This window comes from Streptomyces sp. NPDC005483 (genome assembly GCF_040606035.1).
Lineage (GTDB): Bacteria > Actinomycetota > Actinomycetes > Streptomycetales > Streptomycetaceae > Streptomyces.
Map to the genome: position 1 here is coordinate 226718 of NZ_JBEXEA010000013.1, position 54877 is coordinate 281594.

The window sequence follows — 54877 nt, forward strand, 5'->3', positions numbered from 1 at the left end:
ACGCGGGTCGCCGAACTCGGCTACGGCTACGAGGTGCGGCTGCCGAACGGCGACGTGCACTCGAACCTGGCGTTCTTCCCGCTCCTCCCGTGGCTGGAGCGGCTGCTGTCCGCGACGACCCCGCTGTCGTACGCCGACGCGGGATTCGTGGTGGCCCTGCTCGCCTCTCTGGCCGCGGCCTGGGGCGTCTTCGCGGTGACGGATCATGTGTACGGCCGCCGGGCGGGCGTCTGCGCGGTCCTGCTGTGGGCCGTCCTGCCCGTCGGGATCGTCCAGTCGATGGCGTACAGCGAGTCGCTGTTCACGGCACTGGCGGCCTGGTCGCTGTACGCGGTGCTGACCGGACGCTGGGTGACGGCGGGCCTGCTGGCCTCCCTGGCGGGCCTGACCCGCCCGGTGGGTCTGGCGGTGGTCGCGGCGGTGTGGGCGACGGGGATCACGGCGTTCCTGCGGGACCGGCGGGCCGGGGAAAGCGTCAAGACCGTGGCCGTCCGTCACCCGCTCGCCGCCTCTGGCGCCCTCTCTTTCGTACAGAACCGAAGCGCGGCCGGGACAGGCGTCGTCCACGCCGCTGAACACGCCCCCCACACCGACGGCACCCCCGCCCGCCGCGCCCTGGGCATGGGCCTCGCCCCCCTCGGCGCCGCCGCCTACGTCCTGTGGGTCGGTCACCGCACCGGTAAGGGCCCGTTCGGCTATCTCGACGTGCAGGCGGGCTGGCGCAACGGCTTCGACGGGGGGTACGCCTTCGCCCGGTTCGTCGCCGAAAAGTTCACGTCGTTCCCGTCGGCCCTGGCCGGGGTCGGGCTGATCGTCGGCGTCGGGCTGGTGGTGTGGCTGTACGTCGTCTGCATACGGCAGGGCCAGCCGCTGCCCCTCCTGGTGTACGCGGGCGTCGTCACCGCGCTCGCCCTGTGCGCCTCGAGCTACTTCGGCTCGAAGCCGCGCCTGCTGATGCCCGCCTTCCCCCTGTTGCTCCCCCTCGCCCTGGCCCTCGCCCGCTCGAGGACCCGCAGGTCAGCAGTGATCGTGGCGCTGATCGCCACCGGGTCCGCCCTGTACGGCGCCTTCTGGCTGAACGGCTCCGGTCCGCCATGATCGACTCCGGGCGTCGATGAGCGCCCGGAGAATTCCGCCCCATGATTCGGTGAACGAATTCATAAGGGCCATAAAACCGGAACCCGGAATGATCAAAGGAATTGAAGGGCGCAGCCGCCCGCCTTTACGGAATCCTCGACATAAACCCCCCGCCTGAGAGGAATCCCACATCACATCGTCATCACAAAGCCGCTGATTCGCCGGGGAACAGAGCTCACTCGCTGTAACGTCGATTGGGTGCGTACCGAACGAAACCCCACCCGTCTGGACCGGGTGTTCGCCAGGCTGGACCGTGAGCCGGAGCGGCCGGCCCACCTCAGCGTGCCCCGGGCGAGCCGGCACCGGACCGTCCTCGCGATCGCCGCCCTGGCCTTCTACCTGGCGATCGTGTGGCTCGTGGTGACCACCTCGTGGCTGGTCCGCCTCGACTGGCAGGTCATGTTCTTCCGGCCGTACCAGCAGTGGGCGTCCATCCACTGGTTCGTCGACTACTACGTGGTGCTGGGCCAGCGCGGCCCGACCGCGGTGATGGTGGCGGCCTGGCTGGGCTGGCGTTCCTGGCGCCAGCACACCCTGCGCCCGCTGCTGACCCTGGGCGCCTCGCTGCTGCTGCTGAACATCACGGTCGGCGCCGCGAAGTACGGCATGGGAAGACTCGGACCGCACTACGCGACCGTCATCGGCTCGAACGAGATGGGCCTGGGCGGCGATATATTTCCCAGCGGCCACACCGCCAACGCCGTGGTGACCTGGGGAATCCTTGCCTATCTGGCCTCCACCCCGAGAGCCCGCCGCTGGCTGTCCGCGATCTCCGCGGTGACCTCGCTGGGCGTGGGCATGGCCACCGTCTACCTCGGTACGCACTGGCTGAGCGACGTCGTGCTGGGCTGGATCGCGGGCCTGCTGATCCTGCTCGCGCTGCCCTGGTTCGAGCCGCTGATCGCCCGCACCGAGGACTACGCCTTCGACCTGCGCGACCGCTGGCGGGCTCGCGGCGGCGCCAAGGCCCCCGCCCCGGTCACCCCCGTCGCAGCGCCCGCGCCCGCCCGGCTCAAGCCGCTCACGGCCCCGCAGAACGAGACGGCGGCCCGCGAGGCCACCGCACCGGCGCGTGGCCCCAGGTCACCCGCCTACCTGGCGCCGGGCCCGCACACCACCCGCGCGGAGCGCACCCCGGTCACCCCGACCGGCAGCCGCCGCCCGCCGCACCCGGACCGCATCGTGCGCGGTACGCCGTCCCCGGCCACCCGGCCGGTGACCGGCGGCTGAGCCTCACCCGAAGCCGGCGGGGCCGGTACGCACCACCACCCCGGGCATGACGTGGGCCCCGGTTCCTGTCAGGGAACCGGGGCCCACGTCATGCGATTCAGCCCTTCCAGGCCCGCGCCACACGGCCGTCCTTCACCTCGAAGTTCAGCCGGCCCGCGCGGTACTCCATCGTGATGATCGCCCCCGGCGGCAGCGACCGGACCGTCGACCAGCCCCGCTCACGCGCGGTCCGCTCGGCGGAGGCGGAGTCGAGGCCGACGTAGGTGTCCGGGTTGTCCTGGGGCTCGGCGGGCGGTGTCGGAATGGGTGCCATACCGCCACGCTAGGCCCTGCCCGGCGGGCGCGGAAGTCCGGATCCCGCCCGCCTCCTGTCACGCTTCTGTCACAGCGTCCCACCACCCGTTTCCCTCGCGCTCCGTCACACGGATGGGCGTTTCCCTAGCCCTTCCGTGCGTATTCGAACGAAATTCCCGCGTGTCGTACGACTTCTCCGAACGACCCGTGAGAAGGCTTGTCCGAGAACTGGCCCGGGCTCCTTTGCCCACTGATTCCGGACACGGCCAGGCAAGCTGACACCGCATAGGAAATACACGGTTCCAGCACAGAACCCCCTTACGCCCCCTGTCGCCGCGCACGACGGCGCGAGCATCATGGCGTGAGCCGAGCGAAGGGGCGAGCGATGGGGACGCAGACCGTGCACGCGACGGCACGACCCGTGCGGACCAGAGGGCGCGGGCGGGTGGTCGTCGACTGGCTGACCACCACCGACCACAAGAAGATCGGTCACCTCTATCTGATCACGTCGTTCGTGTTCTTCCTGATCGGCGGGGTCATGGCGCTGCTGATGCGGGCCGAGCTCGCCCGGCCGGGGCTGCAGATCATGGACAACCAGCAGTACAACCAGTTGTTCACGATGCACGGCACGATCATGCTGCTGCTGTTCGCGACCCCGAGCTTCGCGGGCTTCGCCAACGAGCTGATGCCGCTGCAGATCGGCGCCCCGGACGTGGCCTTCCCGCGGCTGAACATGCTGTCGTACTGGTTCTTCCTGTTCGGCGGCCTGATCGTGCTGGGTTCGCTGCTCGTGCCGTCCGGTCCGGCCGCCTTCGGCTGGTTCGCCTACGCGCCGCTGAACAACTATGCGCACTCCCCCGGCGTCGGCCCCGACCTGTGGATCATGGGCCTCGCGCTGGCCGGCTTCGGCACCATCCTCGGCGCGGTCAACTTCATCACCACGATCATCGGGATGCGCGCGCCCGGCATGACCATGTTCCGGATGCCGATCTTCACCTGGAACACGCTGTTCACGTCGATCCTGATCCTGATGGCGTTCCCGGTGCTGGCGGCCGCGCTGCTGGTCCTGGAGGCCGACCGGCGCTTCGGCTCGCAGGTCTTCGAGGCGGACAACGGCGGCGCGCTGCTGTGGCAGCACCTGTTCTGGTTCTTCGGGCATCCCGAGGTGTACATCATCGCGCTGCCGTTCTTCGGGATCATCACGGAGATCCTGCCGGTCTTCAGCCGCAAGCCGCTCTTCGGCTATCTGACGCTGATCGGCGCGACGATGGCGATCACCGGTCTGTCGATCGTGGTGTGGGCGCACCACATGTTCGTCACCGGCGCGGTGCTGCTGCCGTTCTTCTCGTTCATGACGTTCCTTATCGCCGTCCCGACGGGCGTGAAGTTCTTCAACTGGATCGGCACCATGATCAAGGGCTCGCTGTCCTTCGAGACGCCGATGCTGTGGGCGTGCGGCTTCCTTGTGACGTTCCTGTTCGGCGGCCTGACCGGGGTGATCCTGGCGTCGCCGCCGCTGGACTTCCACGTCTCGGACTCGTACTTCGTGGTGGCGCACTTCCACTACGTCGTGTTCGGCACGGTGGTCTTCGCGATCTTCGGCGGGCTGTACTTCTGGTGGCCGAAGTTCACGGGGAAGATGCTCGACGAGCGGCTCGGCAAGATCCAGTTCTGGACGCTGTTCGTCGGCTTCCACACCACGTTCCTCGTCCAGCACTGGCTGGGTGCCGAAGGGATGCCGCGCCGGTACGCCGACTACCTCGCGGCGGACGGCTTCACGGCCCTGAACACCGTCTCGACGATCGGTGCGTTCCTGCTCGGCGCCTCGACGCTGCCGTTCCTCTACAACGTCTGGAAGACCGCCAAGTACGGCGTGCCGGTCGACACCGACGACCCTTGGGGCTTCGGCCGCTCCCTGGAGTGGGCCACCTCCTGCCCGCCGCCGCGACACAACTTCACGACCCTGCCCCGGATCCGCTCCGAGTCCCCGGCGTTCGACCTGCACCATCCGGAGTACGCGGCGCTGGCTCCGCAGCCCGAGCCGAAGAGCGAGCAAGCGAGCGAGCGAGGCGGTCGTGAGCCGTCCTGATCGCCTCGGTCAGTTCGGCCGGCTCCAGCACCTCGAAGTCGAATCCCGTCATCATCACGTGGATCACCATCACCTCCAGGCTCGACGCCCCGGTGCGCAGGATGCAGCTGTCGGGCCCCTCCGCCTCCAGCACCCCCGCACTCGGTGAGATCCGCTCGGCGGCCCGTTCCTTGGGCACCAGCAGCCGCACGACCGCGTGCGAGGCGTACGCGCGCGTGGAGACGCCTAGCGAGACGTACGCGGCGAGATCCTCGGCGGGCGGGGTGCGCGCAGCGAAGCGGGGGCCGTGCGGCGGCTTCGGGGTGATCCGGTCGACGCGGAAGGTCCGCCAGTCGTCCCGGTCGAGGTCCCAGGCGACCAGGTACCAGCGCCGCTCGCTGCACACCAGGCGGTGCGGTTCGACGGTACGGCGGCTGGAGGCGCCGATGGGGGTCCCCCCGGTCGAGGTTGTTCGAGACTGGGGGCGGTCGCTGTACTCGAAGCGCAGGCGCTCGGCGTCCCGGCAGAGGTTGGCGAGTTCGGTGAGGACGGCGGGGTCGACGGCGTCCGGTTGCGGACCGCGCAGCATCGGGACGGTGAAGGCGTTCAGGGCGCCCACGCGGCGGCGCAGCCGGCTCGGCAGGACCTGCTCCAGTTTGGACAGAGCCCGTACCGAGGTCTCGCCGATGCCCTCGATGCCCTGCCCCGCGGCCGTGCGCAGGCCGACGGCGACCGCGACGGCCTCGTCGTCGTCCAGGAGCAGCGGGGGCAGCTCGGCGCCCGCGCCCAGTTGGTAGCCACCACCGGTGCCGGGGCTGGCGTTGACGGGGTAGCCCAGCGCGCGCAGCCGGTCCACGTCCCTGCGCACGGTGCGGGAGGTGACTCCGAGGCGGTCGGCAAGGTCGGCGCCGGACCATTCGCGGTGGGCCTGCAGCAGCGAGAGCAGACGCAGGAGTCGTGCCGAGGTCTCCAACATGCTGCCGAGTCTGCCAGTCATCGCGGACAGTGGCTGTCCGCAAGCCTTTCTACCTTGGGCTCATGGCAGACAACAGCGCGACCGCGAAAACCCGTGAGATCCGTCCCTTCCGGATCGACATCCCGCAGGCGCAGCTCGACGACCTGCACACCCGCCTGGACCTCACCCGCTGGCCGGACGAACTCCCGGACGCCGGCTGGGAGTACGGCGCCTCCCTGCCGTATCTCCGCGACCTCGCCGCGTACTGGCGCGGTGCCTACGACTGGCGCAAGCACGAGGCCGCCCTCAACGAGCTCCCGCAGTACGTCACCGAGATCGACGGCGCCCAGGTGTACTTCCTGCACATCCGCTCCGCCCGCCCGGACGCGCTCCCGCTGGTCCTGACGCACGGCTGGCCGGGGTCGGTCCTCGAGTTCCTCGGGGTGATCGGCTCGCTGAGCGAGCACTTCCACCTGGTGATCCCGTCCATCCCGGGCTTCGGGTTCTCCGGGCCGACGCGCGACAGGGGCTGGAACGTCAACCGGGTCGCCCGCGCGTGGGCGGAGCTGATGGGCAGGCTCGGCTACGAGCGCTACGGCGCCCAGGGCGGCGACCTGGGTGCGTTGATCTCCCCCGCACTCGCCCGGGTCGCGCCGGAGTCCGTGGTCGGCGTCCATGTGAACGCCGCCTCGGTCGGCTTCATCCCGCTCGGCCCGGTCGACGAGGAGGCGCGGCAGGGACTGACCGACCGTGAGCTGCGGAGCCTCGCGAGCATCGCCGAGTTCACCACGGACGGCTTCGGCTACAACGCGCTGCAGTCGACTCGCCCGCAGACCCTGTCGTACGGCCTGACCGACTCGCCCGTCGGCCAACTCGCCTGGATCATGGAGAAGTTCCAGGCGTGGACGCACTCCTCGGCCGCGCTGCCGGAGGACGCGATCGACCGGGACACGCTCCTGACGAACGTGATGCTGTACTGGCTGACCGGCACGGCCGGTTCCGCGGCCCGCATGTACTACGAGAACAGCCATGTGCCGGACTGGTTCCCGGGGCAGACCTCAGGAGTGCCGACCGCGGTGGCCAACTTCGGCGAGGACGTGGCGATCCGCCGCTGGGCCGAACAGGCCAACACCCTCGTCCGCTGGACGGAGTTCGACCGCGGCGGCCACTTCGCGGCCCTGGAGGTGCCCGAGCTCCTGGCCGGTGACGTCAGGAAGTTCTTCGCCTCACTGCGGTGACGGACGGGGGCTCACTGCTGATACGGCAGTTGCGGGACGTCGAAGCACGTGCGGTTCATGTCGCCCTGGGAGACCCAGCCGTGGCCGTCCTGCCAGCGAGCCACCGAAAGGCAGGTCCTGCGGGACCTCGGCGGGTCGGCCAGGCGCTCGAAGCGGACCGGGACGAGCAGACCGTGCGCGGTGTAGTCCTGGCTGCGGTTCATGAAGGCGTCGACGCACGCGCGCGTGACGCCTCGTGGCGCACAGGACTTCGCCGCGTCCGTGAACCACGTCGCGGCCGCCCAGCCCTCCAGCTGCCACTGCGAGTGCGTCTCGAGGTCCTTCGTGGCGTCCCTGAACTCCCGTACGGCCGCGTTGCCGGTGTCCTCGAAATTCCGGCTGGATCCGGTCGCCCACAGGGCGTTGCGGCAGCGTGGGGCGTCCTTGTAGTCGTCCTGGACGGTGGACGTCCAGTTCTGCACGTTGGTGACCTTGGCGGTGACCTCGACGCCGGCCGCGTCCATCGCCTCGCACAACCGGGCGTTGCCGTGGCTGTCGACGGCGTCGAAGACCAGGTCGGCGCCCTGTTCCTTCAGGTCGGCCGCCACGGCGCGGAAGTTGGGCAGCGCGAAGTCGACCTGTTCGGTGACGACCTTGTAGCCCTCGGCCTTCAGACCCTGCTCGACGAGCCGGGCGTAGGCGGCGGACGCGGCCTGGTTGTAGGAGACGACGGCCGCGGTACGGGCCCCGTGCTCGCGCTTGAAGTAGCGGTAGACCTCGGTGCCGCCGTACTGCTTGCCGCCCCAGCCGGTCGTGCCGTTGCGGGGTGCGAGGCTGCCGTAGATGCCGTAGAGGTGCGGCCAGGTGTCGTAGGCGGCGCCGATGGGCTGGCCGCCGATGTCGGGCACGCGCGCGTGGGAGACCCGGGAGGCGCCCGCGTAGTCGAGGGCGGTCGTCGCGACCAGGGCGACGACTTTGTCCTCGTCGATCAGCCGGTGCACACAGGCGTTGTCGCCGACCCCGCTGCCGCCGTCGTCGCACTCGCGCACCTCGACCCGGCGGCCGCCGACGCCCCCGCGCGCGTTGAGCCGCTCGAAGTACGCCTTGGCCCCGTCCCGCGGGCCGGTGAAGGCACTGCCGCCGACCGGGCTGGTGGCGCTGGTGACGATTCCGACGCGGATCGGGGTGCTGTCCCGGGCGGGGGTGGCCCGCTCCCGGTGTTCGAAGTCGCTCTCCGGGAGCCTGCTGCCGCACGCCGTGCCCACCGTGAGCAGCAGGACCGCGAGGGCGGCCTCAGCAGCCCGGAAGCGCCGACGCCGTGGCATTGCCGCTCAACTGGACCAGCGCGCACAGCGTGTTGACCGACACCTTCCAGGTGCCGTCCTGCTCGACCGCCGTTCCGGAGGCGTCCGGCAGGGCGGTGGCGCCGTTCAGCATCAGGGTGTACGTCACGTCGGCCGCGGTCGGCTTGGTGAACCCGACCTTGGTCACCTTCGCCTGCACCTGTCCGCCACGCTGGTCGCCGCTGAAGGCCTGGAGCACCGGCCCCATCTCGTCGCCGTTCTCCAGGACGGCCTGTTTGTCCTTGGTGGAGGTCTTCGGGTCGAAGAACTTCTCCCAGTTCGCCTTGATCTCCCGCTGTGCGGCCGCCGCGTCGGCGGGACCGCTCGGCGAGGGTGCCGCGGAAGGTGTGGTCCGCTCCACCGAAGGCGTCGGCGGCGGGCTCTCGCTGCCGCCGCCGCTGTCGTCGCTGCACGCCGTGAGGGCCACGGTGAGGGCGAACCCCACCGCTACCAGCCCTCGGCTGCCGTTCCCCCACGTGCGGTCGCTCCCGAGAACCATCTGGCTCACCACCGGGTGTCGGTCCGGGCCACGAGCGCCCGGTGCTTTCAGGGTCAGCTTCCAGAAGGCATAGTGCAAGCGATTGGCTTACATGGACAGGCACACGACATGTGGGAGCCAGAGATGCGGACAGCCCGACTGCGGACCGTGCACCCCGTCCTGTGGGCCGGCTGGGCCGCGCTCGCCGCGGGCGCGGTGCTGTGCGTCCTCGGCTGGTACGGCGTCTCGGGCGAGCGGTATGCCGAGCGGCAGCTGCCCTACCTCGCCTCGTGCACGGTGCCCGGCGCCGCGCTGATCGTCGCCGGGTCGGTGCTCCTCACCCACGGCCGGGGCGCGCTGGCCGCCGCACGTGTGGAGGAGCTGTACGGCCTCCTGGTCGCCCCGGAGCCCGTCGAGGCCGAGGAGTCCGGCACGGCGGCCGGCGCGCCCCTGGCCGTCAGCGGGGACCTGCTGATGGTGCCCGGCGGCACGCTCTGGCATCGCGCGGACTGCCCGCTGGTCGCCGGGAAGGTGGAGTCGGTCCCGGTGGACGCCAAGCTCCTGGCCGGCGGCGAGCTGGGCCCCTGCCCGATCTGCGAGCCCGTCGAGGAAACCGACTGATGTCGTCGCTGACCTACGACCTGACCCTCGCGGGTCTCTCGGTGGGCAGCGCGGCCGCGCTCACCGGAATCGGCCTGATCGTGACGTACCGCGCGACCGGCGTGCTGAACTTCGCGCACGGGGCGATCGCGATGGTGTGTGCGTACGTGCTCCGGCAGTGCGTGGTGGAGTGGGGCTGGCCGCTGTGGGCCGGGGCGGTGGTGACCCTGCTGGTCCTGGCACCGGCCCTGGGTGTGGTGCTGGAGCGTTTCGTCTTCCGGCCCCTGTCCGTCCTGGGCGGCGATCCGGCCCAGACCCTGGTGGCCTCCATCGGCGTCTTCGTGCTGCTGGTGGGCGGGGCCGCGCTGCTGTGGGGACAGGGCGCCCGGGACGACGCCCCCGAGCTCGTGCCGGCGGACCCGTGGGGGCAGCTGACGGTCGTCCTGCTCCTGGCGGCCGGCGTGGGCGCGGTGATCCGCTGGACACGCTTCGGACGGGAGCTGCGGGCCGTCGTGGACGACCGCGGGCTGGCCGTGCTCGGCGGGATCGACGCCGACCGGGTGGCAGCGGCCGGCTGGGCGTTCGGCGCGTTCACCGCGGGCCTGACGGGCGTCCTGCTGGCCCCTTACGTCCGCCTGGACCCGTACGGGCTGCCGCTGCTCGTCATGGAGGTGGTGGCGGTGGCGGTTGCCGCTCGGATGCGGAGCCTTCCGGTGGCGGTGCTGACAGCGCTGACGATCGGGGTGGCCCAGAGCCAGCTGACGAGACTGCACCCATCGGGCCGGGGCGAGGCGCTGCTCCAGGCGGTGGGGGCGAACCTGTTCGTCGTGGCCCTCCTCGTCGCGGCCCTGGCGTTGCCCCGCGTCGGCACCCGGGACGCGCTCCCGCGCACGGCCACCGCGCGCGTGCCCACGCCTCAGGGCGCGTGGATCGTCGCGGTGGTGCTGTTCCTGCTCCCGCTCGGCTTCGCGGGCTCGGACCTGCACACGTCGGTCCAGGTCCCGGCACTGGGCGTGGTCCTGCTCTCCCTCGTGGTCGTGACGGGCAGGAGCGGCCAGATCTCCCTCGGACAAGCGGCCTACGCGGGCCTGGGCGCCCTGTTCACGGCCCTGCTGGCGGCGGGCCGCTTCCCCGGCCTCCCGCGCCTGCCGGAGCTGGCCGCGCTGACGCTCGCGGTGGTCCTGGTGGCCCCCCTGGGCCTCCTCACCGGCTGGCCGGCGATCACCCGCCGGGGCCTGGCGCTGGCCCTCGCCACGTTCGCGGTCGGCGTGGGCGTGAGCCGTTTCGTCTTCGCCCAGCCGTACGCCACGTCCGGTCTGTCCCTGGAGCGTCCCGAGGGCTTCGACGGCGACCGCGCGTACTACGTCCTGGAGCTGGGCCTGCTCGCGCTCGCCCTCCTGGCGACCCACGCGCTGCGCCGAGGCCGCACGGGCCGGGCCCTGGCCGCGCTGCGCGACCACGAGTCCGGAGCCTCGGCGGCAGGCGTCCGGGTCCCCGCCCTGAAACTCCTCGCCTTCGTCGCGGGCGCCGCCCTGGCCGCCCTGGGCGGCGGGATGCTCGGCATGGGCCTGCGCGCCTTCGACCCCACCGCCTACGACCCCGTCCGCGGCCTCCTCTGGTTCGCCGCGGTGGTCGTCCTGGGCGCCGACAGCGCCCTGGGCGCCCTGGGAGCGGCAGCTCTGCTGGTCGGCCTCGACGCGGGGGCGCGGGGCGGGGTGGCGGCGGCGCTGATCGGAGTGCTGGCGGTGCTGGTGGGCCGCTTTCCCGGGGGGCCGTACGAGGCGGTGCGGGCGGTGGCGGGGCGGCTGAGGCCGAGCAGGCCGGCAGTCCTGACCCCGCTGGGAGCCGAGGTGAAGCAACGCCTGCATGCGTCCCGCCGGGTACCCGCACCCCCCGACGGCGCTCCGCCCCCACAGGGGCCACCCGCGCCCGGCCATGAACGCGGCACGGGTGGTGCGGGGGGAAACGCGGACCCGGCCGAGGACCGGGCAGTCCTCACCGCCCACGACCTCCACGCCCGCTACGACGGCTTCACCGCCCTCGCCGGAGTCGACCTCACCGTCCCACCCGGCAGAATCACCGCGATCATCGGCCCCAACGGCGCCGGAAAGTCCACCCTGTTCCACTGCCTTGCGGGAACGCTCCGCCCCACCCAAGGCCAAGTCCGCTACGGCGACCGCGACATCACGCACCTGTCCCCCCACGCCCGCACCCGCCTCGGCATCGCCCGCACCTTCCAGGAACTCGCCGTCTTCCCGACCCTGACCGTTGCCGAGAACGTCCGAGTAGGCGCGGAACAGGGCCACATCGCCGATCCGGCCGCCACGGCCCGCGCCCTGAGACTGCTCGGCCTCGACGACCCCGTGCAGGACTCCCCCGCCGCCGGGCTCCCCACCGGCACCCTCCGACGCGTGGAACTCGCCAGAGCCCTCGCCGGCAGCCCTGGCGTCCTGCTCCTGGACGAACCCGCCGCCGGCCTGGACACGGCCGAGGTGACCGCCCTGGCCCGCGTCCTCAGGGCCCTCGCGGCGGACGGCACCGCCCTCCTCGTGGTCGAGCACGACCTCGACCTGGTCGCCGACCTCGCGGACGTCGTGCACGTCATGACCGCGGGCCGTGTCATCGCCTCCGGCCCCCCGGCCCACGTGCTGGACGCACTCGACGCCCGGGAGACCGCCTTATGACAGCCCTCACCGCCATCTCCCTACGGCACGCGCGCGTGCGCTACGGTCCCCTGGAAGCCCTGCACGGCATCACCCTCACCGCGCCCGGCCCCGGCCTCACCGTCCTGCTGGGCCGCAACGGCTCCGGCCGTACGACGGCGTTGCGCGCCCTGGCCGGAACGGTGCCGCTCACCGACGGCAGCGTGGTGTGGGACGGCGCCGACGTGACCCGCGTGCCGGCGTACGAGCGGGCCCGGCGCGGTCTGTGTCTGGTCCCCGAGCGCCGGGCGGTGTTCGGTTCCCTCACCGTCCGCGAGAACCTCGAACTCGCCGCCCCCGCCCACGACCTGGCCCTGGACGCCTACCCGCAGCTGGCCGCCCTGCTTCCCCGCCGCGCCGGGACCCTCTCCGGCGGCGAGCAGCGCATGCTCGCCCTCTCCCGTGCCCTGCTGGCACGCGCGCGTGTGGTCCTCGTCGACGAACCCGCGCAAGGCATGTCCCCCGCGGTCGCGGCCCGCACGTACGAACTCCTCGCCGCACTGGACGCGTGCGTGGTCGTGGCCGAGCAACGGCTGCCGCCCACGCTGCACGGCCGGACGGCGATCGTGTACGAACTGCGGCGCGGCGCGGTCGGGTTCAGCGGAGAGGCGGCGGAGCTGCGGCCGGGACGGGCCTGACCGCTCCGTATGCGCCCGCACGACGAGGGCCCCGACCGGTCGGGAGACCGGACGGGGCCCCGTGCCCGTGGCAGGGGGGAGCTCTCAGATTTCGAGGCGCTGCCCGGGCACGATCAGGTCGGGATCAGCGCCGATGACGGCCTCGTTGGCGGCGTAGAGCTTCTGCCACGTGGTCCCGTGCCGGGCGGCGACCTTGCTCAGTGTGTCGCCCGGGCGGACGGTGTAGTCGCCGCGGGAGGCGCTGCGGTCGATGTGGTTCTCCGAACGGGCCGGCGTCTTCGCCGGCTTGGACGGAGCGGCCTTGGTCCCGGTCGAGGTCCCCGCCGAGCCGGAGGAGGCCGCCGGCGCGCTGCCGTACGCCCCGGCGCGTGCCGAGCAGGTCGGCCAGGCGCCCCAACCCTGGGCGCTCTGGACCTTGGTGGCGACGGCGATCTGCTGGGACTCGGTGGCCTGGTCGGCGGTGGGCGCGTAGGCCGTACCGCCGTACGCGCGCCACGTGCCGGCGGAGAACTGGAGTCCTCCGTAGTAGCCGTTTCCGGTGTTGATGTGCCAGTTCCCGCCACTCTCGCACTGGGCGATGCGGTCCCACACCCCGCCGTCCGCCGCCACCGAGTTGCCGGCCGCGGCCAGCAGCCCGAGCGGGGCGAGCAGGACGGCCCCGGCGAGGGCCGTGGTGGTTCGGGTCCTACGAGAGTTGTCGCGGGTGGTATCGGCACATTCGGACATGTGATTCCCTCTCGAACAACTCGGGCTCCCCCAAGGCGGAACGCACTCCCGGCACAGGGGCCGGGTGGTCGCGCTCCGCCCCGCCCGCCGGTAGGTGGTGCGATGTGCTGGCTTCGTACGTCGGCGGACGTTCCCGAGCGGTGCTCGCTGCACACGGCGGAGGAATGTAGAGAGCCTGTGGAGGTGTCAGCAACCAACTCCTTGTCATTCCAGGCCAGTCCGCCGTTACCGAGGGTATCGGCGAATTCCAGTCACCCACTTCATTCGCCGATTTCCTGATTTGTCGACCAGCACCCCTGTCGACCTGTGACCCACTTCACGCAACCAACCCCCTTTGACATCCGTCCACTTGACCCTGAGTGCCCGACTCCGTACCCGTGGTGACCCTGCGCGGTGGTTGGTTCGATTCCGTTCGCCCTGGGGCGTGACTCCCGCCACAGATCACCCGTTGTCTTCTTCATGAGCCCGGGACCCACCCGGGCACCACATCCTGAGGGAGCCACCCGTGCCGCGCATGCTCGACGTCAGCGACGAGGTACGCGCTGAGATCGGCGACGAAGAAGCCGACCGGCTGCTCGCCGGAGACAACGCCCCCGGCAGCTACGACTGCACGTCCTGCCGCACCCAGGGCGACTCCGAACAGGAGCGCACCAGCACCGTCCTGTTCATCGGCGACGAGACCGCCGTCCTGGCCTTCGCCCACGCCACCTGCCTGCCCTCCCAGGTCGTCCAGGTCACCGAGGAACAGCTCCAGGGCGCGGTGAAGTCCATCACCGGCGACTCCGTCGACCTGGACCCGGACAAGGTCGTACCCGAGCAGGCGGTGCTCGGGGTGACCAGCGGACTCATTCTGATCGCCGGGGAGTTGCACCCGGCGCTGGTCGTGGAACCGACGGGGCCCATCGCACGGCCGGGCGCGACGGGACGCGGCGACGACTTCCTGCCGCTGCTGATCGAGCAGGGGTTCATGCCGCTGACGGCGATCGAGTCCGTGCCGTCCGTGCTGCACGGATGGTCGGTGCTGCTCGCGGTGGGACAGCTGCACGCCGTGCTCCAGCCGTCGCCGAACGGCGGTCAGCCGGTGGCCTGGTGGCAGGCGCACCAGCCGCTCCAGGTGACGGACAGCTGGCGGGCCGCCGTCAACAAGCACCAGCAGGTGCTGATGTTCGCCGCGCCGGTGGGGTCCATCGGACGGCAGCCTCGCGAGGACCTGCTGCGGGACGCGCTCGACAAGGCGGCGGCGAACGGCAAATTGGTCGCGGCCGCGATGCCGCTCGCGGGCACGTGAGGAACGGCTGAAGGATCACGCCGAACCGCATCCCCGAGGTCCCGGTGTCGTTTGGACATACGTGCACCCATACGACGCTCCGCGCCGGTTTCCCGGCGAACCATCGGCCACGCCGATCTACGACGCGCTCTACTCCGAGTACGTCAAGACCTTCCGTTCGCTGCCGGGTGACCGCAGCGGCGAGGAGGAGCTGGGCTTCACCGCGTTCGGGAACATCCCGCACGCCTCGGGCTCGTTCAGCAGCTCGTACAGCGCCTACAGCGCGGGGGCGTTCAGCGCCCGCCAGCAGTCGCAGTGGCAGCTGGTGGGACACATCGGACAGCAGCACAGCGGGATGCACCACGTCCCGGCGGCGCTGCCACCCGGTCCCCGCAGAGGGAACTGAGACATGAGGAAGGGCGGCCCCGGTGGGGCCGCCCTTCCTCATGTCTGCGTCACTTCTTCTTCGCGCCGCGCTTCTCGCGCACCCGCACCGAGATGTGGATCGGGGTGCCCTCGAAGCCGAACTCCTCGCGCAGCCGGCGCTCGATGAAGCGCCGGTAGCCCGCCTCGATGAACCCGGAGGCGAAGAGCACGAACCGCGGCGGCTTGGTGCCGGCCTGGGTGCCGAAGAGGATGCGCGGCTGCTTGCCGCCCCGGATCGGGTGCGGGTGGGCGGCGACCAGCTCGCCGAGGAAGGCGTTCAGGCGGCCCGTCGGGACCCGCGTCTCCCAGCCCGCCAGCGCCGCCTCGATAGCGGGAACCAGCTTCTCCATGTGCCGGCCGGTGCGCGCGGAGACGTTGACCCGGGGCGCCCAGGCGACCTGGCCGAGCTCGGTCTCGATCTCCCGCTCCAGGTAGTAGCGGCGCTCCTCGTCGAGGGTGTCCCACTTGTTGTAGGCGAGGACGATCGCACGGCCCGCGTCGACGGCCATGGTGACGATCCGCTGGTCCTGGACCGAGATGGACTCGGAGCCGTCGATCAGGATGACCGCCACCTCGGCCTTCTCGACGGCGGCGGCGGTGCGCAGCGAGGCGTAGTAGTCGGCGCCCTGCTGGAGGTGGACCCGCTTGCGGATGCCGGCGGTGTCGACGAACTTCCAGGTGATGCCGCCGAGTTCGATCAGCTCGTCGACCGGGTCGCGGGTGGTGCCGGCCATCTCGTTGACGACGACGCGCTCCTCACCGGCCACCTTGTTCAGCAGCGAGGACTTGCCGACGTTCGGGCGGCCGATCAGCGCGATGCGTCGCGGGCCGCCGATCCCGGTGCCGCCGAAGGTCTGCTCGGGCGCCTCCGGCAGCGCCTCCAGGACGGCGTCCAGCATGTCGCCGGTGCCCCGGCCGTGCAGCGCGGAGACGGGGTGCGGCTCGCCGAGGCCCAGGGACCACAGGTACGCCGCGTCGGACTCGCCGCTCAGGCCGTCGACCTTGTTGGCGGCCAGCACCACGGGCTTGCCGGCCTTGCGCAGCAGTCGTACGACCGCCTCGTCGGTGTCGGTGGCGCCCACCTTGGCGTCCACGACGAACACGACGGCGTCGGCGGCCTCGATCGCGTACTCGGCCTGCGCGGCCACGGAGGCGTCGATGCCGAGGACGTCCTGCTCCCAGCCGCCGGTGTCGACGACCTTGAAGCGGCGCCCCGCCCACTCGGCCTCGTAGGTGACGCGGTCGCGGGTGACGCCGGGCTTGTCCTCCACGACGGCCTCGCGGCGCCCGATGATGCGGTTCACCAGAGTCGACTTGCCGACATTCGGGCGCCCGACGACGGCGAGCACGGGCAGCGGACCGTGACCGGCCGCCTCGATGGCACCCTCGACGTCCTCGACGTCGAAGCCCTCTTCCGCGGCGAGCTCCATGAACTCCGCGTACTCGGCATCGCCAAGCGCCCCGTGGTCGTGCTCCTCGCCCGAGCCCTCGGAGTGGATGTGGTCGTTCATGAAGTCCGTACCTCGTTCATCGTGGTGATCGGTGGACCACCCGGCCCTTTCGCCGGGTTGATCCACTACTCAGTGTCGCCCAGGACCCGCCCGGCGGATCATGCCGGCGTCGCGGGCCCTGGCACGCACATCTGCCGCGTTGTCGTCGGTCGCCGACGCTCCGCGTCGACTCCCTCCTCCGCCTTGCAGCTGCACGCACCAGACCCCGCTCACGTGGGCTGCCGAAGTACCGTACCTCGCAGCCGCCCTGATCCGCCGGACAGGCCCTAGCGCCCGGTGAGGCGCCTGGCGTTTTGCAGGTGACTGCTCAGTTGCTTCTGGATGCGCTCGGTCGCCTCGTCGAGCGCCGTGCGGGTGCGCCGTCCGCTGCCGTCGCCTGCCTCGAAGGGGTCGCCGAAGACGACGTCGACGCGGCTGCGCAGCGGAGGCAGCCCCTTTATCAACCGTCCCGGCTTCTCCGAGCTTCCCAGAACCGCGACCGGCACGACCGGCGCACCGCTGCGGACCGCGAAGTAGGCGAGGCCGGCGCGCAGGGAGGCGAAGTCGCCCTCGCCCCGGGTGCCCTCGGGGAAGATACCGAGGACCCCTCCGGACTTGAGGACGTCGAGCGCCTGGGTGATCGCCCCCCGGTCGGCGCCCGAGCGGTCCACCTTGACCTGCCCGATCGCGATCAGGAAGGGATCCAGCGGCCCGATGAACGCCTCCTTCTTGATCAGGAAGTGCGTCGGCCGGGGTGACACACCCATGACCATCGGGCCGTCGATGTTGTGCGAGTGGTTGACGGCGAGGATCGCGGGCCCGGTCGCGGGCATCCGCCAGGCGCCGAGCACCCGCGGCTTCCACAGCCCGTACATCAGCCCGACGCCGATCCGCCGCCCGACCTCGGCGCCCTTCTCCGACGGAACGCTCACTTCCCGGCCCGCTTCTCCTCGACGAGGGTGACGACGCACTCGATGACCTGCGCGAGGGTGAGCTCGGTGGTGTCCACCTCGACCGCGTCGTCCGCCTTGGCGAGCGGCGAGGTCTTCCGGCTGGAGTCGGCCGCGTCCCGCTTGATCAGGGCCTCGCGGGTGGCCTGGACGTCCGCACTCTTCAGCTCACCGCTGCGGCGGGCCGCGCGGGCCTCCGGCGAGGCGGTGAGGAAGATCTTGAGGTCGGCGTCGGGCAGCACGGTCGTACCGATGTCGCGGCCCTCGACGACTATCCCCTTCTCGGCGGAGGCCGCGATCGACCGCTGGAGCTCGGTGATCCGGGCCCGCACCTCGGGCACCGCGCTCACGGCGCTGACCTTGGAGGTGACCTCCTGGCTCCGGATCGGACCGGCCACATCCGTCCCGTCCACCGTGATCGTCGGGTTCTCCGGGTCGGTGCCGGAGACGATCTCCGCCTTCCCCGCGACGGCGGCGATCGCGGACGGGTCGTCGATGTCCATCCCGTTGGTCACCATCCACCAGGTGATCGCCCGGTACTGGGCCCCGGTGTCCAGGTAGCTCAGCCCCAGCTGCGCGGCGACAGCCTTCGAGGTGCTCGACTTGCCCGTGCCGGAGGGGCCGTCGATGGCGACAATCACGGGCTGGGCGGCGCCGTTTTCCACGGGGGGACACCTTTCGGGTGCGGTCTGGCGGGTGGTGTGGGGGCGCGACTGTGCCCCGCACAAGGTTACTGGGTGCGCGTCACCCGTCCGGACGCCGTCGTCCCGACGCCGGTCCGGGCCGGGCAAGGGCCCCGGGGCGGGCCCTACTGCCGAATGGCCCAGCCCCGCTCCCGCAGCGACGCCGCCAGCACGGGCGCGGCCGACGGCTCCACCATGAGCTGCACCAGACCCGCCTGCTGTCCCGTCGCGTGCTCGATCCGAACGTCCTCGATATTGACCCCGGCCCGCCCCGCGTCCGCGAAGATCCGGGCGAGCTGCCCGGGCTGGTCGTCGATGAGCACGGCCACGACCTCGTACACCCGGGGCGCGGACCCGTGCTTGCCGGGCACCCGCACCTGCCCGGCGTTCCCCCGCCGCAGCATGTCCTCGATGCCGGACGCGCCCTCGCCCCGCTTGGAATCGTCGGCGGACTGGAGCGCCCGCAGGGCCCGCACGGTCTCCTCCAGATCCCCGGCGACATCCGTGAGCAGATCGGCCACCGGCCCCGGGTTCGCGGAGAGGATGTCGATCCACATCCCGGGGTCGGACGCGGCGATCCGGGTCACGTCCCGGATCCCCTGCCCACACAGGCGTACGGCGGCCTCCTCGGCGTGCTCGAGCCGCGCGGCGACCATGCTGGACACCAGATGGGGCATGTGTGAGACGAGCGCCACAGCACGGTCGTGGGCGTCGGCGTCCATGACCACCGGCACCGCGCGGCAGTGCGAGACCAGTTCCAGCGCGAGGTTCAGCACCTCGGTGTCGGTGTCCCGGGTCGGGGTCAGCACCCACGGCCGCCCCTCGAAGAGGTCCCCGGAGGCGGCCAGCGGCCCGGACTTCTCCCGGCCGGACATCGGATGCGTACCGATGTACGAGGAGAGGTCGAGTCCCAGCCCCTCCAGCTCCCGCCGCGGCCCGCCCTTGACGCTGGCCACGTCGATGTACCCGCGAGCGACACCCCGTCGCATGGCGTCGGCGAGCACTCCGGCCACGTGCGCGGGCGGCGCGGCGACGATCGCGAGGTCCACGGGCCTGTCGGGCGCCTCGTCCGTACCCGCGCCGAGGGCGGCAGCCGTGCGGGCCTGCTCGGGGTCGTGGTCGGCGAGGTGGACGGTGACTCCCCGCGCCGCCAGTGCCAGCGCGGCCGACGTCCCGATCAGCCCGGTCCCGATGACGAGCGCGGTCCTCACTGGGCGATGTCCTTGCGCAGGGCGGCCGCGGCACCGAGGTAGACATGCACGATGTCGGCGCGGGGCCGGTCGGACTCGATGTGCGCGAGGACCCGGACGACGCGGGGCATGGCGCCCTCGATGTCGAGTTCCTGCGCGCAGATCAGCGGTACGTCGACGATGCCGAGCTTGCGGGCCGCGGCCGCCGGGAAGTCGCTGTGCAGGTCGGGCGTGGCCGTGAACCAGATGCTGATCAGGTCGTCCGCGGTCAGCTCGTTCCGCTCCATGATGGCGGTGAGCAGCGCCCCGACCTGCTCGTCCATGTGGCCGGCCTCGTCCTGTTCCAGTTGGACGGCGCCCCGGACCGCTCGTACCGCCACGGCATTGCTCCTTGCTGATGTACAACCCGGCTCTTCGTACGACCAGCCTAGTCAGCCCGTGCGGGGCGGGTGGGTGGCGCCCGCCCCCTGAGATGGCTTCCCGGACCGTGTCAATGTCACCCGAACGTCGCAGTTCCGCTACTTGGGGTGGAAACACACCCGTGCGCCTCTGGACGCGGGACCCCGGGTCCGCTCTGATGGCAGGAAACTCGCCTCGGGGGAGGCCCCTTTCATGAAGCGTTCCGGACCGTTGCTGACACTGCTCGCGGGGTTGCTGTTCGGCCTGTTCATGCTCTCGCTCAACGCCACCACGGGAGAGAAGTCCACGTCCTCGTACGTGAAGCCGCCGGCGTCCGTGAAGCCGTCGGCCGGCACCAAGGCATCACCGGGCACCGCACCGGCATCCACGTCCGCGCCGCCCAGCCCGTCCCCGGCCCGGACCTCGGTGCCCGAGGGCGTCTACACGGGCCGTACCGACGACGACTCCTCCGCGGTCGCGGTCACGGTGCGCGACGACAAGGCGATCGCGTACGTCTGCGACGGCCACAACATCGAGTCGTGGCTGCAGGGCGACGTGACGGACGACGGCAGCCTGCGCCTCACCGGAAAGGGCGGCGCGAGCCTGGACGCCAAGGTGAAGGGGACCAAGGAGCTCCACGGCACGGCCCACGTCGGCAGCGGGAGCTACGCCTTCACCATCGGCAGGACGAAGAAGTCCTCCGGGCTCTACAAGGCGAACAGCACCGTGGCCGGCGCGAAGATCGAAGGCGGCTGGATCATCCTGCCGGACGGCGAGCAGGTCGGCATCGTCAAGCGCGACGGCAAGCCCTCCCCGGCGCCGGAGATCGACCCCGAGACCGGTGCGGTGACGGTCGACGGACAGCAGCTCACGGCCCGCCCGGTAACACCCTGACCCTAGGGCCTGTCCGGCGGGTCATGCCGGCGTCGCGGGGCTGGGCACGCCCGTCTGCACCGAGCAGCACCGTTTTTTGCAGCCGGCCTGATCCGCCGGACAGACCCTAGCCCGAGGGAGCCGATCATGACCGTCGACCCGAACGCGGCCACCCAGAGCTGGCCCTCGCCCGAACCCGAGCGTGGCCCCGGCCCGGCCCGCTATCTGATCCCGGCCCTGGTCGCCGCCGCGGTGGCGGTCGCCCTGGGCGTCTACGGCAAGGTCCACGACCCGGCGGGGACCGCCTTCAACCTCGCCGGCTTCAGCAGCACCGGCGCGGTGAAGTCCTGGCTCGCGACGGTCGCGTTCTTCTTCGCGCTCGTGCAGCTCGTTTCGGCGCTGATGGTGTACGGCAAGCTGCCGGGGCCGAGCTGGTCGTCCACCCTGCACCGCTGGTCCGGCCGGGTGGCCTTCCTGGTCGCGGTGCCGGTCGCGGTGCACTGTCTGTACGCGCTGGGCTTCCAGTCCTACGAATCACGCGTTCTGTGGCACTCCCTCTTCGGCTGCTTCTTCTTCGGTGTCTTCAGTGCCAAGATGCTGCTGCTCCGTTCGGAGCGACTTCCCGGGTGGCTGCTGCCGATCGTCGGAGGGCTCGTCTTCACCGCGCTCACCGTCCTCTGGCTGACCTCGGCCCTCTGGTTCTTCCGCACCTTCGGAGTCACGACATGACGCACAGCCCGACGCGGCGCACGATCCTTCTCGCGACGGGCGCGGCCACGCTGACCGCCGGCTGCAGCGAGTACGGCGACGAGAACAGCGACTCCGGGTCCAGTTCGGTGAAGGCCGGCACGGCACTGGCGAAGACGAGCGAGATCCCGGTCGGCGGCGGGAAGATCTTCAAGGACGAGAAGGTCGTCGTCACCCAGCCGAAGGAGGGCGAGTTCAAGGCCTTCTCGAACATCTGCACCCACCAGGGCTGCCAGGTGGCCAGCGTGTCCGGCGGCACCATCAACTGCCCTTGCCACGGCAGCAAGTTCAACATCACGGACGGCTCGGTGGCCAACCCGCCGGCAAACCAGCCGCTGCCCGAGAAGCAGATCAAGGTCAGCGGCGACTCGATCGAACTCGCCTAGCGAAAAACCCGGATGGCCTCGGCGCACCGCCCGGATAGAGTCGGGCGGTGCCCGAGCTGAAGCAACTGCGTGCTGGTCACGCCCCGGCCGTCCTGGCCTTCGAGCTGGCGAACCGCGCCTACTTCGCCGCCTCGGTCTCCGACCGCGGCGACGCCTACTTCGACCGCTTCGCCGACCGGTTCAGCGCCTTGCTGGCTGAACAGGAGGCCGGCATCTGCGTTTTCCACGTGCTCATGGCCGAGGACGGTTCGGTACTGGGGCGGTTCAATCTGTACGACCTCGAGGACGGTACCGCCGTACTCGGTTACCGGGTCGCGCAGCACGTCGCCGGCCGCGGCATCGCGACCGCGACCGTTCTGGAGCTGTGCCGCCTGGCAGTGGCGCGGTACGGGCTGCGTACGCTGCGGGCGGCCACGGCCCACGAGAATGCCGCGTCCCGGAAGGTGCTGACCAAGGCCGGGTTCGTCCCGGTCGGTCCGGCCGATCCGGCCGAACTCGGCGGCAAGCCGGGCACCTGGTACCAGCACGATCTGGCACTCCAGCAGTAGCGCGCACCGGCCTGCCGGTCCATCGATCCGCCCGGTCCACGGCTGAGGCGTCAGGCGTCCCAGAGCGCCCCGAGCGTCACGAGTTCACTGCCGTACTCGATCCGGTCGGCCCACTCGACCGGCCACGCGTCCGCTCCCAGGTGGGCGCCCGCGAAGGCACCGGTCAGGCAGGCGATCGAGTCGGAGTCGCCGGAGCTGCACGCGGCCCGCCGCAGAGCTGTCAAGGGCTCCTCCGGGAACTGCAGGAAGCACAACAGCCCGGTCGCCAGGGCCTCTTCGGCGATCCAGCCGGCCCCGGTGGCCAGACAGGGGTCCTCCTCCGGCGAGGCGCCGCGCAAGGCGTCGTCGAGCCGGTCGAGGACCGTCAGGCACTCGTCCCAGCCGCGCGCGATGAACTGCCCGGGGGTCGGGTCCTGACTCCTCTCCCACAGGTCGCCGAGCCAACGCTCGTGGTAGTGGCCCCGATTCACCAGGGCGTACGACCGCAGCAGTCCGACCAGTTCACCCGGTTCGGCGCCCTGCGCGAGCAGCCGTACGGCACGCGCGGTGAGGTCGGACGCGGCGAGTGCCGTCGGGTGCCCGTGGGTGAGCGCGGACTGCAACTGGGCGGCGCCCGCGCGCTGTTCGTCACTGAGCCCGGGGACGAGTCCGACGGGCGCGACGCGCATGTTGGCGCCGCAGCCCTTGGAGCCGATCTGGCTGGCGTGCTGCCAGGGCAGATCCGTACGCTCCAGCAGGTCGCAGGCCCTCAGGCAGGTGTTGCCCGGGGCGCGGTTGTTCTCCGGGGAGCGGTTCCACGCGACGAACTCCCGCCGGACCGGCTCCGCCATCTCGGGCCCGAGAACCCCCCGGTCCATCGCCGTACGCAGCCCTCTGCCCACGGCCAGCGTCATCTGCGTGTCGTCGCTGACGACGGCCGGCGTGCGCAACTCCATCTCCCGCCACGGCCCGCACTTGGCGAGGATCGACCGCACGTCGTTGAACTCGGTCGGGAAGCCGAGGGCGTCCCCGAGGGCGAGGCCGACGAGAGTGCCGGTGGCGGCGCGTTTGGTCAGGATCGTGGTCATGCGGGGCGTCCTTCCGGGGACGGTCGGAGAAGAGGGGGGTGCAGAGTGGTGGCCGGTCCGGCGCGGTAGAGCGCGGCCGGTTTGCCGCGGCCGCCGGTCAGACGTGCGGCACCGGGGACGGCCTCGACGAAGCCGGGGGTGGCGAGCACCTTGCGGCGGAAGTTGGGCCGGTCGAGGGCGGTGCCCCAGACGGTCTCGTACACCTGCTGGAGCTCGCCGAGGGTGAACTCGGGCGGGCAGAAGGCGGTGGCGAGGCAGGTGTACTCGAGCTTGGCGCCGACGCGTTCATGGGCGTCGGCCAGGATGCGGTCGTGGTCGAAGGCGAGCGGCCCCGCCTTGTCGTACGGCACCCAGCGGGCCTCGGCCGCGTCGCTGCCGCCGTGCGGCTCGGGAGGGTCGGGGAGCAGCGCGGCGAACGCGACGGAGACGACTCGCATCCGGGGGTCGCGGTCGGGTTCGCTGTAGGTCCGCAGCTGCTCGAGATGCAGCCCGGAGAGGTCCGACAGCCCGGTCTCCTCGGCGAGTTCGCGCCGGGCCGCCGTCTCCGCGGACTCGTCCGGGTGCAGGAACCCGCCGGGCAGCGCCCACTGTCCGGCGTACGGCTCCTGTCCCCGCTCCACGAGCAGCGCGCGCAGGGCGCCTTCGGTCACGGTGAGGACGGCGAGGTCGACGGTGACGGCGAAGGGTTCGTGGGCGTACTTGTCGTAGTCCACTCACATCCGCCCCTTCATGGTCAGCATGACTAATAGTCACTACGACTATAAAGAGCGCGAGAGCTTTCCACAAGCCTTCAGAGTGGTCGGCCCAAAAAGGCGAGAAGCCGGGTCCCGGCATGCGCGCTCGACGGCACGGAGACCGGTTCGGCGAACCGCGCACCCCGGTCCTCCTCCCCCACCACGCACCGGGCGACGGACAGGAGTTCGTCCGCGAGGCCGTCCGGTATGGGCCGCGGCCGTCCACAGGACCGGCCCACGTCCCACCCGTGCACGGTGATCTCGACGGCGCCGACGGCGGCCATCACCCGCACGTCCAGCGGCCGTTCCCCCACCAGCACGCCTTCAGGCGGTCCTGCGGCCCAGGCGCCGAGCACGGCACACGCGCGGGTGCGGAAGCCGCAGACCCGGTCGGCGTGCGGGAGCAGTCCGATCCGCCCGCCGCTCAGCCCCTCGTACAGCGCGTCCAGCGAGTCGTCGAGATGCTCCAGCAACTCGCCCAGATTCCACTGGGCGCACGGGGTGCCCCTGCCGAGGTCCACACGCTGCGCCGCCGCGACTCTGCCCAGCGCGTAGGCGAGCGAGCGCTCCAACAACTCCCCCGCGCTCATGCCCGCACCCACGCCAGGACGCCACAGCAGCCCCTCGGCGGCCTCACAGGCATCTCCCGAGCCCCGAGGAGCCCGACGGCCCGCGAAGGCCGCACACGGCCCTCCAGCGCTGCCGGACCCGTCCCGCCACAGTCGGCGTTCCCCACGTTCATCCCCACTCCCTCCGTCACGGATACAGACCGAGAGGAGGACGAAAACGCATCGGCCGGCCCCGGTGGATTCCGGAACCGGCCGCACACACGCGTGTGGAGGGACTACAGGTCGACTTCCTTCATCAGCATGCCGACCTCGGTGTTGGACAGCCGCCGCAGCCAGCCCGACTTCTGGTCGCCCAGGGTGATGGGGCCGAAGGCGACCCGCACCAGCTTGTCGACCGGGAAGCCGGCCTCGGCGAGCATCCGGCGCACGATGTGCTTGCGGCCCTCGTGCAGGGTGACCTCGACGAGGTAGTTCTTGCCGGTCTGCTCGACGACCCGGAAGTGGTCCGCCTTCGCGTACCCGTCCTCCAGCTGGATGCCGTCCTTGAGCTGCTTGCCCAGGTCGCGCGGGATCGGGCCCACGATGTGCGCGAGGTAGACCTTCTTCACGCCGTACTTGGGGTGGGTCAGCCGGTGCGCCAGCTCGCCGTGGTTGGTGAGCAGGATCACGCCCTCGGTCTCGGTGTCGAGCCGTCCCACGTGGAAGAGCCGCGTCTCACGGTTGGTGACGTAGTCGCCGAGGCATTGACGGCCCTCGTTGTCCTCCATCGTCGAGACCACACCGGCGGGCTTGTTCAGCGAGAAGAACTGGTACGACTGCGTCGCCACCGTGAGGCCGTCGACCTTGACCTCGTCCTTCTCCGGGTCGACCCGCTTGCCCTGCTCCAGCACGATCTCGCCGTTGACCTCGACCCGGGCCTGCTCGATGAGCTCCTCGCAGGACCGCCGCGAGCCGTAGCCCGCGCGCGCGAGGATCTTCTGGAGCCGCTCGCCCTCCTGCTCGGCGCCCGGGAAGGTCTTCGGAGGCTTCACGTCCTTCTTGCCGGCGTACCGCTCCCGGTTGCGCTCCTCGGCCCGCGCCTCGTACTCGCGGGAGGTCGCCGGCACCCAACGGCCCCGCCCGGTGCCCTGACCCTGCTTGGGGCCGCCCTTGGCGCCGCCGCGCGCGGAGGCACCGCGCCCGGACTTGGGTCCGTCGTGGGTACCGCCGGGGCCCACGTCGTAGCGGCGCTCCTCGGGGCGGGGGTTCTTCGGCCGGCCGCCCTGCTTGTCGTCGCGGTCGTTCCCGGCACCGCGGTAGTTACCGCGACCACCGGCACTCCCCCCGCGACCACCGCTGCTCCCGCCGCGGCCGCCGCTGTTGCCACCACGGCTCCCGCCGTTGTTTCCGCTGCTGTTCCTGCCGCTGCTGCTTCGCATCAAGTTTCCGTCTAGTTGTCGTCTGTGTCCTCGGAATCCGGGGCGTCCGGATCGAACGACGGTACGGCTTCCTGGGTCTCGGCCTCGATCGCCTCCGCCTCCGGGAGGAAGGGCGCGAGCTCCGGGAGCTCGTCCAGACCGCGCAGGCCCATCCGCTCCAGGAAATAGTTCGTCGTCACGTACAGGATCGCACCTGTTTCGGGTTCCGTGCCCGCCTCCGCGACCAGACCCCTCTGGAGAAGGGTGCGCATCACACCGTCACAGTTCACTCCGCGCACCGCGGAGACCCGGCTGCGGCTGACCGGCTGGCGGTAGGCGACCACCGCCAGCGTCTCCAGCGCGGCCTGGGTGAGGCGGGCCTGCTGCCCGTCCAGGACGAACCGTTCCACGGCCGGGGCGTACGTGGCCCTGCTGTAGAAACGCCAGCCGTTGGCGACGTGCCGCAGCTCGAAGCCACGCCCCTGGGCGGCATACTCGCCCGCCAGTTCCCTGAGCGCCCTGGTGATCTGCCGCTTCGGCCGCTCCAGGATCTTCGCCAGGTGCTCCTCGGTCGCGGGCTCGTCCACGACCATCAGGACGGCCTCCAGGGCCGGCTTCAGATCGAGGTCGGCGACGCCCGGCAGTCCCGCCGGGGCCTCGGTGGTGTCCTCGCTCACGCCTTGTCCTCCTTGGGCAGCTCGGGCGGTCGGTCGAACTCGTCGGTCACCGTCGGCTCGGCCTCCCCCTCGCCGCCGGTCCACCGCACGACCAGCTCCCCGAGCGCGGTCTCCTGGTCCAGGGCCACGGCCTTCTCGCGGTACAGCTCCAGCAGTGCCAGGAAGCGCGCCACGACGGTCAGGGTGCCGTCGGCGTCCTCCACCAGCAGCCGGAAGCTGGCCTCACCGAGCTCCCTGAGCCGTGCGACCACGATCCCCGCCTGCTCCTGGACACTCACCAGGGGCGCGTGGATGTGGTCGACGTACACCTGCGGCTTGGGCTTGGGCTGCATCGCCTTCACGGCGAGCTTCGCGAACCCCTCGGGCCCGATGCTGATGACAACCTCGGGCAGCAGATCGGCGTGGTGCGGTTCGAGACCGACGGTACGGGGGTAGCGCCGGGCCTCCTCGTCGAGGCGCCGGTTGAAGATGTCGGCGATCTGCTTGTAGGCGCGGTACTGGAGCAGCCGCGCGAAGAGCAGGTCACGGGCTTCCAGAAGCGCCAGGTCGGCCTCGTCCTCCACCTGAGCGGCGGGCAGCAGCCGGGCCGCCTTGAGGTCGAGGAGGGTGGCGGCTACGACCAAGAACTCGGTCGTCTCGTCGAGATCCCAGTCCGGCCCCATGGCCCGGATGTACGCCATGAACTCGTCGGTGACCCTGGAGAGCGCAACCTCGGTGACGTCCAGTTTGTGCTTGGAGATCAGCTGGAGAAGCAGGTCGAAAGGTCCCTCGAAGTTGGCGAGCCGAACCTTGAAGACCCCGTCGGACTCGCCGCCCTCCCGGGGGCCGGCCCCGGCCTCCCCAGGGTCGGCCTCCGCGGCCCCGGCTTCCGCGGGCTCAGCCAATACGACTGCGGCTCCCGCGAGCTCGGCCTCCGCGACCTCCGCCAACACGGACTCAGCCTCGGCTACCTCAGCCAACGCGGCCCCGGCTCCGGCCGGCTCGACCTCCGCGCCCTCAACCTCCGCGGACTCGGCTGTCGCGCGTCCGAACTCCGCGACCCCAGCCGACGCGGACTCAGCCTCAGCAACCTCAGCCAAAACGGCCGCGGCCCCCGCCGGCTCGACCTCCGCGACCCCAGCAGACGCGACCTCGGTTCCCGCGGACTCGGCTTTCGCGCGCCCAATCTCCGCGACCCCAGCCTCCGCGGACCCGGCTTTAGCGCGCCCGAACTCCGCGACCGCAACCAACGCGGACTCGGCTCCCGCGGGCTCAAACTCCGCGACCTCGATCTCCGCGGCCCCAGCCGAAGCGGCCTCGGTTCCCGCGGACTCGACTCCCGCGCGCGCAGCCTCCGCGGCCTCGACCTCCGGCTCCGCCGAGACCCCCGCGGCCTCGATCTCCGCCTCCGTGACCGGCTCGACCCGCGGAGCATCGGGCTCAACCCGCGGAGCGCCCGGCCCCCGCCCCAGCACACGCCGACGGCCGGCTGCTGCACCGGTGCCGGGGGGAACGTCGTTCGAGGTCATAGCCCCCGCAGGCTACCGCTACCGCCCACGCAGCCGACGGACGAGAATGCTCGCGTCCCCGCGGGACTCCAGATCCGCCAGCACCACGGCGACCGCCTCGCGCACGATCCGTCCGCGGTCCACCGCCAGCCCGTGCTCACCCCGGAGCACGAGACGGGCGTGCTCCAGATCCATGAGCTCCTCGGCCGACACATACACGGTGATCTTCTCGTCGTGCCGCTCGCGCCCGCTGGGCCGCCGAGCCGGTGACCGGCCGCGCTTGCCACGCGGCTGCGCGCCGCCGGAGGCCTGGGCAGAACCTTCCTGCGCCTCCTGACGTCGCGCGGTGCGCTCCGCGGCGGCCGCCCGGAGACGGGACTCGCCCGCCTCCGCGGACTCGGCGTCGGCCGCCACGTGCTCGGCCCCGTCGCCGTCCCCGCCCTGTGCGGGCACGGACTGCGGCGCGTCCTCGGCCACGTCGGACTCCCCCGCGGGAGCCGGTACCCGGGCCTCGCCGTTGGCCCCCCGCCGGGGAGTGGACGCCTGGAGCGCCATTCCCCCTGTCGTACGGAACAGTTCGTCGGCCCCCGGCAGACTCACTCGGCGTGACACCGGGCGAGCACCTCCCTGGCGAGCTGGCGATAGGCGGCGGCACCGACGGAGTTGGAGGCGTACGTGGTGATCGGCTCACCGGCGACCGTGGTCTCCGGGAAGCGGACCGTGCGCCCGATGACCGTGTGGTAGACGTGGTCGTCGAACGCCTCGACCACGCGGGCCAGCACCTCACGGCTGTGCACGGTGCGCGAGTCGTACATCGTGGCGAGGATCCCGTCGAGCTCCAGCTCCGGGTTGAGCCGTTCCTGGACCTTCTCGATGGTCTCCGTCAGCAGTGCGACACCACGCAGGGCGAAGAACTCGCACTCCAGCGGCACTATCACCTTGTGCGCGGCCGTCAGGGCATTGACCGTGAGGAGACCGAGCGAGGGCTGACAGTCGATCACGATGTAGTCGTAGTCGGCCATGAGCGGCTTCAGGGCCCGCTGCAATGTCGACTCACGGGCGACCTCGGAAACCAGCTGGACCTCTGCCGCCGACAAGTCGATATTGCTCGGCAGCAGGTCCATGTTGGGGACCGCGGTCTTCAGCAGGACCTCGTCGGCCGCCATGCCCCGCTCCATGAGCAGGTTGTAGACCGTGAGGTCGAGCTCCATCGGGTTGACACCGAGACCCACCGACAGCGCGCCCTGCGGGTCGAAGTCCACGAGCAGCACGCGCCGGCCGTACTCCGCGAGCGCGGCACCCAGGTTGATGGTCGACGTGGTCTTGCCCACGCCGCCCTTCTGGTTGCACATCGCGATGATCTTCGCGGGGCCGTGGTCGGTCAGCGGGCCCGGGATCGGGAAGTACGGCAGCGGGCGTCCGGTCGGTCCCACGCGCTCACGGCGCTGGCGGGCCGCGTCGGGCGCGAGCGTGGCCGCGTACTCCGGATCCGGCTCGTACTCGGCGTCGGGGTCGTAGAAGTGCCCCTCGGGCAGTTCGTCGTAGTCGGCGAAGTGGTTGTGGGGCGCGCCACTTCCGTCGCCGGCCATGGCGTTCACGTGATGGCCATCCATGCTGTGGTGTGCTGTCCGCACGGTGCGCGGACTCTGGTGGGCTGCGAAGGTGCGCACCGCGACGGAGCCGACAGCCTCGAACCCTGCGGGGCTCTGGGCCTCGGCAGGCATTCCTGGTTGACCACCCCCGGGAGAAAATGTCGACTCATTCACAAGTCGTCTTACCTCCTTGGTGACCAGGAAACTTCTAGACAAGGTCAGCGTGGCACCATGCCGACGGTTGGCGACTCTATGGCGTGTCGGGTGCTCACAGCAACACAATCCGCCGGACCCGGCAGGATGTGTCGGCAATGAAACATCCCGCTGTCAAGGGCGTACGGCAGTCGCACGGCAGGTTTCGCCGGTGTACGAATCGGTTCAAGGGTTACGTTCGACGCGAGTTGACCGAGAGTCGCAAAGTGACCATACACACATCCGGCCGGACCTTGTGGGGCAAGGTCCGGCCGCATGTGCCTCGTTGACGCGCCTTGTTGACGTATCGCCTTTACGAAAAGGTGACTTAGCTATCGACCCAGGTCACGGACTCAGCCGAGCAGCGTCTCGAGCTCGGTGTGCTCCAGGCCGTGCGCCTCCGCGACCTCCCGGTAAGCGACCTTGCCGTCATGGGTGTTGAGACCCTTCGCCAGCGCGGGATCGCGGCGCAGCGCCTCCACCCAACCCCGGTCGGCGAGTTCGACGATGTAGGGCAGCGTCGCGTTGGTGAGCGCGTAGGTCGAGGTGTTGGGCACCGCGCCCGGCATGTTGGCGACGCAGTAGAAGACCGAGTCGTGGACCTGGAAGGTCGGTTCGGCGTGGGTGGTCGGACGCGAGTCCTCGAAGCAGCCACCCTGGTCGATGGCGATGTCGACAAGGACACTTCCGGGCTTCATCCGGGAGACGAGCTCGTTGGTGACCAGCTTCGGGGCCTTGGCGCCCGGGATGAGCACCGCGCCGATGACGAGGTCGGCGTCCAGGACGGCCTTCTCCAGCTCGAAGGCGTTGGACATGATCGCCCGGACCTTGGTGCCGAAGACCTTGTCGGCCTCGCGCAGCTTGTTGATGTCGCGATCGAGCAGCGTGACGTGGAAGCCCACGCCGACGGCGATCTGGGTGGCGTTCCAGCCGGAGACCCCGCCGCCGATGACGACGGCCCGCGCGGGCTGGGTGCCGGGGACGCCGCCGGGCAGGACACCGCGGCCGCCGACCGAGCGCATGAGGTGGTAGGCGCCGACCTGGGGGGCGAGCCGGCCCGCGACCTCGGACATCGGGGCGAGCAGCGGGAGCGCCCGGGAGGGCAGCTCGACGGTCTCGTAGGCGATCGCGGTGGTGCCCGACTCGATGAGCGCGTCGGTGCACTCCTTGGAGGCGGCCAGGTGCAGGTAGGTGAAGAGCGTCTGGTCCTTGCGGAGGCGGTGGTACTCCTCGGCGACCGGCTCCTTGACCTTCAGCAGCAGGTCGGCGGTGGCCCACACCTCGTCGGCGGTGTCCAGGATGCGGGCGCCCTCGGCGACGTACTCCTCGTCCGGGATGGAGGAGCCGACACCGGCGCCCCGCTCGATGACGACCTGGTGACCGTGGCGCACCAGCTCGTGCACACCGGCGGGGGTGATGGCCACCCGGAACTCGTTGTTCTTGACCTCGCGGGGGATGCCGACCTTCACGTGGATCACGGTCCTTGGCTCAGAGTGTGTGGGGCAATACAACACATACCCGGGCATGCGTGAGCACACCAGGAGACACCGCAGGAGAAGGTGCGGCAGAGCCAGTCTAATGAAGGTGTTCCCGCTGTCTAGCCTTTCATTGCATCAATCTTCTGCGGATGTACTACGGATTTCGCAGGCGTCAGCGTCTTGTTTCGGTTCCTCGACCTGCTCAGACCCGGATTCCTCCTGGGAAAGCTCCTCCCCCAGCAGCCGATCGGCGGCGCCGCGGTGCAGCTGGGCCGCCGCGGGATCGCCGAGGCGGTCCAGCGTGTCCGCGAGCCGCAACTGGAGCGCGGCCTGCAGCCGGACGTCCTCGGCGCGGCGTGCCCACTCCACGGCCTCTTGGCAGGTACGCAGCGACTCCTCGGGGTGTCCGGCGTACTCCTGGACACGGGCGAGTTCGCTCAACGCGCGCGCGTGGGCTGCGACATCGCCGTTCTTGCGGTGCCCGGCGAGCGCGGCCCGCCAGTTCCTGACCGCCTCTCCGTAACGGCCGGCGTAGGTGTGCGCGGTGGCGATACGGCCGTACAGCCGGGCGGCCTCCGCGCGCTCGTCCCGGGCCAGCCGCTGGGCGAGGGCCCGGCCGAACCAGTCGGCGGCCCGGTCGTAGTCCCCGAGCTCCAGATGCGCGCCGCCTACGGATTCCATCGCGCGGCCGGTCGCGTACGGGTCGTTCGCCTCGCGTCCGGCGTCCAGCGCCGCCCGGTAGCGCGCCAGCGCCTCCCGGGTCCGGCCGGTCTGGGCATCCAGGTCGGCGAGGTTCAGCAGGGCGGCGGCCTTCTCGCGGGGCAGGGCGCGCCGCTCGGCGATGTCCAGGACGAGGCCGTGGATGCCGTAGAGGTCGGGAGCGGCGGCCTTCATGCCGAAGTGGGCCACCATCGTGCGCACGAGCTGCGACATCAGGCGCCGGGCCAGGGTGTCCAGCTCCCCGTCGGCGACCGCGAGACGGGCCGCGGCGAGCAGGGCTGGCCGGCGGATGCGCAGCCAGTCCTCGGCGGCCCGGGGGGTCGGGAAGCGCACGGAACGCGGCATGCCCTGGAGCTTGTCGCGGGAGTCGGGGCTGTCGGTCTCGGTGATCGTGCGGGAGGCCTGGAGCAGCCGTACGGTCCGCTCCAGCATGCGGGCCCGGGCCAGCTGGAGCTCGGCCGGGCGGTCCTGGGTGTCGGCGAGGGCCTTGAGCAGGGGGTACAGACAGCCGGGCACCTCGTACTGCGGCAGCGGTGAGTCCACGGCGTGCAGCAGACCGAGCGCGACGAAGTCGTCCAGGGTCGAGCGGGCCCCGCTCACCGAGCAGCCGGCGAGCGCCGAGGCGGTGTGCGGGTCGATGAGGCCGGCCGGGGCGAGGGAGAGCAGGCGCAGGGTCCGGGCGGCCGGGTCGGGCAGGGACGTGTAGACGAGCTTGAAGACCCGGCTGAGCGGGCTCCCCTCGTCACTCTCCGTATGCAGGTGCTTGGCCAGATCGGCGACGGCCGCCTTGGGGCGGGCGGCGAGCCAGCCCCCCGCCAGCATCAGCGCGGCGGCGTGGCCCTGGCACTCCTCGACGAGCCCCTCGGCGGCACGGGGGTCGACGGTGATGCGGACCGACCCGGTGTGCCGGGACAGCAGCTCCAGCGCGGACTTGGTGTCGAGCCCGCCGAGGGTGCACGGACGGACGTCCGCGATTCCGGTCAGCGGACCTCCCGACACGGCCACGACCAGGCACTCCGGGGCATCCGGAAGCAGGGCGTCCACCTGTTCCGCGGTCACCGCGTCGTCGAGCAGAACCAGCGCACGCCGATCGGCGAGGGCCTCGCGCAGCACCGCCGTGAGGTCGTCCTCGGCGGCTCCGGCGGGCGCCTGCACGCCCAGCACGGTGAGCAGTTCCCGTGCGGCGTCCCCGATCGGTACGGGGGTGCCGTCGGGCTCGCTCAACCGGGCGCGCAGCACCCCGTCGTAACGGTCAGCGACCGCCCGGACGAGTTCCTCGGCGAGTGCGGTCCGGCCGGACCCGGGGCGCCCCGCGATGAGCAGCACGCGCGCGCGGGGTGCCTTCCTACCGGAGAGCGTGTCGAGTCCCGCCCGCTCGATGTCGGCCCGCAGCTCCTTCAACTCCCGCGTCCGCCCCAGGAACCGGCCCTCGCCGGACAGCCGTACGCCGCCTGCGTCCACCGCCTGATCCGTCACGGGCCACACTCCCGTCCCACCGCACGCGCAAAGCCCGCCGGTGACCCCGGTTCGGGCTTTTAAGAGCCTAGTTCACGCTGTGCAACGTTCCTGGCGGAGCGCGGCGGTGAGGACTGAAGAGTCCCTCGATCGGATCAACGGATCATAGGATCGCCGGTCTCGGCAGTACCGCCAGGGGCGCGGGGAACTGCGCGACCACCCACATCGGACCCGCATCCCGCGACGATCCGACACGACTACGGCGCTACCCGCATCGGCATCAGCCCTCGAACGGCCGCGCAGGCCACTCCGCCTCAGCCGACCGCAACCCGTCCAACCCGCCGGAGGCACGCGCGGCGACCAACGACAGGACCCCCACCACCAGGCAGGCGTTATGAAGTTCCCCCGCCAGCGCCCCCCGCACAAGCTCGGGCACGGGCACACGCGCGTACTCCAGGTCGATCTCCTCGTGCTCGACCTCGAAGCGCTCGCCGTCGGCCTCGGAGAGCCCCCGGGCGAGGAAGATCCGGATCGCCTCGTCGCAGCCCCCCGGCGACGTGTAGACGTCCGTCAGCACCCGCCAGTCCTCCGCCTTGACGTGCGCCTCCTCGTACAGCTCCCGCTGAGCCGCGTGCAGCGGGTTCTCACCCGGCACGTCGAGGAGCCCCGCGGGGATCTCCCACAGCTTCTGCCGTACGGGGTGCCGGTACTGCCGGATGAGCAGGACCCGGTCCTCGTCGTCGAGGGCGAGGACGGCCACGGAACCCGGGTGGACCTGGTAGTCGCGGCCGACCACCGACCCGTCGGGCATGACCACCTCGTCCGTGCGGACGGAGGTCTTGTTGCCCACGAAGGGGGTCTTCGTCGCCCGGATCTCCCACTCTTCCGGGGTGTCCTTGATCGTCATGCCCTGTCCTTCCCCACCTGCGCAAAAGAAGCCGGGACGCCCGCCCTTTGAATGCGCGCGCCCCGGCCACCGTACAACTGTCGTGCTACTTGGAACTCTGCCGCTCGACCGCCGCCTTCACCAGGCCGGCGAACAGCGGGTGCGGCCTGGTCGGACGCGAGCGCAGCTCGGGGTGGGCCTGCGTGGCGACCAGGTACGGGTGGACGTCGCGCGGGTACTCGACGTACTCGACGAGCTTGCCGTCCGGCGAGGTGCCGGAGAACAGGATGCCCGCCTTCTTCTCCAGCTCCGCGCGATAGGCGTTGTTCACCTCGTAGCGGTGCCGGTGCCGCTCCTCGACGTACTCCTTGCCGTCGTACACCTCGCGGACGATGGAGCCCTCGGCGAGCTTGGCCGGGTACATGCCGAGCCGCATGGTGCCGCCCATGTCGCCCTCACCGGCGACGATGTCGAGCTGCTCGGCCATGGTGGAGATGACCGGGTGGCCGGTGGCCGAGTCGAACTCGGTGGAGTTGGCGTCCGGGATGTCGGCGAGGTTGCGCGCGGCCTCGATCACGATGCACTGCAGGCCCAGGCAGAGACCGAGCAGCGGGATCTTGTTCTCGCGGGCGTACTTGATCGCGCCCACCTTGCCGAGCACGCCGCGGTCGCCGAAGCCGCCCGGGATGCAGATGCCGTCCACGTCACCGAGCTGCGCCGCGGCGCCGGCCGGCGTCTTGCAGTCGTCCGAGGTGACCCACTTGATCTTGACGCGGGCCTTGTTGGCGAAACCGCCCGCGCGCAGCGCCTCGGTGACCGAGAGGTAGGCGTCGGGCAGGTCGATGTACTTGCCGACCAGGGCGAGGGTGATCTCGTGGTCGGGGTTGTGGACGCGGTCGAGCAGGTCGTCCCAGGTCGTCCAGTCCACGTCCCGGAACGGCAGGTCCAGCTTGCGGACGACATAGGCGTCCAGGCCCTCGCCGTGCACGGTCTTCGGGATGTCGTAGATCGACCGGGCGTCGGGACAGGCCACCACGGCGGCCTCGTCGACGTCGCACATCAGCGAGATCTTGCGCTTGATCGCGGTCGGCACCTCGCGGTCGCAGCGCAGCACGATGGCGTCCGGCTGGATACCGATGTTCCGAAGGGCCGCAACCGAGTGCTGGGTCGGCTTCGTCTTCAGCTCACCCGAGGGGCCGATGTACGGCAGGAGCGAGATATGGACGACGAAGACGTTGTCACGGCCGACCTCGTGGCGGACCTGGCGGACCGTCTCCAGGAACGGCAGCGACTCGATGTCGCCGACCGTGCCGCCGACCTCGGTGATGACGACGTCGACCTCGTCGGTCGCCATGCGGCGGATGCGGTGCTTGATCTCGTTGGTGATGTGCGGGATGACCTGGACGGTGTCGCCCAGGTACTCGCCGCGCCGCTCCTTGGCGATCACCGTGTTGTAGACCTGGCCGGTGGTGACGTTTGCGGAGCCGTCGAGGTCACGGTCGAGGAAACGCTCGTAGTGGCCGATGTCCAGGTCGGTCTCGGCGCCGTCGTTGGTGACGAACACCTCACCGTGCTGGAAGGGGTTCATCGTGCCCGGGTCGACGTTGAGGTACGGGTCGAGCTTCTGCATCACGACGCGCAGGCCCCGCGCCTTGAGCAGCATGCCGAGGCTGGAGGCCGTCAGTCCCTTGCCGAGCGAGGAGGCGACACCCCCAGTGACGAAGATGTGCTTGGTCGTCGTGGCTGTGCTGTTTCGAAAAGCAGCGGTCATGGCCAAGAGGGGGCTCCCGTGGTCGCGATCTGGAGGTGCGGTTCGGGGGTCAGGCGCCCACCGGTCCACGGGCTACCAGGGTATCAGCGCCTCGGGGAGATGGCTTCCGGCCACGCTCCGCGCACACTCCGACACGGACCCGCACGAGCGCCCCCGTTTCTCACCCGTTGCTCACCCGTTCGGCTCAGCCGCGTTGCCCGGAGCGGCACACAGATCATCTACGTGCGTCGTATCCTGCTCGGACACTCACTGCCGAGCCCGGCCGGAAACGCGGGACCACCCCCACCCGTAGGCCCCGGAACAACGAGAGCTCGTCAGTTCGTTGAGCAACAGTTGTCGTTTTGCCTCACAGCAGCAGGACTGTTTTGCTTCACCGCTCAACGACGCATTACAACGACCCCCTTGACCGCACCAAGCGACAGCCCCCTTTTTCCCTGAGGGGGTGACGTGGCCGTTCGACTGGAGTTGCACGTGGCCGGGCGCATCGAAGACTACGCACTCATCGGAGACATGCAGACCGCAGCCCTGGTCTGCCGGGACGGCACGGTGGACTGGCTGTGCCTGCCCCGCTTCGACTCGCATGCCATCTTCGCCGGCCTGCTGGGCACCGAGGAGCACGGTTTCTGGCGGCTCGGCCCCGCGCACGCGGCCGACGCCGAGCCACCCACCGCGGCCCGGCGCACCTACCGCGGCGACTCCCTGATCCTGGAATCGGAGTGGGACACCTCACGCGGCACGGTCCGGGTGACCGATTTCATGCCCCCGCGTGACGGCGCCCCGCAGCTGATCCGGATCGTGGAGGGCGTCTCGGGCCGCGTGCCCATGCGCTCGGCCCTGCGAATGCGTTTCTCGTACGGCCGTGTCGTCCCGTGGGTCCACAAGCACGAGGGGCGCACGGTCGCCGTGGCGGGCCCGGACTCGGTGTGGTTCGACACCGACTGCGAGACGTACGGCAAGTCCCTGACGACGTACTCGGACTTCACGGTCGCCCCGGGTGACCGGATCGCGTTCACGATCTCGTGGGAGCCCTCGCACAAGCAGCCGCCGGCGCTGCCGGAACCGGAGCAGGCGCTGGAGGCGACGGAGGACTTCTGGCGCGAGTGGGTCGAGCACTGTACGTACCACGGCCCCTACCGCGAGGCCGTCATCCGCTCGCTGATCACCCTCAAGGCGCTGACGTACGCCCCCACCGGCGGCATCGTGGCGGCCCCGACGACCTCACTGCCCGAGGACATCGGCGGCGTCCGCAACTGGGACTACCGCTACACCTGGCTGCGCGACGCGGCCATCACCCTCTCCTCGCTGCTGCGCACCGGTTACCGCGAGGAGGCCCGCGCCTGGCGGGAGTGGCTGCTCAGGGCGGTCGCCGGCGACCCCGAGAACCTCCAGATCATGTACGGCATCGCGGGCGAACGGGAACTGGGCGAGGCGGAGCTGGACTGGCTGCCCGGTTACGAGAACTCCGCGCCGGTCCGGGTCGGCAACGGCGCCGCGCACCAGCTCCAGCTGGACGTGTACGGCGAGGTCACCGAGGCCCTGCACCTGGCCCACATGACGGGCCTGTCGCGCAACGACTACGCCTCCCTGCTCCAGCTCAAGCTGATCCGCTACCTGGAGCAGCACTGGGACGAGCCGGACGAGGGCATCTGGGAGGTGCGCGGCCCGCGCCGGCACTTCGTGCACTCCAAGGTGATGGCCTGGGTCGCCGTGGACCGCACGATCAAGCTCATCGAGTCCGGGGACGCGGACGGCCCGCTGGAGAAGTGGCGCGAGCTGCGCGACGACATCCACCGGGACGTGTGTGAGAAGGGTTACGACAAGGAGCGCAACACCTTCACGCAGTCGTACGGCTCGAAGGAGCTGGACGCCTCCCTGCTGCTGATCCCGCAGATGGGCTTCCTGCCGCCGGACGACAAGCGGGTGATCGGCACCATTGAGGCCATCCAGCGCGAGCTGTCCACACCGGACGGCTTCATCCTGCGCTACCCGACCTCCGGCGGCGACGAGAACGTCGACGGCCTCCCCGGCGACGAAGGGGCCTTCCTGGCCTGCTCGTTCTGGATGGCGGACGACCTCGCGATGATCGGCCGGGTGGACGAGGCGAGAAAGCTCTTCGAGAAGCTTCTCTCGCTCCGCAACGACCTCGGTCTGCTCGCCGAGGAGTGGGACCCGCGCCTCAAGCGCCAGGTGGGCAACTTCCCCCAGGCCTTCAGCCACGTCCCACTCATCGACACGGCCCTGCGTCTGACGGCGTCGGGGGCGTACGGGGGCTGATCCTCACGGACCGACGGCGGGCGGCGGGGAGCTCGGCCCACACACACCGGCCGAGCCGCTGCCGCACGTGACGGAGATCATCGGGGCGCTCAGACCGGCCTGAGCGCCGCCCGGGTCCCCCGCCGTCGCCGTCACCAGGGCGGTCTCGTCGAGCCCGGCTTCGGCAGGCGTCGATTCGCGCCGGTAGGCGTCCAGGTCGCCCACCAGCGTCACCGCGCCCGCGGGCCGGGGGCCGGGGGCGACGGTTCACGCCCTCGCCCACCAGCCCCACAGCTACCGGTATCCGAGCCGGTCGGCGTGCGCCGCCCCCCTGAGCGGCTGCTCTGCCTCACCACGCCGAAGTCCAAGCAGCGGCCGCCACCCCTGCACGGCAGCGGACACCCCTCGGGTAGCGTCCGGCTCATGGACAGCGGCACGAACAGCGGTTTCGACACCCAGGGCGCCGGAATCACCGTGCAGCGCGCGCTGGAGCTGCCCGGTCTGCGCAGCGGGCTCCCGGAGATCCTCGCGGGCGCGGACCGGCTCACCCGGACCGTGCGCTGGGTGCACGCGGGCGAGGTCCCGAACATCGCCTCCCTGCTGAAGGGCGGGGAGCTGCTGCTGACCACCGGCTACGGGCTCGGCACCCGCCCGGCCGAACAGCGTGCGTTCGTGCGCACCCTGGCCGAGCGCGGGATCGCCGCCCTGGTCGTCGAGCTGGGCCCGCGTTTCACCCGGCTGCCCGCGGCCCTGGTCGACACGGCCCGTGCCACCGGGCTGCCGCTCGTCCAGCTGCACCGCGAGGTGCCGTTCGTGGCGGTCACCGAGGAGATCCACACCGAGATCGTCAACGGCCACTACGCACTGCTCCAGCGGGCCGAGGAGGTGCACCGCCGCTGTACCGAGGCCCTGCTGGGCGGCGGCGGTGTCCCGCAGGTCCTCGGCATCCTGGCCGACTTCAGCGGTAACCCGGTCTTCCTGGAGACGACGGACGGGCAGCTGCTGTACGCCGCCGGGGAGGGCCCCGAGGGCGCCGATCCGCTCCAGGTGTGGGAGGGGCTGCGCGGCCAGCACAAGGACACCCCGCCGACCGGCTCGGCCCTCGTGGACGTCCCCGGGGGCGGGCCCGGCGCGGGTTCGGTACGGGCGAGACTGGTCCTGCTTCCCGTACGGGCCCCGCTGGCGCCCGTGCACCGCATGGCGGCCGAACGCGCGGCGGGCATCCTGGCCGTCGTCCTGATGCAGGCACGCCAGGAGGAGGAGCTCGCGGCCCGCGGCCGTGGCGACTTCCTCACCGACCTCGCCGAGGGCCGCATCACCCCGGAGGACGCCCCGGCGCAGGCGCGCGTGCTGGGCTTCAAGCCGGGCGCCGGCCCGCTGCTGCCCGTGGTGATGCATCTCGGCTCCTCGGGCGGCGGCTGGGCGGTACCGGCCCGGGCGGTCTCCGAGGAGCTGGCGTCGGTCGGCGTGCCCGTGCTGCTGGGCGTACGGCCCGTCGAAGGCCGTGTGCTCGTCCTGCTCGGGCTGCGCTCGGAGTCGGACCGGCCGGCGGTCGCGGACCGGGTCGCGGCTGCTCTGCGGGCGGGCGTGGAGCGGGCCGGGGTGCGGCGCCCCGGCGCTCAGCCGCCGGTCGTCGTCGTCGCGGTCGCCGGTGGCTGGGCGGCGGCCTCGGCGGGCCTGCGGCACGCGGCGGAGACGGCGACGGCGGCGCAGGGCCTGTCGGACCGCCCCTGGTACGACGCCCGCCGCCTCGACATCGACCTGCTCCTGTGGCGGCTGCGCGACCACCCTGACCTAGCCGCCTTCGTGGACCGCGCCATCGGCCCGTTGCGCGCCCACGACGACCGCTCCAAGCCGCCGCTGCTGCCGACCCTGGAGACCTATCTGGCACACGCGGGCCGCAAGGCGGAGACGGCCCGCGAACTCCACCTCAACCGGCAGACCCTCTACAACCGCCTCGCCCGCATCGGCGAGTTGCTGGGCACGGACCTCGACGACCCGCAGACGGTACTGGCGTTGAGCCTCGCGCTACGGGCACGCCGGCATGTGCCCTAGCTTTCCCGGGCTTTCAGATGAGCGGCCGGTGCCGGGTCAACTCGTCGTAGACACTGAGCACCTGCGCGACGGTCTCGTCCTCGGTCGGCCAGGTCGCCGCCTGGCGCACCCCGCGCTCCTTGAGGAGCTCCCGGCGCTCGGGATCGCCGAGCAGCCGTACGACGGCGTCCGCGAGGGCCACCGGGTCGCCGTACGGGACGAGTTCGGCCGCGTCGCCGACGAGTTCGGGGATACCGCCGACCCCGGTCGCCACGAGCGGCACGCGCGCGTGGAAGGCCTCCTGGGCGAGGACCGAGCGCGCCTCCCAACGGCTCGGCAGAATCGCGAGATCGGCGGCCGCCAGCAGTTCGGAGACGTCGTCGCGTCGCCCGATCAAACGAACCGGCAGACCTTCTTCCTCGATACGGCTCTGCAGGACCGCCCGCAGCGGCCCCTCCCCTGCGACGACGACCAGCGGTACCGGGTCCAGAAGGCGCCACGCGCGCGTGGCGTCCAGCAGCGTCTCGTACCCCTTGTGCCGCTCCAGGGCGCCGACGGCCATCAGCAAGGGCCGCCCGATGGCCCCGAGTTCGGCTCGCACCTTGGGCCTCAGCCGGTCGGGATCCTCCTGTTCGACGACCCCGCGCGGCCCGGGCAGGGCGACGGCGGCGAGCCGTGCGTCCCGGGCACCGGTCCTGCGGGCCCGGTCCACGAGCGCGGAGGTGGACCCGAGCACCACGGAAGCGGCCTTCACGACCCGGCGTTCCAGAAGGCGCACGAAATGGGCCCGCGCGCCCTCGGCGTACGCCCGGTCGTGCCAGGTGACGACCAGCGGGGTCCGCCGTCCGCTGAGCGCGAGCACCGCGCGGAACGAGGCGTGCAACCCGTGCGCGTGCACCAGATCGGCGTCCGCGCACGCCGCCCGCAGCACGGCCACGGAGGTCGGATCGCTGCTGCGCGGCACGTGCACGTGTTCGGCACCGGCCCCGGAGAAGTCGTAGGAGCGATCCGCCTCGGCAGGGGCGCACACCGTGACCCGCACGCCCCGCGCGACGAGCCCCGAGGTCAGGGAGCGCACATGCGCGCTGCTGCCGGCATTGCCGCCGCCCAGCACCTGCACGGTGCGCAGCGGCGACTGGCCGTGCGGTGAGTGGCTGCTCACGGGGGTCACGTGGCCGGGGCTCCTGGTTCGGGTCGGACGGTCACGAGGAAACGTACAGAAGGTATCGAGCGGAGGGGTGTACCGCGCGCTTCCTACGCGTGATGGGTTCTCCGCCAAGGATGCCAGGACGTACAGGCGTTCCGCGCATGCGGAGAACGGGGGAAGGGTGCGTGCGGCGAGTCGGGGTCACTCACAAGAGTGACGGAAGCCCTGTTCCGGCCTGAAGCCCGCAGCCGACAGACGACTCACCTGATCCCCGCAGACGGCCGCGGCGACAACCGCGGCCGCGTGCGCAAGGAGCCCCAGCCTTCCGTTCCCGGCGACGACAGCGGCTCCCAACGCCGCCCCCAACGCATGCGCCCCCACATCCCCGATCATCGCGCGCTCACCGAGGTCGTCCGGCAACACGGCCACCGCGGCCCCCACGGCGACGCCGGCCAACTCCGACCGCACCATCCCCGACGTCCCGAGCGCGGCCACCGTACCGGCCGCCCGACCCGGCCGTACGTCCACGAGGTTGACGAAATGCGCGGCCCCGGCGATCACCACACCCGCGAGCGCCTTGTCGACGGCTCGCTCCTTCATCAGCGCGCCCGCGACCAGGCCGGCCGCCGAGATCCCGAACAACTTGACGGCCCCGCTGGTGACCTCACCGTCCCGCAGCGCACCCAGATGCGCCCGGAACCCCCGCCGATGGTCTCCGGCGAGGTCGTCGTACGCCCCGCAGAGGCCCGCGACGGCGACCGCCATCCCCGCAGCGGGCCGAATCCGCCCGGCCCCGACCGCGGCGGCCAGCGCACTCGCGGGCCCGGCGTACAACCCGACCGTCCGCCCTGCGTAGTTCGTCCGCTCCCAGCGCTCCCGCCCGCCCGGTGCCGTGGCCCGGAGGACGGCCATGCCGGCGCGCGTCAGGGCCGCGGTGACGCCGAGGGACGCACCCCTCACGCGTCCGCCCGCGCCGTCGCCAGCAGCTCCTCGGCGTGCGCCCGGGCCGTCTCCGAGTCCTCCTGCCCGGCGAGCATCCGGGACAGCTCCCGAACCCGCTCCTCGCCCTCCAGCACCTTCACGCCGGACCGGGTGACGGATCCGTCGTTGGTCTTCTCGACCAGCAACTGCCGGTCGGCGAAGGCGGCGACCTGGGGCAGGTGCGTCACGACGACGACCTGCGCGGTCTTCGCGAGCCGCGCGAGACGCCGCCCGATCTCGACCGCGGCCTTGCCGCCGACACCGGCGTCGACCTCGTCGAAGAGATACGTCGGCACGGGGTCCGTCCCCGCGAACACGACCTCCACGGCCAGCATCACGCGCGAGAGTTCACCGCCGGACGCGCCCTTGGCGATGGGCCGCGGCGGGGCGCCCGGGTGCGGGGCGAGCAGCAGCTCGACCTCGTCGACGCCGGACGGCCCGTACGCGACCGCCCGCCCGCCGACCTCCACACCGTCCGGGTCCTCGGTCTGGCGGATGGCGAAGGACACGCGCGCGTGGGGCATCGCCAGCGAGGCCAGCTCTGCCGTCACCGCCGCCGCAAACCTCTCCGCGGCCTCGGTTCGCGCGTCCGACAATGCCTGCGCCAGCCCGCCCAGTTCGGCCCTGAGCGCGTCCCGCTCGGCGGTCAGTTCGTCGATCCGCTCGTCGTCGCCGTCCAGTTCCGTGAGGCGCGCGGCGCTCTGCTCGGCCCACGTGAGCACGGCGGCCACGTCCTCGCCGTACTTCCGCGTCAGCGCGGTGAGCGCGGCCCGCCGCTCCTCGACGGCCGACAGCCGCAGCGGATCGGCGTCCAGGTCGTCGGCGTATCCCGCGAGCTCCCCGGCCACATCGCCCAGCAGGATCCCGATCTCCCCGATCCGGTCGGCGAGCGCGGCCAGGGCGGGGTCGTACGACCGTACGGCCTCCAGAGCCCGCTGAGCGCCCGCCACGAGCGTCGCGGCGTCGATGCCCTCGGGATCCTCGGGGTTCCCGGCAACGGCGGCGTGTGCGGCCGTGGCCGCCGAGGACAGGGCCTCGGCGTGCCCGAGCCGCTCGGCTTCCTCGGCCAGCTCGACGTCTTCCCCTGCCCGAGGCTCCACGCCGGCGATCTCGTCGAGCCCGTACCGCAGCATGTCGGCTTCCTGGGCCCGCTCACGCGCGCGCGTGACGATCTCGTCCAGCTCGACGGAGACGGACCGCAGCCGCCGGTATGCCTCGGTGTACTTGGCCAGCGGCACGGCGACGGCATCGCCCGCGTACCGGTCGAGCGCCTGGCGCTGCCGGTTGAGCTTGAGAAGCCCCTGCTGATCGGTCTGCCCATGGACGGCGACCAGCTCGTCGGCGAGCTCGGCGAGCACCCCCACGGGCACCGACCGCCCGCCCAGATGCGCCCGGGACCGCCCTTCGGCGGAAACGGTACGGCTGATCAACAGCGCCCCGTCGTCGAGCTCCGCCCCCGCTTCCTCGGCCCGTACGAGGACGGAGTCGCCGGCGGACACGGTGATCCGCCCCTCCACGACCGCCTTCTCGGCCCCGATCCGCACGAGCGCCGCGTCCGCCCGCCCACCGAGCAACAGCCCCAGGCTGGTGACCACCATGGTCTTGCCCGCACCCGTCTCACCGGTGACAGCGGTGAACCCGGGTGACAGCTCGACGACAGCGTCATCGATGACTCCGAGCGACCGTATCCGCATCTCTTCCAGCACGGTGAAGACCTTACGAGGTCCGAGCAACGAGATGCGAGGCCCCCTGTCACTCGGGCGAGTGGAGGTTCTCAGGGGCGCGGGGCTGTATCGATTTGCGGGTCCGCCGCGCGGGCGCGAGCAACCACGAATCGCCCGCAGCCGCCCACGCTCCGCAACCAGCCCCCGCAGATGGCTAGTGCGGCGCCCCCCGCCACCCGGAAACCGGCAGAGCGAACTTCGCCACAAGCCGGTCGGTGAAGGAGGCATGATGCAGTCGAGCCAACCGCACCGGCACAGCCCCCCGCCGCACCTCGACCCGCGCCCCTGGAGGCAACTCGAAGGTCCGCCGCCCGTCACACCACAGCACACCCGGCGGAATATGAGGCAACAGCTCCACCGCCAGCACGGAGTTCGGCGAGGTCACCAACGGCTTGGCGAACAGCGCGTGCGCGGAGATCGGCACCATCAACAGCGCCTCCACCTCAGGCCAGACCACAGGCCCACCAGCCGAAAACGCATAAGCCGTGGACCCGGTAGGCGTGGACAGCACGATCCCGTCACACCCGAACCCCGTCACCGGCCGCCCGTCGATCTCCAGCACGACCTCGAGGAGCTTCTCCGCACCGGCCTTCTGCACAGCGGCTTCGTTCAGCGCCCAGTCGGTGTGAACGATGTCCCCGTTCCGGTGAACGACGACATCGACCGTCATCCGCTCCTCGACCTCGTACGCCTTGGTCACCACCCGGTCGACGACCTTGTCGAGATCGTCCCGCTCGGCCTCCGCGAGGAATCCGACACTGCCCAGGTTGACGCCCAGCATGGGCACCCCGGACGCGCGGGCGAACTCGGCGCCGCGCAGCAGCGTCCCGTCACCGCCGAGCACGATGAGCAGCTCGCACCCTTCGAGGCACTGCGGAGTCGCCTCCTTGACCAGCTGCACCTCGGGCGGCAGCGGCAGGTCGGCCGCCTCGTACTCCAGGACGCGCACGCCGATGTCGGAGCGCAGCAGCCCCTTCACGACCAGCTCGGCGCTGCGAATGGCCGCGGGCCGCCCGGTGTGGGCGAGCAGGAAAACAGTACGAGCTCGGTTCTGGCTCAACGCGGCCCCTCCGCCACTGCACGGTCGACATCGGCCGGGTCCAGGGCGGGCGCCCCGGCACGCAGCCACAGAAAGTATTCGACATTGCCCGAGGGCCCGGGCAACGGACTGGCCGTGACGCCCCTCACCCCGAGCCCGAGTTCCCACGCCTTCTCGGCCACTCCCCGCACGGCCTCCGCCCGCAGCTGCGTGCTCCGTACGACTCCCCCGCTGCCCAGCCGTTCCTTCCCCACCTCGAACTGCGGCTTCACCATCATCACCAGATCGGCATCCGGCTTCACGCACCGCACCAGGGCGGGCAGTACCAGTCCGAGCGGGATGAAGGACAGATCCCCCACGACAAGATCCACTGGTTCCCCATCGATCGCTTCGAGCGTCAACTCGCGTACGTTCGTACGGTCCTTGACGGTGACGCGTTCATCGCTCTGGAGAGACCACGCGAGTTGTCCGTAGCCGACGTCGACGGCGACCACGTGCGCGACCCCGGCCCGCAGCAGCACATCGGTGAAGCCGCCGGTGGAGGCACCGGCGTCCAGCGCCCGCCGCCCCTCGAGAGCCAGCCCCTGCGGCCCGAACACCTGAAGGGCGCCCGCGAGCTTGTGCCCGCCCCGGGACACGTAGGCGGGATCGCTGTCGTCGCTCTGGACCACGATCGCCGCCGCGGTCTCCACCTGGGTGGCGGACTTGGTCGCGACGGTCTTGCCGACGGTGACCCGCCCGGCCGCGATCAGCTGCGCGGCATGCTCACGCGAGCGCGCGAGCTTCCGCCGGACCAGCTCCGCGTCCAGCCGAAGGCGTACGACTCCTGCCACGTTCGGTTCAGCTCCTAGTGCCATACGAGGGTGAGGGCACCCGCTGGTCATACGACGGCGAGGGCGCCGGGGGTCCCGGGCGCGCGTCCAGCGCAGTGAGCGCGTCGCGCAGCCCTTGGTGTACATCCTCGTACACCTCGATGTGCCCGTCCGTGGCGAGGTGGTCGGCGTCGCCCAGCCGCTCCAGCTGAGCGTCGACCTCGGCGTTGCCGGTGGGGATGCGGGGCACGTTCAGAGGGGCGGGGCCGGCCGGGTCGTGCTCGGGTTCGGCTGCGGCCTCGTGTGAAGGCTCTGGAACTGCGTCGTTCATGCCCAGACGCTACCCCGAACCGCTGGGGTACCGTCGAGCGCGATGGCCACGATCGAGGAGTGCCGTGCCGCACTCGAGAAGCTCTCCGACAACATGGGCAACGCCGAGGGGGATGTCGCCACGGCGGCGTCCATGGACCGCTCGGTGAGCTGCCGTATCACCGATCTCGACGTCACCTTCGTCGGCCGGATGACGGGCGGCCGGATCGTGGTGCGGGACACGATCCAGGGCCCCCCGAAGGAGAAGGCCCAGATCGGACTCACCCTGGCGGGCGACGATCTGGTGGCGCTGGTGAACGGCGAGCTGAACTTCGCCAAGGCCTGGGGTTCGGGCCGGGTGAAGCTGGAAGCGGGCCTGCGCGACCTGCTCCGGCTCAGGAAGATTCTGTAGCACTCACCGTCTCGCTGCCGGCCTCCACGCGCGCGCGTGCCTTGCGCGAGGCCGGCACCACCAGCGGTGTCCCCGTCTCCGGATCGTCGATGACCTGGCAGCGCAGCCCGAAGACCTCCTCGACCAGGCCGGCCGTGACGATGTCGTTCGGGGCTCCCTCGGCGATGATCTTCCCGCTCTTCAGCGCGATGAGGTGGGTGGCGTACCGGGCCGCGTGGTTGAGGTCGTGCAGGACGGCGACCAGGGTGCGGCCCTGCTCCTCGTGCAGCTCGGCGCAGAGGTCGAGGACGTCGATCTGGTGCTGGATGTCGAGGTAGGTCGTCGGCTCGTCGAGGAGGAGCAACGGGGTCTGCTGGGCGAGCGCCATCGCGATCCACACCCGCTGCCGCTGACCGCCGGACAGCTCGTCGACGTACCGCTCGGCGAGTTCCTCGACCCCGGTCTGCCGCATGGACTCCTGGACGACCCGCTCGTCCTCGGTGGACCACTGGCGCAGGATGCCCTGGTGGGGGTAGCGGCCGCGGCCGACCAGGTCGGCGACCGTGATCCCGTCGGGTGCGATCGACGACTGCGGGAGCAGGCCCAGCGTCCGGGCGACCTTCTTCGCGGGCATCGACTGGATGACCTGCCCGTCGAGCAGCACCTTGCCCTGGCTGGGCTTGAGCATCCGCGAGAGGGCTCGCAGGAGGGTGGACTTGCCGCACGCGTTGGGGCCGACGATCACCGTGAAGGAGTGGTCGGGTATCTCCACCGACAGCTGCTCGGCGATGACGCGCTGGTCGTAGGCGAGGGTGACGGCGTCGGCGGACAGACGGTTCACGGTGCTCCTTGGGGTGTTCAGTCCGCTGGTGAGGATGGTCTCGGCGCTCATATCCGGCCCGCCTTGCGCTCGGTGACCAAGAGCCACAGCAGGTAGACGCCGCCGAGGACTCCGGTGACCACGCCGACGGGCAGCTGGTCGGCGCCGAAGACCTTCTGCGAGATCCAGTCGGCGGTGACCAGGAGGGTGGCGCCCATGCACAGGGACGGCAGCAGGTTGGGGCCGGGCGAGCGGGTGAGGCGGCGGGCCAGCTGCGGTGCGGTGAGCGCGACGAAGCTGACCGGTCCGGCGGCCGCGGTGGCGGCGGCGGTGAGCAGGACGGCGGCGACCAGGAGCAGCAGCCGTACGCGCTCGACCCGCACGCCCAGGGCGCCCGAGACGTCGTCGCCCATCTCCATCATCCTGAGGCCGCGCCCGTTGACGAGGACGAGCGGGACGAGGACGGCGCACAGCCACAGCAGCGGCCAGACCTGCGCCCAGTCCCGGCCGCTCAGGGAACCGGTCATCCATACGACGGCCTGGGCGGCCTCGGTGAGCGTGGACCTGGTCAGCAGATAGCCGTTGACCGCGGTGACGATCGCGGAGACCCCGATGCCGACCAGGACCAGCCGGTACCCGTGTACACCCTGTTTCCAGGCGAGCAGATAGATGGCGAGTCCGGTCACGAGCCCGCCCACGAGCGCGCCGAGGGTGATCTGGTTCGCGCTTCCGGAGAACAGCACGATCATGGTGAGCGCCCCGGCCGTGGCTCCCTGGCTGAGACCGAGCACGTCCGGACTGCCCAGCGGATTGCGGGAGATGGCCTGGAACAGCGCGCCCCCGAGCCCGAGCGAGGCGCCGACCAGGAGCCCGACGAGGACCCGCGGCAGCCGCAGCTCGTTGATGATGAACTCCTGCCCGGCGTTGCCGCTCCCGAGCAGCGTCTTGAGCACGTCCCCGGCGGGGATCGGGAAGTCGCCGGTGCCGATCAGCACCACGCTCGCGGTGAGCGCGGCGAGCAGGATCAGGGCGACGACGACGGTGGCCCGGACGTCCAGCCGGACGGAGAACCCGCCGGGGGTCCTGATGGCACGGTTGGTCCTCACAGCTGGGCCGTCCTCCGCCGTCGTACGAGAAAGATGAAGACCGGCCCGCCGATGATCGCGGTGACGATGCCGACCTGGAGCTCCGCGGGCCGGGCCACGATCCGGCCGATCACGTCGGAGCCCAGCAGCAGCACGGGCGACAGGACGGTCGCGTACGGCAGGATCCAGCGCAGGTCGGGGCCGGTGAAGGAGCGCACGATGTGCGGGACCATCAGGCCCACGAACACGATCGGACCGCACGCGGCGGTCGCGGCCCCGCACAGCACGGTCGCGGAGAGCATGGCCAGCGCCCGGGTGCGGTTGAGGTGGGCTCCGAGGGCCTTGGCGGTGTCGTCGCCCATCTCCATCGCGTTGAGGGGCCGGGCGAGCGCGAGGGCGAGGAGTGAGCCGGTCGCGAGGAAAGGCAGCACCTGGAGGATGGTCGAGTTGTCGGCCGAGGACAGTGAACCGACCGTCCAGAAGCGCATCTTGTTGAGCGCCTGGCCGTCAGTGATCATCACGGCCTGGAGATAGCCGTACAGCGCCGCGCTGATCGCCGTACCGGCCAGCGCGAGCCGCACCGGAGTGGCACCCCGGCTGCCGCCCAGGAACCAGACCAGGGCACCTACCGCGGCCGCGCCGAGAAAGGCGAACCACACATAGCCGCTCAGCGAGGTGACGCCGAAGAAGGTGATCGCGGTGACGACCGCGGCGGACGCGCCCGCGTTGATGCCGAGCAGCCCGGGGTCGGCCAGCGGATTACGGGTGAGTGCCTGGAGCACCGCCCCGGACAGGCCCAGCGCGGCGCCCGCGAGCAGCCCGAGAACGGTCCGCGACAGCCGGTCGGCCACCACGACGTCGCCGTAGGTCCCCGTGTCCTGGAACAGCCCGTGCCAGACCTGTTCCACGGACAGCCCTTTCGCCCCGACCGCGATGCTCGCCATCGCGACGAGCACCAGGATCACGACGGACACGAGGAGCCCAAGGACTCGTATCGCCCGGCGGGTCGGGGGCGCGGGGGCGGTCTCCGCGCGCTGTTCGGGAGGACTGTCGACCAACACGCAGTTAGGTTAGCCTACCCTGCCAACGAGCCACGATCCCGAGGTCCTGACCGCTCCCGAACTCACCGAAGTCCCTTCGAGCCCAGCGGCTCACAGCCCCAGCCTGGCCAGCGCCTTCTCAGCGTCCAGCTCGCACACGCCTTCCCCGGCCGCCGTCCAGGCCGCCGCGCACAGCGCCCGCAGCCCGTCCAATGCCTCGCCGTCACCGTCGAGTTCCAGCCGCTCCTCGCCCGCCCTCGCGGTCCAGCCACCGCACCGGAAGCCTTCTCCCGCCTCGGTGACCTCGGGCTGCCCGGTGAGCATCCCCCGCAGATCGGCGTCCACATAGGTCGGCCGGTGCTGCGGCGGCGCGGCCAGCAGTTGGGCGCCGTCGGTGACTCCCGTGAGCACGAGCAGCGAGTCCACCTCCCCGTTGAACGCGCCCTCGATGTCGGTGTCCAGCCGGTCCCCGACCACCAACGGCCGCTCGGCGCCGGTCCGCAGGATCGTCTCCCGGTGCATGGGAGGCAACGGCTTGCCCGCGACCTGCGGCTCGGCACCGGTCGCAATCCGCACGACCTCCACCGCGGCGCCGTTGCCCGGCGCGATCCCGCGCCCACTCGGAATCGTCAGGTCGGTGTTGGACGCGAACCAGGGCACCCCGCGCGCGACGGCGTAACTGGCCTCGGCGAACCGCCCCCAGGGCAGGTCCGGCCCACCGAAGCCCTGCACGACCGCAGCCGGATCGTCGTCCGCCGATTCCACGGGCTCGAGCCCCCGCTCACGCAGGGCCACGCGCAGTCCCTCGCCACCGATGACAAGGACCCGTGAACCGGCCGGCACCTGCTCGCTGATCAGCCGCGCGACGGCCTGCGCGGAGGTGATGACGTCGTCGGCCCCCGTCGGTATCCCCAGCTCGGTGAGGTGCTCGGCCACGGCATCGGGCGTACGCAGCGCGTTGTTGGTGACGTAGGCGAGGTGCATACCCCCCTCCCGCGCGGTGGCGAGCGACTCGACGGCGTGCGCGATCGCGTTCCCGCCCGCGTACACCACCCCGTCGAGGTCGAGCAGCGCGGTGTCGTACGCCTCGCTCAGGGCCTGCTCACTGCCCTCGGGCCTCGTCCTTGCGCGCTGGCTCATTCCGCATCGCTCCTCGTTCGACGGCTTTCCCCCGATCATCCCCCATGCCACCGACACCCGTACGATGCCGGGATGAACACAGCAGGTCACCCGGAAGCAACAGCGCGCCGAGGCCTGGAACTCACCCCGTTCCGAGGCCTGCGCTACGACCCCGACCGGGTCGGCAGCCTGGCCGCCGTGACATCACCGCCGTACGACGTCGTGGTCCGCCCCGACGGCCTGCACCAGCTCCAGTCCAACGACCCGTACAACATCGTCCGGCTGATCCTCCCGCAGGCGACGACACCGGCCGAACGCAACGAACAGGCCGCCCGCACCCTGCGCGGCTGGCTCTCCGAGGGCATCCTGGCCGCCGATCCCGAGCCCGGTCTGTACGTCTACGAACAGCAGGACGGCGCCGGCCTGCTCCAGCGCGGAATCATCGGCACCCTGCGCCTGTCGGAGCCGTCGGAGGGCGTGGTCCTGCCCCACGAGGACGTCATGCCACATGTCGTCGCCGACCGCGCGGCCCTCATGCGCGCCACCTCCGCGAACCTGGAGCCCCTGCTCCTCACCTACCGCGGCAACGGCTCGGAGTCCGTCACGACGACCGCGATCGAACGCACGGCCCAACAGCCCCCGCTCCTCGCCACCACCACCGAGGACGGCTACAGCCACCGCCTGTGGTCGATCACCGACCCCACCGAAGTGGCCCGCATCCGGTCGGACCTGACCCAGCACCAGGCCCTCATCGCCGACGGCCACCACCGCTGGGCGACCTACCGCCGTCTACGCGCGGAGCACCCGTCCCCCAGCCCCTGGGACCACGGCCTGGTCCTCCTCGTCGACACGGCCCGCTACCCCCTCCGCGTCCGCGCCATCCACCGCCTCCTGCACGACGTCCCGGTGTCCCGGTCCCTGGCCCTCCTCGACGGCCTCTTCCGGGTACGACACCTGGCCGTGCCCCTCGCCGAGGCCCTGGACGTCCTCGCCGACGCGGCCTGCGCGGGCAACGCCTTCCTCCTCGCCGGCGACGGCGACTTCCACCTCGTGGACCGCCCCGACCCGGACCTCCTGTCCCGCACGATCCCCACGGACCGCCCCGCCGCCTGGCGCACCCTGGACGCCACGGTCCTGCACGCCACGCTCCTCGCCCACGTCTGGCACATCCCCGAGGACGACCCCGCCCGCATCGCCTACATCCACGACACGTCCGCCACGGTCGAGAAGGCGGAACGCGACGGCGGCACGGCGGTCCTGATGCACCCGGTCCGCGAGGACGTCGTCCGCGAGCTCGCCCGCCAGGGCGTCACGATGCCCCGGAAGTCGACGTCGTTCGGCCCGAAACCGGCGTCGGGTCTGGTCCTGCGCGCACTGGACGTATGACGCACGAAGGGGCGGGATCCCAGGATCCCGCCCCTTCGTTCACCGACGGCACATGTCAGTCCTTGAGGTCGCCTTCCTCAACGTCCTCGCCGTCCTCGTCCTCCACGACTCCTGCTTCTTCGACTTCTTCTACGACGTTCTCGGCGGCCTCGCCGTCACCTTCGTCGTCCTCGTCGTCCTCGTCGTCCTCGTCGGCGAAGGCGTCGACGAACTCGACCCCGTCCAGCTCGGCCAGCCGGTCGGAGGCGTCCGTGCTGCCGTCCTTGTCGGACTCCACGGCCTTGGCGAACCACTCCCGCGCCTCGTCCTCCCGACCGGCCGCGAGCAACGCGTCGGCGTACGCGTACCGCAGTCGCGCGGTCCACGGCTGCACCGAGTTGGAGGCCAGCTCGGGGCTCTGCAGCGTCACGATCGCCGCGTCCAGCTGCCCCATGTCACGCCGGGCACCGGCGGCGACGAGCCGCATCTCCACCTGCCCGGCCTTGTCGAGCTTGTGCACCTCGGGCGCCCCGGCCATGTCCAGCGCCTTCTCCGGCCGCCCGAGCCCACGCTCGCAGTCGGCCATGACGGGCCACAGCTCCACGTTCCCGGTCATCCGCCGGGCGGCGCGGAACTCGGCGAGGGCCTCGCTGTACTTCTGGGTGGCGTACGCCGCGAACCCGGCCGCCTCCCGTACGGCGGCGACACGCGACGCGAGCCGCAGGGCCACCTTGGAGTAGCCGTAGGCACCCTCGGGGTCCTCGTCGATGAGCCGGGCGACCATCACCAGGTTCTTGGCGACATCTTCCGCGAGCCCCTTCGGCAGGCTCTGCAGCTCCTGCCGTACGTCCTTGTCGATCTCCTCGCCCGTGACGTCCTCGGGGATCGGCAGCCGCTTGATCGGCTCACGGTCACGGTCCCGCTCGTCACGGAAACGCCCGCCACCGCCGCCGCGCCGATCGTCGCCACCGCTCCGGTCGTCCCGCCCACGGAACCCACCGGGCCGCCCACCACGGTCGTCCCTACGGGGTCCACCGCTGCCACCACGGTCGTCACGGCGGGGCGGGTAGCTGCTGCCGCGGTTGTCATCGCGACGGAAGCCGCCGCGGTCACCACCGGCACTGCGGTTGTCGTCACGGCGGAAGCCGCCACGGTCGTCGCTGCGGCGGTCGTCACGGCGGTCATCGCGACGGTCGTTGTCACGGCGGAAGCCACCGCGGTCGCCGCGGTCGTCGCTGCGCCGGTCATCACGGCGGTCATCGCGGCGGGGCGGGTAGCTGCTGCCGCGGTTGTCGTCCCGGCGGAAGCCGCCACGGTTGTCGTCGCGGCGCTCTACGCGCTCGCCACGATCCCCGCGGTCCCCGCGGTCGTCACGACGGAAGGCAGGACGGTCACCGTCACGCCGGAACCCACGGTCACGGTCGTCCCGGCGAGGCCCGGCCGGCCGGTCATCACGACGGAACGGAGGACGAGCCCCACGATCACCACCACGGTTGTCACCACCACGGTCGTCACGGCGGGGCGGGTAGCTGCTGCCGCGGTTGTCATCGCGACGGAAGCCGCCGCGGTCACCACCGGCACTGCGGTTGTCGTCACGGCGGAAGCCGCCACGGTCGTCGCTGCGGCGGTCGTCACGGCGGTCATCGCGACGGTCGTTGTCACGGCGGAAGCCACCGCGGTCGCCGCGGTCGTCGCTGCGCCGGTCATCACGGCGGTCATCGCGGCGGGGCGGGTAGCTGCTGCCGCGGTTGTCGTCCCGGCGGAAGCCGCCACGGTTGTCGTCGCGGCGCTCTACGCGCTCGCCACGATCCCCGCGGTCCCCGCGGTCGTCACGACGGAAGGCAGGACGGTCACCGTCACGCCGGAACCCACGGTCACGGTCGTCCCGGCGAGGCCCGGCCGGCCGGTCATCACGACGGAACGGAGGACGAGCCCCACGATCACCACCACGGTTGTCTCCACCACGGTCGTCACGGCGGGGCGGGTAGCTGCTGCCGCGGTTGTCATCGCGACGGAAGCCACCGCGGTCACCACTACTGCGGTTGCCACCACGGTCATTGCCGCCACGGTCGTTCCCACCGCGGTCGTTGTCGCGGCGGAAGCCGCCGCGGTCCCCCCGGTAGCCTCGATCGCCACGGTCACCACTGTCCCGTCGTTGCTGATCGCGCTCCGGTCGGTCATCGGGAGAGTTGGTGGACATGGTGACTCCTGTCTTCGGCACTGCAAGCATTCAAAAAAAACAAAAGGACCCCTGGCCCCAGCTGAACGCTGGGACCAGGGGTCCTCCAAATATTGTTCGGCGGTGTCCTACTCTCCCACAGGGTCCCCCCTGCAGTACCATCGGCGCTGTGAGGCTTAGCTTCCGGGTTCGAAATGTAACCGGGCG

Annotated in this window: 52 protein-coding genes, 1 rRNA gene and 1 pseudogene (1 of these 54 only partly in view); 17 read left to right on the forward strand and 37 right to left on the reverse strand. The window is 71.3% G+C overall.

All coding sequences use genetic code 11. The features are described 5' to 3' along the window. Both ABZT06_RS25595 and ABZT06_RS25600 read left to right on the forward strand, forming a co-directional pair. Positions 1 to 1098: the 3' portion of a mannosyltransferase family protein gene (locus ABZT06_RS25595; RefSeq protein ID WP_355745206.1), read on the forward strand. The gene continues 171 nt to the left of window position 1, outside the view; 1098 of the gene's 1269 nt are visible here — the last part of the coding sequence; its start codon lies beyond the left edge, outside the window; it ends in the stop codon at positions 1096 to 1098. 237 nt (positions 1099 to 1335) lie between these two features. Next, the gene (locus ABZT06_RS25600) at positions 1336 to 2367 is read left to right on the forward strand and encodes a phosphatase PAP2 family protein (RefSeq protein ID WP_355745209.1); all 1032 of its coding nucleotides are present in this window, start codon (positions 1336 to 1338) and stop codon (positions 2365 to 2367) included. Between the two features lie 97 nt (positions 2368 to 2464). Here ABZT06_RS25600 and ABZT06_RS25605 read toward each other — a convergent pair whose 3' ends face one another. Further along, positions 2465 to 2680: an I78 family peptidase inhibitor gene (locus tag ABZT06_RS25605; protein ID WP_037715597.1), complete on the reverse strand. Its 216-nt coding sequence runs from the start codon at positions 2678 to 2680 to the stop codon at positions 2465 to 2467. Positions 2681 to 3046: 366 nt separating this feature from the next. Here ABZT06_RS25605 and ctaD point away from each other — a divergent pair. Continuing rightward, positions 3047 to 4720, forward strand: a pseudogene (gene ctaD, locus ABZT06_RS25610) (cytochrome c oxidase subunit I); the annotation flags it as partial. Here the strand turns inward: ctaD and ABZT06_RS25615 are convergent. After that, positions 4617 to 5705 carry a YafY family protein gene (locus ABZT06_RS25615; RefSeq protein ID WP_355745213.1) on the reverse strand — a complete coding sequence of 363 codons (1089 nt, stop codon included), beginning with the start codon at positions 5703 to 5705 and terminating at the stop codon, positions 4617 to 4619. The pseudogene ctaD and the gene ABZT06_RS25615 sit on opposite strands and share 104 nt — an antisense overlap. Positions 5706 to 5767: 62 nt before the next feature. On the opposite strand from ABZT06_RS25615, the gene ABZT06_RS25620 reads away from it, so the two are divergent. Next, complete coding sequence (locus tag ABZT06_RS25620; RefSeq protein ID WP_355745216.1) at positions 5768 to 6922, forward strand: epoxide hydrolase family protein; 1155 nt, start codon at positions 5768 to 5770, stop codon at positions 6920 to 6922. A gap of 11 nt (positions 6923 to 6933) precedes the next feature. Here the strand turns inward: ABZT06_RS25620 and ABZT06_RS25625 are convergent, their stop codons facing one another. Next, positions 6934 to 8226, reverse strand: a complete 1293-nt coding sequence (locus ABZT06_RS25625) for an ABC transporter substrate-binding protein (RefSeq protein ID WP_355745219.1) — start codon at positions 8224 to 8226, stop codon at positions 6934 to 6936. Next, a complete protein-coding gene (locus tag ABZT06_RS25630; RefSeq protein WP_355745222.1) occupies positions 8195 to 8743 on the reverse strand; it encodes a hypothetical protein in 549 nt (182 codons plus the stop codon). Before ABZT06_RS25630 ends, ABZT06_RS25625 begins: the two co-directional genes overlap by 32 nt. Before the next feature lie 123 nt (positions 8744 to 8866). On the opposite strand from ABZT06_RS25630, the gene ABZT06_RS25635 reads away from it, so the two are divergent. From ABZT06_RS25635 to ABZT06_RS25645, 3 genes are read left to right on the forward strand one after another with little or no spacing between them, the layout of a single operon-like run. Next, on the forward strand, positions 8867 to 9343 hold the full coding sequence (locus tag ABZT06_RS25635; protein ID WP_355745225.1) for a hypothetical protein: 477 nt from the start codon (positions 8867 to 8869) through the stop codon (positions 9341 to 9343). Continuing rightward, positions 9343 to 12006 carry a branched-chain amino acid ABC transporter permease/ATP-binding protein gene (locus tag ABZT06_RS25640; protein ID WP_355745228.1) on the forward strand — a complete coding sequence of 888 codons (2664 nt, stop codon included), beginning with the start codon at positions 9343 to 9345 and terminating at the stop codon, positions 12004 to 12006. The genes ABZT06_RS25635 and ABZT06_RS25640 overlap by 1 nt, the downstream gene beginning before the upstream one ends. Beyond that, entirely contained in the window at positions 12003 to 12662 is a 660-nt protein-coding gene (locus ABZT06_RS25645; RefSeq protein ID WP_355745231.1) for an ATP-binding cassette domain-containing protein, read from the forward strand. Before ABZT06_RS25640 ends, ABZT06_RS25645 begins: the two co-directional genes overlap by 4 nt. An 84-nt stretch (positions 12663 to 12746) precedes the next feature. On the opposite strand, the gene ABZT06_RS25650 is transcribed toward ABZT06_RS25645, so the two are convergent. Next, a complete protein-coding gene (locus ABZT06_RS25650; protein WP_355745234.1) occupies positions 12747 to 13388 on the reverse strand; it encodes a transglycosylase family protein in 642 nt (213 codons plus the stop codon). A 505-nt stretch (positions 13389 to 13893) separates the two neighbouring features. Here ABZT06_RS25650 and ABZT06_RS25655 point away from each other — a divergent pair. After that, entirely contained in the window at positions 13894 to 14676 is a 783-nt protein-coding gene (locus ABZT06_RS25655) for a hypothetical protein (RefSeq protein WP_355745237.1), read from the forward strand. A gap of 61 nt (positions 14677 to 14737) precedes the next feature. After that, the gene (locus ABZT06_RS25660; protein WP_355745240.1) at positions 14738 to 15061 is read left to right on the forward strand and encodes a hypothetical protein; all 324 of its coding nucleotides are present in this window, start codon (positions 14738 to 14740) and stop codon (positions 15059 to 15061) included. A gap of 49 nt (positions 15062 to 15110) precedes the next feature. Here ABZT06_RS25660 and der read toward each other — a convergent pair whose 3' ends face one another. The 5 genes from der to aroH all read right to left on the reverse strand — a co-directional run bounded on the left by der (position 15111) and on the right by aroH (position 19774). After that, the gene (der, locus tag ABZT06_RS25665; RefSeq protein ID WP_355745243.1) at positions 15111 to 16592 is read right to left on the reverse strand and encodes a ribosome biogenesis GTPase Der; all 1482 of its coding nucleotides are present in this window, start codon (positions 16590 to 16592) and stop codon (positions 15111 to 15113) included. Between the two features lie 266 nt (positions 16593 to 16858). Then, positions 16859 to 17542 carry a lysophospholipid acyltransferase family protein gene (locus ABZT06_RS25670; RefSeq protein WP_355745246.1) on the reverse strand — a complete coding sequence of 228 codons (684 nt, stop codon included), beginning with the start codon at positions 17540 to 17542 and terminating at the stop codon, positions 16859 to 16861. Further along, on the reverse strand, positions 17500 to 18186 hold the full coding sequence (gene cmk, locus ABZT06_RS25675; protein WP_355745249.1) for a (d)CMP kinase: 687 nt from the start codon (positions 18184 to 18186) through the stop codon (positions 17500 to 17502). Before cmk ends, ABZT06_RS25670 begins: the two co-directional genes overlap by 43 nt. Before the next feature lie 143 nt (positions 18187 to 18329). Further along, entirely contained in the window at positions 18330 to 19415 is a 1086-nt protein-coding gene (locus tag ABZT06_RS25680; RefSeq protein WP_355745252.1) for a prephenate dehydrogenase, read from the reverse strand. Beyond that, on the reverse strand, positions 19412 to 19774 hold the full coding sequence (gene aroH, locus ABZT06_RS25685; RefSeq protein ID WP_355745255.1) for a chorismate mutase: 363 nt from the start codon (positions 19772 to 19774) through the stop codon (positions 19412 to 19414). The genes ABZT06_RS25680 and aroH overlap by 4 nt, the downstream gene beginning before the upstream one ends. Before the next feature lie 232 nt (positions 19775 to 20006). Here aroH and ABZT06_RS25690 point away from each other — a divergent pair, with 232 nt between their 5' ends. The 4 genes from ABZT06_RS25690 (at position 20007) to ABZT06_RS25705 (ending at position 22347) form a co-directional block, all read left to right on the forward strand. Further along, on the forward strand, positions 20007 to 20687 hold the full coding sequence (locus ABZT06_RS25690) for a hypothetical protein (RefSeq protein ID WP_355745258.1): 681 nt from the start codon (positions 20007 to 20009) through the stop codon (positions 20685 to 20687). A gap of 126 nt (positions 20688 to 20813) precedes the next feature. Beyond that, positions 20814 to 21395 carry a DUF6529 family protein gene (locus ABZT06_RS25695; RefSeq protein ID WP_355745261.1) on the forward strand — a complete coding sequence of 194 codons (582 nt, stop codon included), beginning with the start codon at positions 20814 to 20816 and terminating at the stop codon, positions 21393 to 21395. Beyond that, positions 21392 to 21799, forward strand: coding sequence for a Rieske (2Fe-2S) protein (locus ABZT06_RS25700; RefSeq protein ID WP_355745264.1), 408 nt, complete (start codon positions 21392 to 21394; stop codon positions 21797 to 21799). Before ABZT06_RS25695 ends, ABZT06_RS25700 begins: the two co-directional genes overlap by 4 nt. Before the next feature lie 47 nt (positions 21800 to 21846). After that, positions 21847 to 22347 (forward strand): GNAT family N-acetyltransferase, encoded by a 501-nt coding sequence (locus ABZT06_RS25705; RefSeq protein WP_355745267.1) that lies wholly within the window; start codon positions 21847 to 21849, stop codon positions 22345 to 22347. Between the two features lie 50 nt (positions 22348 to 22397). Here the strand turns inward: ABZT06_RS25705 and ABZT06_RS25710 are convergent, their stop codons facing one another. From ABZT06_RS25710 to ABZT06_RS25765, 12 genes are all read right to left on the reverse strand, one after another. After that, complete coding sequence (locus ABZT06_RS25710) at positions 22398 to 23414, reverse strand: ADP-ribosylglycohydrolase family protein (RefSeq protein ID WP_355745270.1); 1017 nt, start codon at positions 23412 to 23414, stop codon at positions 22398 to 22400. Beyond that, complete coding sequence (locus tag ABZT06_RS25715) at positions 23411 to 24127, reverse strand: NUDIX domain-containing protein (RefSeq protein ID WP_355745273.1); 717 nt, start codon at positions 24125 to 24127, stop codon at positions 23411 to 23413. Before ABZT06_RS25715 ends, ABZT06_RS25710 begins: the two co-directional genes overlap by 4 nt. Before the next feature lie 77 nt (positions 24128 to 24204). Next, a complete protein-coding gene (locus ABZT06_RS25720) occupies positions 24205 to 24738 on the reverse strand; it encodes a TIGR03086 family metal-binding protein (RefSeq protein ID WP_355745276.1) in 534 nt (177 codons plus the stop codon). Positions 24739 to 24992: 254 nt separating this feature from the next. Further along, a complete protein-coding gene (locus ABZT06_RS25725; protein ID WP_355745279.1) occupies positions 24993 to 26135 on the reverse strand; it encodes a pseudouridine synthase in 1143 nt (380 codons plus the stop codon). An 11-nt stretch (positions 26136 to 26146) separates the two neighbouring features. Next, positions 26147 to 26791 (reverse strand): SMC-Scp complex subunit ScpB, encoded by a 645-nt coding sequence (gene scpB, locus ABZT06_RS25730; protein ID WP_355745282.1) that lies wholly within the window; start codon positions 26789 to 26791, stop codon positions 26147 to 26149. After that, on the reverse strand, positions 26788 to 27723 hold the full coding sequence (locus ABZT06_RS25735; RefSeq protein WP_355745285.1) for a segregation/condensation protein A: 936 nt from the start codon (positions 27721 to 27723) through the stop codon (positions 26788 to 26790). The genes scpB and ABZT06_RS25735 overlap by 4 nt, the downstream gene beginning before the upstream one ends. Positions 27724 to 28317: 594 nt before the next feature. Then, a complete protein-coding gene (locus ABZT06_RS25740) occupies positions 28318 to 28890 on the reverse strand; it encodes a hypothetical protein (protein ID WP_355745288.1) in 573 nt (190 codons plus the stop codon). Beyond that, complete coding sequence (locus tag ABZT06_RS25745) at positions 28875 to 30002, reverse strand: ParA family protein (protein ID WP_355745291.1); 1128 nt, start codon at positions 30000 to 30002, stop codon at positions 28875 to 28877. The genes ABZT06_RS25740 and ABZT06_RS25745 overlap by 16 nt, the downstream gene beginning before the upstream one ends. Before the next feature lie 413 nt (positions 30003 to 30415). Continuing rightward, positions 30416 to 31531 carry an alanine dehydrogenase gene (gene ald / locus ABZT06_RS25750; RefSeq protein WP_355745338.1) on the reverse strand — a complete coding sequence of 372 codons (1116 nt, stop codon included), beginning with the start codon at positions 31529 to 31531 and terminating at the stop codon, positions 30416 to 30418. 144 nt (positions 31532 to 31675) lie between these two features. Beyond that, positions 31676 to 33736 (reverse strand): tetratricopeptide repeat protein, encoded by a 2061-nt coding sequence (locus tag ABZT06_RS25755; protein ID WP_355745293.1) that lies wholly within the window; start codon positions 33734 to 33736, stop codon positions 31676 to 31678. A gap of 259 nt (positions 33737 to 33995) precedes the next feature. After that, positions 33996 to 34622, reverse strand: coding sequence for an NUDIX hydrolase (locus tag ABZT06_RS25760; RefSeq protein WP_355745296.1), 627 nt, complete (start codon positions 34620 to 34622; stop codon positions 33996 to 33998). 85 nt (positions 34623 to 34707) lie between these two features. Continuing rightward, entirely contained in the window at positions 34708 to 36372 is a 1665-nt protein-coding gene (locus ABZT06_RS25765; protein WP_053851663.1) for a CTP synthase, read from the reverse strand. A 471-nt stretch (positions 36373 to 36843) separates the two neighbouring features. Between ABZT06_RS25765 and ABZT06_RS25770 the strand changes: the two genes are divergently transcribed. Beyond that, positions 36844 to 38646, forward strand: a complete 1803-nt coding sequence (locus ABZT06_RS25770) for a glycoside hydrolase family 15 protein (protein ID WP_355745341.1) — start codon at positions 36844 to 36846, stop codon at positions 38644 to 38646. A gap of 3 nt (positions 38647 to 38649) precedes the next feature. Here ABZT06_RS25770 and ABZT06_RS25775 read toward each other — a convergent pair whose 3' ends face one another. After that, positions 38650 to 38850 (reverse strand): hypothetical protein, encoded by a 201-nt coding sequence (locus tag ABZT06_RS25775; protein ID WP_355745300.1) that lies wholly within the window; start codon positions 38848 to 38850, stop codon positions 38650 to 38652. Between the two features lie 198 nt (positions 38851 to 39048). On the opposite strand from ABZT06_RS25775, the gene ABZT06_RS25780 reads away from it, so the two are divergent. Further along, positions 39049 to 40680 carry a PucR family transcriptional regulator ligand-binding domain-containing protein gene (locus tag ABZT06_RS25780; protein ID WP_355745303.1) on the forward strand — a complete coding sequence of 544 codons (1632 nt, stop codon included), beginning with the start codon at positions 39049 to 39051 and terminating at the stop codon, positions 40678 to 40680. A gap of 13 nt (positions 40681 to 40693) precedes the next feature. Here the strand turns inward: ABZT06_RS25780 and ABZT06_RS25785 are convergent, their stop codons facing one another. From ABZT06_RS25785 to ABZT06_RS25810, 6 genes are all read right to left on the reverse strand, one after another. Further along, positions 40694 to 41830, reverse strand: a complete 1137-nt coding sequence (locus tag ABZT06_RS25785; RefSeq protein WP_355745306.1) for a glycosyltransferase family 4 protein — start codon at positions 41828 to 41830, stop codon at positions 40694 to 40696. A gap of 177 nt (positions 41831 to 42007) precedes the next feature. Further along, positions 42008 to 42718, reverse strand: coding sequence for a hypothetical protein (locus tag ABZT06_RS25790; RefSeq protein ID WP_355745344.1), 711 nt, complete (start codon positions 42716 to 42718; stop codon positions 42008 to 42010). A gap of 44 nt (positions 42719 to 42762) precedes the next feature. Then, a complete protein-coding gene (gene recN, locus ABZT06_RS25795; protein ID WP_355745347.1) occupies positions 42763 to 44481 on the reverse strand; it encodes a DNA repair protein RecN in 1719 nt (572 codons plus the stop codon). Positions 44482 to 44665: 184 nt separating this feature from the next. After that, entirely contained in the window at positions 44666 to 45571 is a 906-nt protein-coding gene (locus ABZT06_RS25800; protein ID WP_031048921.1) for an NAD kinase, read from the reverse strand. Then, entirely contained in the window at positions 45568 to 46383 is an 816-nt protein-coding gene (locus ABZT06_RS25805; RefSeq protein WP_355745309.1) for a TlyA family RNA methyltransferase, read from the reverse strand. Before ABZT06_RS25805 ends, ABZT06_RS25800 begins: the two co-directional genes overlap by 4 nt. A gap of 7 nt (positions 46384 to 46390) precedes the next feature. Next, complete coding sequence (locus ABZT06_RS25810; protein ID WP_355745311.1) at positions 46391 to 46693, reverse strand: hypothetical protein; 303 nt, start codon at positions 46691 to 46693, stop codon at positions 46391 to 46393. A gap of 42 nt (positions 46694 to 46735) precedes the next feature. Between ABZT06_RS25810 and ABZT06_RS25815 the strand changes: the two genes are divergently transcribed. Further along, the gene (locus tag ABZT06_RS25815) at positions 46736 to 47083 is read left to right on the forward strand and encodes a sterol-binding protein (protein ID WP_355745312.1); all 348 of its coding nucleotides are present in this window, start codon (positions 46736 to 46738) and stop codon (positions 47081 to 47083) included. Here ABZT06_RS25815 and ABZT06_RS25820 read toward each other — a convergent pair. The 4 genes from ABZT06_RS25820 to ABZT06_RS25835 all read right to left on the reverse strand — a co-directional run bounded on the left by ABZT06_RS25820 (position 47067) and on the right by ABZT06_RS25835 (position 51147). Then, positions 47067 to 47954, reverse strand: a complete 888-nt coding sequence (locus tag ABZT06_RS25820) for an ABC transporter ATP-binding protein (protein WP_355745314.1) — start codon at positions 47952 to 47954, stop codon at positions 47067 to 47069. The genes ABZT06_RS25815 and ABZT06_RS25820 overlap by 17 nt on opposite strands. After that, a complete protein-coding gene (locus ABZT06_RS25825) occupies positions 47951 to 48988 on the reverse strand; it encodes an iron chelate uptake ABC transporter family permease subunit (RefSeq protein ID WP_355745317.1) in 1038 nt (345 codons plus the stop codon). Before ABZT06_RS25825 ends, ABZT06_RS25820 begins: the two co-directional genes overlap by 4 nt. Further along, positions 48985 to 50028: an iron chelate uptake ABC transporter family permease subunit gene (locus tag ABZT06_RS25830; protein ID WP_355745320.1), complete on the reverse strand. Its 1044-nt coding sequence runs from the start codon at positions 50026 to 50028 to the stop codon at positions 48985 to 48987. Before ABZT06_RS25830 ends, ABZT06_RS25825 begins: the two co-directional genes overlap by 4 nt. Before the next feature lie 90 nt (positions 50029 to 50118). Continuing rightward, positions 50119 to 51147 (reverse strand): HAD-IIA family hydrolase, encoded by a 1029-nt coding sequence (locus ABZT06_RS25835; RefSeq protein ID WP_355745323.1) that lies wholly within the window; start codon positions 51145 to 51147, stop codon positions 50119 to 50121. 72 nt (positions 51148 to 51219) lie between these two features. On the opposite strand from ABZT06_RS25835, the gene ABZT06_RS25840 reads away from it, so the two are divergent. Continuing rightward, the gene (locus tag ABZT06_RS25840) at positions 51220 to 52512 is read left to right on the forward strand and encodes a DUF1015 domain-containing protein (protein WP_355745326.1); all 1293 of its coding nucleotides are present in this window, start codon (positions 51220 to 51222) and stop codon (positions 52510 to 52512) included. Positions 52513 to 52567: 55 nt separating this feature from the next. Here ABZT06_RS25840 and ABZT06_RS25845 read toward each other — a convergent pair whose 3' ends face one another. From ABZT06_RS25845 to rrf, 4 genes are all read right to left on the reverse strand, one after another. Beyond that, positions 52568 to 53383, reverse strand: a complete 816-nt coding sequence (locus ABZT06_RS25845; protein ID WP_355745350.1) for a tetratricopeptide repeat protein — start codon at positions 53381 to 53383, stop codon at positions 52568 to 52570. Between the two features lie 440 nt (positions 53384 to 53823). Beyond that, positions 53824 to 54198: a hypothetical protein gene (locus ABZT06_RS25850; RefSeq protein ID WP_355745356.1), complete on the reverse strand. Its 375-nt coding sequence runs from the start codon at positions 54196 to 54198 to the stop codon at positions 53824 to 53826. Positions 54199 to 54282: 84 nt separating this feature from the next. Next, on the reverse strand, positions 54283 to 54672 hold the full coding sequence (locus ABZT06_RS25855) for a hypothetical protein (RefSeq protein ID WP_355745358.1): 390 nt from the start codon (positions 54670 to 54672) through the stop codon (positions 54283 to 54285). Positions 54673 to 54785: 113 nt separating this feature from the next. Then, positions 54786 to 54877 (reverse strand): 5S ribosomal RNA (gene rrf / locus ABZT06_RS25860); the annotation flags it as partial.

Bases quoted from the DNA above. Each gene is read 5' to 3' on its own strand.
- ABZT06_RS25820 (WP_355745314.1), bottom strand. From the start codon at position 47,954: ATGAGCGCCGAGACCATCCTCACCAGCGGACTGAACACCCCAAGGAGC.
- ABZT06_RS25700 (WP_355745264.1), top strand. From the start codon at position 21,392: ATGACGCACAGCCCGACGCGGCGCACGATCCTTCTCGCGACGGGCGCG.
- ABZT06_RS25695 (WP_355745261.1), top strand. From the start codon at position 20,814: ATGACCGTCGACCCGAACGCGGCCACCCAGAGCTGGCCCTCGCCCGAA.
- ABZT06_RS25780 (WP_355745303.1), top strand. From the start codon at position 39,049: ATGGACAGCGGCACGAACAGCGGTTTCGACACCCAGGGCGCCGGAATC.
- ABZT06_RS25690 (WP_355745258.1), top strand. From the start codon at position 20,007: ATGAAGCGTTCCGGACCGTTGCTGACACTGCTCGCGGGGTTGCTGTTC.
- ABZT06_RS25635 (WP_355745225.1), top strand. From the start codon at position 8,867: ATGCGGACAGCCCGACTGCGGACCGTGCACCCCGTCCTGTGGGCCGGC.
- der (WP_355745243.1), bottom strand. From the start codon at position 16,592: ATGAACGACCACATCCACTCCGAGGGCTCGGGCGAGGAGCACGACCAC.
- ABZT06_RS25790 (WP_355745344.1), bottom strand. From the start codon at position 42,718: ATGGCCGTCCTCCGGGCCACGGCACCGGGCGGGCGGGAGCGCTGGGAG.
- ABZT06_RS25855 (WP_355745358.1), bottom strand. From the start codon at position 54,672: ATGACCGACCGGAGCGCGATCAGCAACGACGGGACAGTGGTGACCGTG.
- recN (WP_355745347.1), bottom strand. From the start codon at position 44,481: ATGCGGATACGGTCGCTCGGAGTCATCGATGACGCTGTCGTCGAGCTG.
- ABZT06_RS25760 (WP_355745296.1), bottom strand. From the start codon at position 34,622: ATGACGATCAAGGACACCCCGGAAGAGTGGGAGATCCGGGCGACGAAG.
- ABZT06_RS25650 (WP_355745234.1), bottom strand. From the start codon at position 13,388: ATGTCCGAATGTGCCGATACCACCCGCGACAACTCTCGTAGGACCCGA.
- ABZT06_RS25630 (WP_355745222.1), bottom strand. From the start codon at position 8,743: ATGGTTCTCGGGAGCGACCGCACGTGGGGGAACGGCAGCCGAGGGCTG.
- ABZT06_RS25625 (WP_355745219.1), bottom strand. From the start codon at position 8,226: ATGCCACGGCGTCGGCGCTTCCGGGCTGCTGAGGCCGCCCTCGCGGTC.
- ABZT06_RS25725 (WP_355745279.1), bottom strand. From the start codon at position 26,135: ATGCGAAGCAGCAGCGGCAGGAACAGCAGCGGAAACAACGGCGGGAGC.
- ABZT06_RS25605 (WP_037715597.1), bottom strand. From the start codon at position 2,680: ATGGCACCCATTCCGACACCGCCCGCCGAGCCCCAGGACAACCCGGAC.
- ABZT06_RS25835 (WP_355745323.1), bottom strand. From the start codon at position 51,147: ATGAGCCAGCGCGCAAGGACGAGGCCCGAGGGCAGTGAGCAGGCCCTG.
- ABZT06_RS25810 (WP_355745311.1), bottom strand. From the start codon at position 46,693: ATGAACGACGCAGTTCCAGAGCCTTCACACGAGGCCGCAGCCGAACCC.
- ABZT06_RS25640 (WP_355745228.1), top strand. From the start codon at position 9,343: ATGTCGTCGCTGACCTACGACCTGACCCTCGCGGGTCTCTCGGTGGGC.
- ABZT06_RS25840 (WP_355745326.1), top strand. From the start codon at position 51,220: ATGAACACAGCAGGTCACCCGGAAGCAACAGCGCGCCGAGGCCTGGAA.
- ABZT06_RS25815 (WP_355745312.1), top strand. From the start codon at position 46,736: ATGGCCACGATCGAGGAGTGCCGTGCCGCACTCGAGAAGCTCTCCGAC.
- ABZT06_RS25745 (WP_355745291.1), bottom strand. From the start codon at position 30,002: ATGCCTGCCGAGGCCCAGAGCCCCGCAGGGTTCGAGGCTGTCGGCTCC.
- ABZT06_RS25620 (WP_355745216.1), top strand. From the start codon at position 5,768: ATGGCAGACAACAGCGCGACCGCGAAAACCCGTGAGATCCGTCCCTTC.
- ABZT06_RS25850 (WP_355745356.1), bottom strand. From the start codon at position 54,198: ATGACCGGCGCAGCGACGACCGCGGCGACCGCGGTGGCTTCCGCCGTG.
- ABZT06_RS25710 (WP_355745270.1), bottom strand. From the start codon at position 23,414: ATGACCACGATCCTGACCAAACGCGCCGCCACCGGCACTCTCGTCGGC.
- ABZT06_RS25615 (WP_355745213.1), bottom strand. From the start codon at position 5,705: ATGTTGGAGACCTCGGCACGACTCCTGCGTCTGCTCTCGCTGCTGCAG.
- ABZT06_RS25720 (WP_355745276.1), bottom strand. From the start codon at position 24,738: ATGAGCGCGGGGGAGTTGTTGGAGCGCTCGCTCGCCTACGCGCTGGGC.
- ABZT06_RS25765 (WP_053851663.1), bottom strand. From the start codon at position 36,372: ATGACCGCTGCTTTTCGAAACAGCACAGCCACGACGACCAAGCACATC.
- ABZT06_RS25645 (WP_355745231.1), top strand. From the start codon at position 12,003: ATGACAGCCCTCACCGCCATCTCCCTACGGCACGCGCGCGTGCGCTAC.